The organism is Coleofasciculus sp. FACHB-542 (assembly GCF_014695825.1).
Classification (GTDB): Bacteria; Cyanobacteriota; Cyanobacteriia; order Cyanobacteriales; family FACHB-T130; genus FACHB-T130.
Window position 1 is genome coordinate 57,672 of record NZ_JACJPB010000008.1, and the last position, 57,671, is coordinate 115,342.

Genomic DNA, 57,671 nt, shown 5'->3' on the forward strand with positions numbered 1-57,671 from the left:
ACCTCACAAATCCTGGTGTTGGCGTTAGGGTCAACGCTCCTCTTCAAGAGGGTTCTTAGCGGTAACTTTTCACTGCTATTGACATTCATTTTTAATAAGCTTGGATAACCTTAGTACAAAGCTTGCAAGTTTGGCAAGTAGCAATCGCAAAATTTTTTCAGAAATAAAATTCCGGCTTTTGCTCTTCTAGGGTTGGGGGAAGCATGACTTAAACTAGCCGGAAAGCTTCCCCCGACGCTTGTGCAGTAGAGTCTGACATAACCCCAGCCCTTCTCCTACAAGGAACGAGACTTGCTCCGCTTCCCTATCACGGAATGCGGCTGGGGGTTAGGCTTTGTATATGAGCGAACGGAAAACCGCTATAGTTTCATGCTCTCCCAGTCAAGGCGTGCAAATTTTTCTGGACGCTAAATCGCGTATTTTCAGAAAAAACTGACATGAGTTCTCAATAGACTAATTTTTTTTATACCCTTGACATTGGCAGATAAGACGTTATATGTTGCTGACCTAGTGATAATAACTTTCAATAACCAACTAGGTCGTAGTGAGCGCATCGATTGGGCGTGAGGAAATTTGAAGCAAACAAATTGTTACACCGCAAGTAATCAAGCGATGAATGGATTCTTTTGCGCCGAAGAGTCACGCCAAGCTGGAGAAGAGATTATCGGGTGTGCAACGAATCACAAAATCTATGTACTGATTGAGTGTCCACCGCCTTGGACACCCGATCCACTTGATTCAAAATTCCTCCCGGCTAATTTAAAAGCCTTGAAGGAGGAAATTGATACAGAGGAACTTTCTGTTCGGGTTGTATTGATTCATAGCGACCAAACTAAGCGCGATCGCGGCAAGCGCCTGATAATTTTTCGAGAAAAAACCGGGCTTTCGGCAGGTTACACGAAGCAAGAGTTTCTGGTTTCAGATATTAATGATATAGCCTCTTTACTGAAGGACTGTTTAACAGGCAACGCTCCAGAACATGAAGCTATAAATATTCAAACAAGAGAGATTTTAGTCTGTACCCACGGTAGCCACGATAAATGTTGTGCTAAGTATGGCAATCCTTTTTACAAAGCTGCTTTAGCCACTGTCTCTGACTTATCACTCGATCGTGTCCGCGTTTGGCAAGCCAGCCACATTGGCGGTCATCGCTTTGCCCCTACTGCAATTGATTTTCCAGAGGGAAGATATTATGGCAGGCTCAACCAAAAATCATTTGCTGCCATTCTGACCCGAACGGGTGACATTCAGTGCTTGAACAATGTCTATCGTGGTTGGGGAATTTTACCTTGGGCAGCTCAAATCTTAGAAAAAGAACTCATCCTCAAATATGGCTGGGATTGGTTTAACTACCAGGTTGCCTATCAAATAATTGAGCAGAGCGAGGATGAAAGTTTTAATCAAGTTGAAATAACTTTTAAAACTCCGAATGGAGTTCTGAGTGTCTATAGAGCCGACATTATTGGAGATAAACATAAAACTCTTCATTTAAAAGGAGAATGTGACAGCAATGAATTGTATGAATTTAACCAATATATTACGAAAAACCTGGTAAGCGTTTCGTATTAATAGATAAATTGCTAAAAATATTCTTTTAAGACATAAAGAATATATTTCGATTGTCAAATCATCTTTTTCTTACTTTGTGTTCTTAACGTCTTGGTGGTCAAATATTTTTTAAAATTAATATGTTTTCAATTAAACAAATAGCCCGTTTTTTAAACAAAGTCGCTATTTATTTTCAGTATTTTACTTTCCGCTGTTATACAATTTGGAATTCAAAGACCAACTATAGTCAGCGTAATATCCAACTGTTGTTAATAACAGTTTTAACAATTTGTATCGTTTCTGCCTGTGGGACTAATGCCAAAAAGAATGGGACAGATAACAGTATTAATGTTTCTCTAAACTTGCCTTCTCAAGCTGTACGAGTAGTCAAGCACGCAATGGGAGAAACAAAGGTTCCCGTTAATTCGCAGCGGGTAATTGTGCTGGGAAACTTGGAGAACGTCTTAGCTTTAGGTATCAAGCCTGTAGGTGCCACAACCTTAGGAGATGGGCAGTTTCCCTCCTACCTCCGGAATCAAACCGAAGGAATTACAAAACTTGGCATAAATGGGCAACCAAGCCTGGAGAAAATTTTGTTCTTGAAGCCAGACTTGATTTTGGGTTGGTCTTGGGATGAAGAAATCTATGACAAGCTATCAAAAATTGCCCCAACCGTTTTCGCTGGAGGTAATATTACGTGGAAAGAGTGGCTGAGAACATTTGCCGAAGCGCTGGGTAAGACGCCAGAAGCCGAAAAGCTTTTAAGGAATTATAATCAGCGCGTCGAAACGTTTAAAGAGCAAATGGGCGATCGCTTCTCGCAAATCCAGGTATCTGTGGTTAATTTTTGGGCAGATAAAGTCCGAATCTACATGAAGCGTTCCTTCAGCGGACTCATTCTCAATGATATCGGTATGCTTCGTCCATCAGCGCAGAATAAAGATAAAAACTCGGAAAATCTCTCATTAGAGCTAATTCCCAAAATGGAAGGTGATGCGATTTTCTTAGTACTCGGAGAAGGTAAGGAATCTAAGTTAAACCAATTTACAAATCATCCGCTTTGGTTCCAATTGAATGCGGTTAAACAAGGTAAGGTATACCAAGTCAATAGCGATGCGTGGATTAGCAGTTGGGGGATTATCGGAGCCAATCGAGTTCTCGATGACTTGTTTAAATATTTGGTAACAGAGAAATCAAGCAAGGGCAAGGAATTCCCTAAAGTTGCAGCTTTGACTCAATAGTTTAATCCCTAATCAAAATTCATCCAAAACCGCCCACAATCGATAAAACACTACATTCACCAATGGGAGGGATATTCTACTCGGATGGAAACCGCCTTAACAAAACTAATATGCGAACCTTCTTCATCATTTGGATCGGTCAGCTAGTCTCAACGATCGGTAGCTATATGACCAGTTTTGCCATCCAAATCTGGATGTGGGAACTGACTGGTCAGGCGACGGCACTTGCTTTAGTGGGTTTCTTTACCCTGGTGCCGAGTATCTTAATTACACCCATTGCTGGGCTAATTGTAGACCGCTGGAACCGCAAATTCCTGATGATGATTGGCGACACAGTGACAGCTTTGTGTACCCTGGTAATTCTTTGGCTGTACCTGACCAACCATTTGCAAATCTGGCATCTTTATGTGAGTGGCGCGGTTAGCGGTGCTTTTAGCGAAATTCAAGCGCTGGCGTATTCAGTATCGATTGCAATGCTGGTGCCTAAACAACATTACACCCGTGCTACCAGTCTGGATTCTGCGATTCATTACAGTTCGATTATTATTGCTCCCGCGCTGGCGGGTGTACTTTACTACACGATTGGATTCGCCGGGATCTCGCTCATCGATATCGTTACATTTGCGATCGCTATCGGCACAGTTCTCAAGATACATATCCCCCAACCCACAAGTAGCGAGACATCCTCTCACGATAAAGGGATCTTCCAGCCGATTATCTTCGGCTTCCAGTATATTCTGGTGCGTCCCGGTCTGCTCGCCATTGTAGTCGCGGCGTCCTTGTTCTGGTTTGCCCACGATCTGGGCGCTGCCTTGTATGCACCGATGATTTTGGCACGCACGGGAAATGATGCCAGGGTCTTAGGCAGCATCGGTTCAGCAGCCGGATTCGGTGGGGTAACGGGAGCGTTTCTTTTGAGTGCCTGGGGCGGTTCTAAGCGGCGCATCCACGGCTTTTTACTGGCAATGGTGGGGGCGGGTCTGAGTAAAACCGTCTTTGGGTTGGGTCAGATGCCAATGATTTGGCTTCCTGCTCAGTTCTGCTCATCGCTGAATTTTCCCTTATTGAGCAGTTCCAACACAGCAATCTTGCTCAGCAAGGTAAGACCGGATGTGCAAGGACGGGTTTTCGCTGCCCGATCGGCAATTAAGCAAGTTGTTAGCGCGATCGCTCTATTAATCGCTGGGCCACTTGCCGACCACGTTTTTGAACCAGCGATGATGCCAGGAGGTGTTCTTGCACCCATCCTCGGCAGGCTATTCGGCACGGGATCGGGTGCAGGGATGGCGCTTTTGTATGTCATCACTTCCATCAGCTTATTGCTGATTGGTTTGGGTGGGTATGGCTTCCGCGTGTTGCGCGACGTGGAAATCAGCTTACCTGACCATGATGTTGAGCCAGAAGTTGAGGACTCCAGATGCGGAGGCTGAGGGTGAGGTTTTTTAGGTGCAAGCCAGGTAAGCGGAAGCGTTCATTAACCGCTTCCGCTCTCAGTATTGCTGCATTATTAGAACTTGTGGCGCTAGTCGCTAGCTATTTACCTCAGCGCTACCCAGCGATCGGCGCTACTGGTCGCTCTTCCGGTTCTATCGAATTCAGCAACGTCTTCTTAGCTAAATATTTTTTACTTTCTTCAGGATCGAAAAACCACGGAGACAGATTGGGTGGATTGTTGACACCGTTCAAGTAATCCCTGGCAACTTCTGGATTTTGAGCCATTGCGATCGCAATCTCTTGCAGATGAGCTGGAGGCGTCAACAAGCAATCCGTTAAGGCATGCCCATGCTGACAATATTGCCAGAATTCATCGAAGACTTCCTGCATCCATGACTCATCAAAGCGTTGGTTGCCATGTTCGACAATCCGTTGCGCGACCAGATGTGCCATCTTTGTGGCGTTATTCGCTCCCTGCGCTCCAACGGGATCGTGCAAAATCACCGTATCGCCAATCCCCATCACCGTTGCACCTGATGGCAAACGACCAATCGGCTTACGCACAGTCGGTGTAATTGCCCCACGAACCCATGCTTGCTCGTCGGTTAATTCCATATCCTTGACCGTTTCGTAGTTCCACGGGGTCAATTCTTGGATGACTTGTTTGCTGAGTTCCACTAATTCTTGACCGGATTGCACCTTGCCAAACCGATCCATTGCTCCACCAGGGTAGGCTTCAAAGGCAACAGTGTAAGCGGAATCTTTGCTGTTGGTATAAAACGGAAACTGGAGCATCTCTCCAGCGCCGGGTATATTACTGACCTGAAAGGTGCGTCCCTTCATCGGATCTCCCTTGAGTCCGGTGTAAATTCCGCCAGCTAAATGGCGCTTTGGCTGGTCGTATTGGGATTTTTGCTCGTCCCGCTCGAACAAGGTCGAGAAGGAGCCACGACCAGCAGATACCACGACCAGATCGTAGTTTTGAGCAGCCTCCTCCAAGTCTTGTAACGTCATTGCCTGAACAACTAATTCGCCGCCTCTGCGGACAAACTCCTGCATCCAAACGGATAATTTGAGGCGTTGATCCACACCTCGCCAAGGCTTTTCTAGAGTGGAGGAGACAACTAAGGCAACATTGCCCTGTGGGTCGCACAGGTTGTTATGAAATTGGTCGCAACCCAGAAACTGCTCATCCCAGAAATTGAGTCCCAAGTCACGCTCAAGTTGTAGCGCATCTGGAAACAACAATGGCATTGCCATGATTTTGCCATTGAGGATAGCTTCTGGCGTGCGATCGCTAAATAGAGTCACTGCATAGCCTGCATCCACCAGACTAATGCCTAAGTAAAGACCTGCTTGACCAGCGCCAATAATTGCAATTCGTTTCATGGGAGATCCTCCGGAGTTGAGTCGGTCTGAGTTTAAATAGCGATCGCTTTCAAAGAGAACTCAGCAAGTTACTTTAATAAATTAGCCGATACGAATCTATCTAATATCGGGACGCAGGCTTCCAAAACGAAGCGTGGCAAACGCTTCCACTTCCTACGCAACTAATCGGTTTCCACCAAAACGGTAACCGCCGCAACAGCGATGAGCATTTCGTCATTCTTATCATTGAGTGAGGCAATTGCTCGACCTTGAACGACCATTCCGCCAGACTCAACAGTGAGAGTTTTGCGCCCAAAAGGTAATACAGCTAACACCTCCGCTTCCCGTACTTGCTCTGGGTAAGGCACTGCCACCTGTACTTCAACGATCATTTGGTCGGGGTCGCTTAAACCTGCAACTTCCCAGACACCCGGCAAAGCATTGTGAGCGATCGCATTCCTGACAGCCCTGGTTGCGGCGACAGTCGGTTCCTGTCCGTGCTGATCGATTCCCATCCCCATCTCGATAATTAAGCGTTTACGAGCCACCGTTACTCCTCTGACGACACTTTATGTTTTCAACTGACCTACAATATATTCTCTGACTTCTTTGGCTGAATCTAGCTGCAAGACAGCAGATGCGATCGCTTCCGCTTCATCCATCCTCAACTTTGAAATCGCTGCTTTCACCGTAGAAATGGCTGGGGAGTTCATACTGAATTCATCAACTCCCAATCCGACTAAAATGGGTGTCGCTAACTCTGATGAAGCTAATTCGCCGCACACTCCCACCCAAATCCCAGCATGATGAGCAGCGGTAACAGTTTGCTGAATCATTCGCAGCACTGCTGGTTCAAAGGCATCGGCGAGAGTCGCAACTTTGGGGTTTGTGCGATCGCTTGCCATGACATACTGGCTCAAATCATTGGTGCCAATACTAAAAAAATCCACCTCTGCTGCCAGTTTGTCAGCCATTGTCACCGCTGCTGGCACTTCCACCATGATTCCGACTTCCATTGCTTCATCAAAACTCATCCCCAAAGAGCGCAATTCTGTCTTAGCTGCGGCTAAAATCTCTTTGGCGGCGCGGATTTCTCTCACGGATGCCACCATCGGAAACATGACCTTAATAGGGTGTTTGTGACTGGCGCGTAAAATTGCCCGTAGCTGAGTTTTTAGTAAATCTGGGGAATCCAGTAAATAGCGAATTCCCCGCCATCCGAGGAAGGGATTGGCTTCTGGTGGCAAATCCAGGTAAGGGAGGGGTTTGTCTCCGCCAATATCGAGAGTGCGAATAATTAGGGGATGGGGGGATAGGATGGATGCGATCGCTTCATACGCTTCTCGTTGTTCTTCCTCAGTCGGGACGCTGACTCGATCGAAATACAAAAATTCACTCCGCAGCAATCCCACCCCTTCTGCACCAGTATTTACAGCAATTTTGGCCTCTTGTATTGTCAAAATATTTGCCATCACCTTAATTTGATGTCCGTCGTGGGTGATGGCGGGTTGCTGTGCAGCAGATTGTAACGCCTGTTGTTGCGTTTGCTGACGATTGCGTTTTGCTTGTAATTCCCGCAACTGGTTGTCGTCTGGTTGCACCCACACCTCGCCAGTTTCCCCATCAAAGGCGATGAGAGTGCCATTCTCCAAGCGCAGCAACTCAGCACCCACGCCTACAACCGCCGGAATGCCGAGCGATCGCGCTAAAATTCCACTGTGAGAAGTCGCACCGCCTGCAACCGTACAAATTCCCAAAACTTTGCCGGGATCTAATTGTGCCGTTTCCGAAGGAGTCAAGTCAGTTGCAACCAAAATCCCTGGTTCTGGCAAATTTATAGAAGCGGGTACCGTACCTGTAAGCGATCGCATCACTCGCTGTCCCACGTCAAAGACATCAGCGGCGCGTGCTTGTAAGTACGAGTCTGGCAATGCTTCGTAAGCTGCAACTGTCTCATCAATGACAGTCTTCCAAGCTGCGGCGGCACTAAAATTCCGATCGAAAATCAGCTGGCGCGTGCGATCGATTACAAAGGGATCTTCTAAGCAAAGCAAATGAGCATCAAAAATCGCCGCTTGTGCTTTTCCCGCCGTAGCAGATATTTGGTGGCGGAGGGTTTGAATTTGATGACGAGTTTGCTCAATTGCTGTCTGTAACTGTTGCCATTCCGCTTCGGGATTGTCTGCTTGCTGCTGTTGTACGTTGAGAACGGTGGGTTGATAGATCGCAATATTGCCGATGGCAATACCCGCAGAGGCAGGAATCCCAGAAAACTGAGAATTAGAAATTGGGAATTGGGGTTGCTCCGGAAGCGGGGTTTCCGCACCCCGAACGTCCGCGACTGATTCCCCGAAGTTGTCTTCTACTAGCTGTTGCAAGGCTGCTAAGGCGGCTTGGGCATCCGCTCCAGAGGCTGCGATCGCTATCTCATTCCCTTGGCGGATGACCAGCGTAACGACTTGGTTGATGCTTTTAGCATTGACCGATCCGCTGCTAGATGTGATGTTTTGTAACGTAATCTCAGATTGAAACTGGGAAGCGGTAGCAACAAATTTGGCAGCCGGACGGGCGTGCAAACCCATCTGATTTCGGACGGTGAGATGGATTACCTGACTTTGGGCACTTGTTGGGGTACTTACCAATGCCCCGACGGACTCCGAAGGATTAATACCGGATAACTGGGAGGCTTTCGCTGCTAATGCTCCTCGTGCTTCGCGGATGACTTGCTCAATATTTGCACCGAATGCTGCTGTTACCGCTGCGGCGATCGCTCCCTCTACCAGCGGTGCCTCACAGAGTCTCACCGGATGCCGCCGTTCTTCTGGCAGAAACTCCAATGCCATTTCCGCACTCAGTACAGCACTCCCCAAATCCATCAAGATGAGGACGCCATCCTCACTGTAAACCGACTCAATCGCTTGATAAACCTGCATTACATCCGTACCAAAGGGATTTTCCGGATCGTCAATTCCTGCGGCTAGAGCCAGCGACACGGCACCTTGAACCATTTGGTGCACTAACGCTTGCACTCCCTCTGCCAGCTTTTGACTATGCGATACGATGACAATTCCTACCATCTCTCCACCACTTCCTGAGATAACTCGCTCAATTATGTTAAGATTTATTAAAGAGCTTAGGATTTTATGACTCATCCCAGCTTAGAAAATATTGGTGCCCAGCTAGAAAGTCCGAATTCACGCGATCGCATGTTGGCGCTTGCCTCTTTGCGTGAAGTATCGGCAGATGACGCTGTACCCCTGATCAAAAAGGTTTTAGACGACGAAAACCTGCAAATTCGCTCAATGGCGGTGTTTGCACTGGGTCTTAAACCGACCGAAGAATGCTTTCCGATTCTCGTGAAATTGCTAGAAACTGACCCCGACTACGGGATTCGCGCCGACGCCGCTGGTGCCTTAGGTTACCTGTGCGATATCAGAGGATTTGAACCCTTGGTGCGGGCGTTCTACGAAGATACCGATTGGCTGGTGCGTTTCAGCGCCGCCGTTAGTTTGGGCAATTTAAAAGATCCCCGCGCTTTCGACGTACTGGTTCGGGCATTAGATAGCGAAGAAGTCGTGTTGCAACAGGCAGCGATCGCGGCACTCGGTGAAATTAAAGCAGTAGGAGCCGTCGATCAAATTCTCCGCTTTGCCCAAGCTGAGGATTGGCTTGTCCGTCAGCGGCTTGCCGAAGCCCTAGGACACTTGCCCAGCGCCAAGAGTATCTCCGCGCTCAATTACCTGGAAAAAGACCGTCATCCCCACGTTGCTACCGCTGCCACCATCTCCCTGAAGCGGCTATCTGAAAACAATTAAAAATTAGAAATTAAAAATGGGGGATTCTCCATTTTTAATTTTTAATGGGAACATTTTTAATTGCTTACAGCCAGTGAGCGACGGAAAACAAGCCATCTTCTACCTGAATATGCTCCACACCGCGCATCTTGACGATGGGCTGACCCTGATAAGATACGCACAGCCAACCACCGATGACGAAATCAACCGTAATCTCATTCGAGAAGATTTCGTCTAATCGTAGGATATCGATTCCCGACTCATCCTCAATGGTGTCAAAACCATCGCCGGGAGCGTAAATATAGACATCATTGCCGGGACCGCCATCTAAGCGATCGTCCCCTTCGCCGCCAACCAAGACATCGTCGCCGTTGCCTCCGAATAAGCGATCGCGCTCCGAACCCCCCAGTAAAAAGTCATCCCCACCTTCGCCATACAGGGAATCCTCGTCCTCTCCCCCTTGAATCAGGTCATTTCCTTGCCCACCGTGGATGATATCGTTGCCTGACTTGCCAACCAGGGTATCGTCGCCAGCATACCCAAAAATAACATCGTCGCACTGGGTGGCTTCAATGTAGTCATCGCTGGGAGTGCCATGAATTCTAGACATGATGCAGGTTTACTCATCCGAAAACTCTTTAACCTTTTATAAAGTAGAGGTCAGCGGTTATCACTCTCTCTAGCGACTGGTCAATCTAAGATATTGAAAGTGATGTTAAAAATTATTAGTCCAGAAGAGTTTGATTCATGGATATTCAAGAGTTTTTCCAGCTGAGTGCAGGCAAATGGTTTTCCCAGCGTACTAGTCACCATCTGGCTTTCAAGCAAGCCGAAAGTGGCAAGTCAGACATCAAGATCGAGATGCTCTCGGCAGAAGATCCGGAAGTGATCAAGCTCTGCGAACAGTACGAAGTTAACCCAGCATTAGCTTGGGGAGGCGCTCGCGTAAGCTGGGATGGCACGATGGAGTGGGATCAAGAAAAGCACGCAGGTTCTAGCGTTCTCGTCCCGATTCCCGACCCGGAGAAGCCGAATGAAGGTCAGTTGCTGCGCGACATGGGCTATGCCGAAAAAGCTTCGGTCGCCGGTCGCTATGTCATCGGTAGCGATAATTCATTCACGCTGATTACCGCGTATGAAACGATGTACTCGGAAGAACGCATCTGGTTTGCTAGCGAAAACTTGCGGCTACGAGCCAGCATTTTAAAGCGATTTGGCGGCTTCTCAATGGCTTCTTTTTGCTCGGAAATCCGCATGGGCGTCGCAAAGCCACAAGAAAAAGCTGCTGACACCGTCGCCAACAATTAAAAATTAAAAATGAGGATTGTTCATTTTTAATTTTCTGTTTTCAAGGGCTTAAGTCTCTTCATCACTCTGGGCAACGGCTTTGAGTTTTTGGTAAAAATCTGAGTCATCTGCCGTTGGGATAAATTGGTGTATTGGTCGCTTGCTGACATCCCAGCGCGACCAATTTGCTTGATAATTTTTGTGGCTAGAACGCAGCGCAAGGCTGGCGTTGGCGTCTTCTGAATTGGCAACGTCCCTAGGGTTGTTGGTGTTTGTCGGTTCTGACAGGACGGAAGCAGCAGCCTCCTCTGGGGACGGCGTCTGGGCGATCGCAATTGGGTGGGCGATCGCGATCGCCTCGTCACTGGCACCCACAGATGCTTCCGTTGAGGATGAATAAACTGGATTTATCGCGTCTTTCGCCTTGACTCGCTCTAAACTTGGCTCAGGGTTAGAAGCTAAGGTTGCTGGTAGCGGATCGGCTGCTTCCGTCAAATTTTGGGGAAAATTGCGGCAAACCAAGCGCTCAAAATCATAGTTAAAGTGATACAGGGCTTGACCGCGCCGAGACCAGAAATTTAAGATTTGCTCGACAGAAATCGCTTTGTAACGTCCCTGATAAAGCGCCTCAATCACGGCTAGAGGCACCCAGTCGGCACCAAAGTCGCGAACCCAATGGGCTACCAATTCCTCAGCCGTGTAACCCCTAATCAGTTCAAAACAATAGTAAAGAAGCAGCGTCGTTGCGTAGGCAGTAGCTGAGTCTTGTGTTGACTCTGTCATCAGAAGTTAACTTGGCAGACCAGAAATAATATTAATCGCAGATTAGCGTTTAGCTGTCATCGGTCATTAGTCAGTGGTGATATTTATATCTTGCACTCTCAGCACTCGTTCAGGAGAAGTATTGGACAAAAAGGGCATTTGCCTACGGGCGATATATTTATTGCGATCGCCCAAGATTTTTGTCCGAAGGCGAAAGCCCCAACTAAGCAGGCAATCGCCCAGTGGCGACTAATGCCTGATAAACCATAGCAGCTGCCTCGGCGCGTGTGGCTTCTCGATTTGGGTTAAGTTGTGCGGGTGCCGGGTGGTTCACAATGATACCTCTTTGTGTAGCAGCAGCAATAGCAGGGCGGGCATAGGCGGGAATCGCTGCGCGGTCTTCGTACTTGTCTAAGAGTTTTTCATCCCCAGAGGCAAAGCCCAATCCACTCACCAGAGAGACAATCAGCTGGACTCTCAGAACCGGCTGCTGAGGGCGGAAGGTTTGGTCGGGAAATCCGGTAATGAAGCCACCGCTATAAGCTTGTTGAATCACCGCCTGCGCCCAGAAAGTCGGGGGGATATCGGTAAACTGAATGCCTGGGCGTTTGGAAGTGGGGTTAAAGGCTTTAACTAATAAAGCCGCGAATCCCGCCCGATTGAGTCGATCGTCTGGCTTGAAAGTGCCATCGGCAAAGCCACCCAGCAGGTTTTGATTTGCCAATCCTCGAATAGAATTCTCTGCCCAGTGTCCCTGAATGTCGCTGAAGCTGGGAAGGGAGGAGTCGGGATTCACTTCCGGATTGACAATATAGGGAGAAGCGATCGCCTTGACTTCCCCAGTGGTGACTAATGCCTGATAGATGAGTGCAGCAACTTCAGCGCGGGTAATGTCTCGCATCGGTTCAAGTTGTTGAACTTGGGGATAATTCACCACCATGCGCCTCGTGGTGGCAACAGCGACGGCATCTGTGGCGTAGCTGGGAATTTGAGCGCGATCGCCATAAACTCCCAAGACGCTAGAATTACCCCCCGTAAGTGCTAAACCACTGACTAAAGATGCGATCGCCTGCACCCGCGTTAGATTTTGCCCCGGTCGAAATGTGTTATCTGGAAACCCAGAGATAAAACCCATCGATGCCGCCTTCGCGATCGCCCCCGCCGCCCAAAAATCTGCTGGAATATCCTTGAAACTGCTCTGATTTCCCGGTCGTGGCGGCAAGTTAAAGGTTTTCGCGATCGCTGCGGCATATTGGGCGCGAGTCATTGCCGCTTCTGGCTGAAACGTCCCATCCGGGAAGCCACTCATCAGATTTTTCGCCACTAGCGCCTGAATAAACGCTTCCGCCCAATAACCGGCAACATCGCTAAACTGGGCAGGCCCCATTGTAAAAGTAGCGGCAACCGTCGCCGCCACAAATTCCACCGTTCCCTGCACCCGCACTGGATTCAGCTGATTTCCCGCTGAGACGACCGCGAACCGCGTCAGATTTTGCAGATCGACTTCCCCGTTATCCCGCAAAATATTACCCGCTGGCTCTTGACGGCTCCCTAGCTGTGGTTTTGCCCCATCATTGATAATTAGCCCCGCTTGTGTATTTTTCTCAATGAGATTGCGACGCAGCACCGGGGTCGCGTCACGAGACAGAAAAATCCCCGCCCGATTCGCAAAAATCTTATTATCGGTAATTAGGGGAGCCGCTTGATCTCCAATCAAAATTCCGTAACCCGTTCTCTCTGCCACATTCCGACGCACTTCCCCCTTGGCATTGCGGACGAGAGAAAGACCTGTGGAGGCATTTTGGGTAAATACATTATCTAAAATTGCCGGTTTCGCAGTACCCGTGACAAAGACGCCATCGCGACTGCAACTGGTAAAGGTATTATTCGCCAGCCTTGGCGATGTCGATTCTATCCAAACCCCTGTCCCCTTCGCCCCCCGATTCGTCACTGAGACTCCCCGCAGTTGGGCATCCGTTTCCAGGTGCAGGGTAATATTTTGGGAGCCAAAGCTTGGGCTAATATATTCCCCACTGCCTTCGATTTGAATTCCCTTGCCTTTGCTGGATTCATTCCCTACCACCGTCACCCCAGCCGGGATTACCAGAGGAAATACTTCTCCCCCTGCCGCATTGTAAATCCCAGATGCCAACTGAATCGAAGTTCCGGCTTGAGCCTGCTTCAGGGCACGAGTCAGCGTCTTCAGTGGGGCAGATGAGTTCCCGACACTGTTATCTTTGCCAGTTGCTGGGTTGACATAAAGCATTGGTTGACCCATAAAGTAAAGAGTTTTGAATTTAGTCCTTTGTCATTTGTCCTTAGTTGTTTGCTTTTGACCAATGACCAATAACCAATGACCAATGACCGATGACCCATAATGATCGAAGTTGAAAATTTAAGCAAAATCTATGGCGCGACCCCAGCCATTCAGGATGTCACCTTTAATGTGGAACCTGGGGAAATTTTGGGCTTTTTGGGGCCGAATGGTGCCGGAAAAACGACAACCATGCGGATTTTGGCGGGATATCTACCCGCTTCCAGTGGGACTGCCCGGATTGCTGGGTACGATGTGCATGAAGATTTAATGGCGGTACGGCGGCGGATTGGTTATTTACCGGAGACGCCACCTTTGTATCCTGACATGAGCGTGGAGGGATTTTTGCATTTTGTGGCGCGGCTGAAGGGGGTTCCCGGACGCGATCGCAAATCCCAAGTAAATTCAGCAATGGAACGCTGCAACCTCACCGAAAAACGCAAGGTACTCATCCGCAAGCTTTCTAAAGGCTTCCGCCAACGGGTTGGCATTGCCCAAGCGATCGTCCACGACCCACCCGCGATTATTCTAGATGAACCCACGGTTGGTCTCGACCCTCGCCAAATTATCGAGGTTCGCAACTTAATTAAAAGCCTTGCCGGTAGCCACACAATCATTCTCTCTACCCATATTTTGCCGGAAGTTAGCATGACTTGCAGCCGAGTGGCAATTATCAATCGCGGTCGGCTTGTGGCAACGAATAGCCCAGAAAATCTGGTAGCACAGCTAGCGGGCGGATCGGGCTATGAGTTGGAAATCGACGGGGATGTAGAAGCTGTGCAACATATGCTCTTAGTTTTGCCCGGAGTTCGTTTTGTCGAATCCATCCCCAGCCAGGAATTACCGCCCAATCGCACTCTTATCCGTGTAGTATCAGAACCGGGTACAGAACCGGCGCGTGATATTGCTGCGGTTTTAATTGGGGCGGGGGTGGCATTGTATGAAATGCGACGCACTCGCGCTAGTCTTGAGGACGTGTTTATCGAACTGACAACCCAAGAAAAGGTCGTCGATATGGATACGGATGAAACCGATGGCAATGGGACATCCCCTCCCTCGCCAGCAGAAGCTGCTGCCATCGTTGCCACAGATGAGCAATCTGGAGGAGTTGAATAAATGGGCGTAATTATTAGTAATATTTTGGCGATTTATCGCAAGGAATTGCAGGGCTATTTCGCTTCGCCGCTGGCATATATCGTCGCGGGTGCTTTCTGGTTTTTAGCTGGATTATTCTTCCTCACTGCATTGCAAAGTGAGAGCGATCGCGCTTTGGATATTTATTTTCAAGGACAGCAAATCGGCGCACCCGTTCCCCCCATTGATGTCGCCTATAACACCCTCCAAAGCTTTCTTGGGGCAATGTTCTTTTTATCGTTATTTATTCTGCCCATTCTCTCAATGGGGCTGTATTCCGAGGAACGCAAGCGAGGGACTTTAGAGCTATTAGCCACTTCGCCAGTCACCAACTGGGCGGTGGCGGTGGGTAAATTGTTGGGGGTAGTGACATTTTTTATCACAATGGTGCTGCCGTTACTGGCATACGAAGCGATCGCTTTTAATGCATCAAGCCCACCCCTACCCCCGGCGGTGCCGCTATTGGGTCATGCAGCATTAATCTTGGTTGCCGCTGCGATTCTTAGCTTGGGAATGTTTATTTCTTCCCTTACTGAAAGCACAATTTTGGCAGCAATTCTTACCTTTGTGCTAATTTTATGCTTCTCGCTGATCGAGCTTTTAGCGAAACTGACCGGCGGCGTGTTAGGAGAGGCATGGAATCATTTATCTTTAGTCAAACATTACAACACCCTAGTACAAGGTGTGGTTGATACCAGCAGTTTGATTATGTTTGCAAGCTACATTATCTTAGGCGTGTTTCTGACTGCTCAATCTATCGATGCCTTGCGCTATCAGCGTTCTTAAATTTACGAATGGCGAATCGCGAATGGAGTGGTTGCGATGAGAAGACCGAATGCGTGAGATGCAAGTAGCCCACACCTAAAAGGGTGGGGCTTGCGCCTACAAAGACCGCCTTCGAGGTTTCCTGCATCTCGATTGAACAGATCGACACCCGCAAACCTATCATTGATGAACTGTTACCTAAGCTAAACACTTACCTAAAATCTATTGGCAGCAATTACCAATTACCAATTACTGATTAGCCAACATGAAAACCATTAATTGGAAGTATTTAAAATATCTCTTTTTGCTTGGCCCAGCTCTAACAATTACGGGTCTAGTCGCTGGATTGGTATCCAGTAGCTGGGGTTCTGTGCCCGTAGGTTTAATCGTTGCTGGAATTGTAATTATTGGGTTATGGCTGCTATCTTTGGGCGGTTCGCCAAATGGCTTTTGGGGACGCCGGTCAACTCAGGCGGGAACCAATGCTCTAGCAGCAACGCTGGCGGTTTTGGTGATTTTGGGGCTGATTAATTTTCTGGGTGTTCGCCGTGTTGTGCGAGTGGATTTAACGGAAAATCAGCTATTTACCCTTGCCCCCCAGTCGCAGCAATTAGTGCAAAATTTATCGCAGCCAGTCAAGTTGTGGGTATTTGAAGAAAATCCGAATCCTCAAGACCAACAATTGCTGGAAAATTACCGACGATATGGCTCTCAATTTAGTTTTGAATTTGTCGATCCGCAACTGCGACCCGGACTGGCTCAAAGGTTTAACCTAAAATCTCTAGGGGAAGTTTATCTGGAATCGGAGGGACGACGAAAGCTCATCCAGACAGTGAATCCGCAGCGCGGGGAGAGCCTTTCAGAAACAGTGGTGACGAATGCGATCGCCCAAATTACGAGCGATCGCGTTGGCAAGGTTTACTTCCTCCAAGGTCACGGCGAACGTCCCTTACAAGCGGCGCAAGGAAGCATCTCTCAGGCGGTGACTAGCCTGGGAGAGAAAAGCTACACCACTCAACCCCTAGATTTGGCGAAAACTCCAGGAATCCCCCAAGATGCTGACCTCATCGTCATTGCTGGCCCCAAACGGGCGCTGTTTGCAGCTGAAGTCACCGCTTTGAGCGATTACCTGAAGCGCGGCGGTAGGCTACTGGTGATGGTAGACCGGAATACCAATCCCGGTCTGGATAACTTGCTCAAAGATTGGGGCGTGAGGCTGGATAATCGTCTTGCCATTGACTTGTCCGGTGGTCAGGCGGGACTGAGTCCGGCGGTGATTATGGTTACGCGCTACGGTGAACATCCAATAACTAAAGATTTTCAGGATGGTCGTTCTTTCTACCCGTTTGCACGACCAATTGAAGTAACTCCCATCGCCGGTATCCAGGCGACACCTTTGCTGGTGACAAAAGACGAGAGTTGGGCTGAGAGCAATCCCGAAAGCGATCGCTTGCAGTTTAATCCCGAAAGCGATCGCCAAGGGCCTTTAATTCTCGGCGTCGCCCTAAATCGCGTCTATCCTCCCCAAAGTGTGTCTGCACCATCCCCAACTCCAACAGCGACTCCAGGGGCGACTCCAGGAGCAACCGCTAGGCCCACCCCCAGTGCATCCCCGACTCCAACGGCGACGACATCAGCTTCTCCCAGCCCAACCGCAACTGCTAGCCCCAGCCCGTCCCCAACTCCAACGGCGACGACATCAGCTTCTCCCAGCCCAACCGCAACTACTAGCCCCAGCCCGTCCCCAACTCCAACGGCGACGACATCAGCTTCTCCGGCCCCATCAGCAACTGCTAGCCCCAGCGCGTCCCCAAGTCCAACCAATTCACCGGCAAAGACGGCAAATGCTGACCAAAAGCCAGCAGAATCCCGCCTAGTTGTCCTGGGTAATTCTGATTTTGCAAGCGATGGTTTGTTCGAGCAGCAACTCAATGGAGATGTATTCCTCAACTCCGTCAGCTGGTTAAGCAAACAGGATGAGCAACTTTTATCCATCCGTCCCAAAGAAGTAAAAGACCGTCGCATCAACTTGTCCCAAGACCAAGCCAATCTAGTGGGTTGGATAGCTGTGTTGATTATGCCCTTAATCGGGTTCATTACAGCCGGACTGGTTTGGTGGTTCAGACGTTAGTAATTTCAGATTTTGGATTTAATCTAAAATCAACTCGCGTGTTGATTATGAAGCTAAAACGAACAACTTGGATTCTGATACTATTGGCGCTGAGTTTGGGGGGATTCGTTTATTTTTATGAAATTAAAGGTGCCCCCCAGCGAGAAGCAGCACAGGCAAAACAAAAGGAAATCTTTTCTTTTGAAAAAGACCAGATACAGGCTTTGACAGTTAAAAGTCAGGAACAAACGTTGAGGTTTGAGCGAGTCACGCAGGAAGCTGTGGACAAGACGAGTATTTCTCAATGGCAGATGAAATCGCCCAGCGACGTCCCAGCCAGCGATCCATCTGTTTCATACTTGCTAAATTTACTGGTAGATGGCAAGAGCGATCGCACCCTCTCCATCTTCCCTAACCAGCTACAAGAATATGGACTCGACAAACCCCAAGCGACGGTAGAAGTAAGGCTAAATAATCAGCAAACTCATCAGATAATTTTGGGTAAGCCTAACTTCAATAGTAGTTTCTTGTATGCTCAAGTTGACCCCCCTGCACAGACCCCTCAGCAGCTAGAGGTGCTTTTAGTCCCGATAGACTTTGAGTATGGTGTAAAACGTCCTCTGTCAGAATGGAAAGCCAAGGAAGCGGTTCAAAAAAATAGTCCGGATAAAACCTCTGACAAAGCAACACCCTCTCAGTCACCTCAGCCGAGTCCGTCTTCTTCTCCAGCAAGTAAAAAAGATACTTCCGGCAAAAATTCAGACAAAGCAACACCCTCTCAGTCACCTCAGCCGAGTCCTTCTCCTTCCCCGGAAATTAAGAAAGATACTTCCGGCAAAAATTCAGACAAAGCAACACCCTCTCAGTCAAATAAACCTAGTCCCTCCCCCTCTCCAAAAACTACTAAAAACCAGCCTGCTGAAAAAGCAACACCGTCTAAGTCAGATAAGCCGAGTCCTTCTCCTTCCCCAGCAAGTCAGAAAGATACTTTAGACAAAAAACCAGACAAAGCAATACCCGCTAAGTCACCTCAGCCCAGCCCCTCTCCTTCACCAAAAAATAGTAAAACTGAGACTTCAAAAACCGAAAAGTCACCTCAGCCTAGCCCCTCTCTCTCACCATGAACAGCCCCACCGCAACGCTGCTAGTTTCCTGCCCCGATCGACGAGGATTGGTGGCAAAAATTGCTAATTTTATCTACGCTAATGGCGGTAATATTATTCATGCCGATCAGCACACCGATTTTGCGGCTGGGTTATTTCTCACCCGAATTGAGTGGCAGTTAGAAGATTTTAATCTACCGCGTGAGTTGATTGGTCCAGCATTTAACGCGATCGCGCAACCTCTACAAGCCAACTGGCAGCTGCACTTTTCCGACACAGTACCCCGGATTGCCATCTGGGTAAGCAAACAAGATCATTGTCTCTTTGACCTAATTTGGCGTCATAGAGCAAAAGAATTCTCCGCCGAAATTCCACTAATTATCAGCAACCATCCCGATTTAAAAGATGTAGCCGCTCAATTTGGCATCGACTATCATCACATTCCGATTACCAAAGAAACAAAATCACAGCAGGAAGCCAAACAATTAGAATTACTGCGGCAATACAACATTGATTTAGTTGTGCTGGCAAAATATATGCAAGTCGTCAGCCCTGATTTTATTAGTCAATTTCCGCAAATTATTAATATTCATCACTCATTCTTACCTGCATTTGTAGGAGCTAATCCCTACCATAAAGCCTACGAACGCGGCGTCAAAATTATCGGTGCAACGGCTCACTATGTCACCCCCGACTTGGATGCAGGCCCAATTATTGAACAAGATGTAGTGCGAGTCAGTCACCGGGATGAGGTTGACGATTTGATTCGCAAAGGCAAAGATTTAGAGCGAGTCGTATTAGCGAGAGCAGTGCGATCGCACTTGCGAAATCGCGTGTTGGTATACGGAAATCGCACAGTAGTCTTTGAGTAAAAATCAAGAAGCTCTAAAATGATTTTTTGTATGCTAATAAAATCTAATTAATGCCTTATGACGACTACTCTAACTAAGAGTAAAAACAGCGTGCTACTCAAAGATATTAGCTGGTAAACCTATGAAGCATTATTAACTTATAGCAGTATTTCTACGCATAACTTTAGAACAAATCTGTCAATTTCCACTATATAGCAATCCTAAATAATTCGTGAAGACTATATCCCGACTTCTAAGAGAAGTCGGGGATGTGAACTTCTGGGATCTCACAATTCAAATAGGATTGCTATACATAGCATCACAAGAACGAGAAGAGGATTTCTGCTTAAACTGTACTATATTTTTGACCAATTTCTCTAAGCAGCGTAGTCAGATTCTGCTTGTCAGATTCATCATATAATTTATCTACTACATCTTTAAACTTAGACAAGTCATTCATATATTGCTTGTCAGATAGCTGTGATGCTAATTGCGGTGTTAAAAATCTTACTAAGTCATCTTCATTTTTATCAGATAAAATATCTGTAACATCTTTTACTTTGGACAAATTTTTATTGTCCCGCTCGTCCAATAAAATATCGGCTACTTTTTTCAATCTAGGGACATTATTTCTGGACTTCTCTTGGGATACAAGCTCGGCTAAATTTTGGTCATCAGATACTATAGCTACTAACTCCTTCAACTTAGACATATCCGTTGCGTAATTCTTGTCGGATAAAATATCTACCACCTTTTTTAACTTAGATAATTTCTGCTTTTGTTTTTCTTGAGATAGCAGTGAGACTAATGCCGTTTCTGTCTTGACAAATCTTGCTAAATCTTCGTACTCGATCGATTTGTTTTTCCAGATGAGCCTGCGCTCTGTGAATACAATACCCTCTTTCGCATCATGCCATATACTATTGTCTATCAAAGCGATTACCTTTTCCTCACGATTAACAGATAACCAAGTAGACAGCGCATTTGACAACTTATCCAAGGGCATATTAGGAGCAGAAAAACCTTCCTCAAAATTGTATTTCTGCACGTTCTTTTGAAGGAATTCTCCCAAAGAGCCTGGTAATGGATCTTCAGTCAAGGTATAAGTTCGAGTTTCTAACTGGCGCAGCACTGCCTGATCTCGTTTCTTTTGCTCTTTCAGATTCTTTTGCCCTTTCAGATTCTTTTGCCCTTCCAGAAATGACCAAATCAAAAATGTTGTACCTGATGCCACAAGAGCAGCACCGCCAGTCATTACACTTAGTCCACCAAGAGCCGATATTGTAGTAGTGATAGCAGCAGCACCGGACAGCGTACCAGCGACTCCCAAAGCGCTGGCAGCAGTCCAAGCCGCTAAAACAGTGGTGGCACCAGCTATTGTTCCTGTACCGATAGCAATCCCCAGATTTTTTTGATCTTCGCTATCCATTTCTGAGACTAAGGCAATAGACAGCATCCCTGCGGCTCCAATTAGTGCCGCTCCTCCTGTTGCTACGGCTAACCCACCCAGCATTCCCAAACCACCAGCCGCAACAGAACCACCACCTAAAACGGCTAAAGTTGCATTTGTTGCAGCTGCTCCAGACAAACTGCTAATACTAACACCCGTTGCTGTTTCTGCTCCAATCGTAGTCAGCACTTTCGTAGCTTGCGGGACAATCGCTGCACCTTGTTTTTTCGCCCGCTCCAGTTTATGTCTGATTTCATCAGCATCTTTTACGAGAGTATCTACTGTTTGAGTAAAATCTTCTGGATTGTCTAGATTGTCTAAATCCTGATCCCTTGCTAATGAGTAAACAACTTTAGCATTTGCTGGAATATCTGCATTTTGGATGAAGGAGTCTAGGGAGTTCAACGTTGCTTCATCGGTTGTTGTTTTGCCATCACGTACTGCCTGATAAATCGACAGGTAATTTGCTTTTTCTTCAGAAGTTAGTTCCTTAGTATCATTAATCTGTTTGACCAGAATCAAATCAACTGTTAATGCTCTTGATTTTGCACTCGCTATCGAGTAAATCCGTTTGATTTCTAAAGGCAGGGAAGAGCTTGCAACAATCGAGTCTAAATCTGTGAGCGCTTTAAAGTCAGGTACAGGTTCTTCAGCGCGGACGTATGCGTAGGTTCCTACGATCAGTTTCTTTTCTGTCTCAGTCAGTTCAGATTCAGCTAATGTAGATTCAATGGCTTGCTTAATTCCCAGTAAGCGCGAATTAGTACTGGCAAGTTGATAACGCTGTTGAATTCTATTATCTAGTTTTGAGGAATCTATCACATAATCCAGGAAATCTAATGCAATTAAATCGTTAATGTACTTAGCTTCCTCGATATCTTCATACACAAATTTGCATTTCTTCTTACTTGATTCTTCGAGAAATTGCGTATTTTTATCGATTTCTTGATAAATCTGGTCAGCTAGCCTTAATTCTTGGTCATATAAGGTATGAAAAACTACAGTAATATCTTTACCTTTTTGACCACGACCTTTGATAGTCATCTCTTGATTTTCTTCCGTTCGGGGGATAATATTTACGGAGCAAGTCTCTCCAGAACGCAAAGGAAAGGTTTCCTTTCCCCCGTTCTTAGCTGTTGCATAAGGAACAAAAATATGATATTTCTCTACAATAGAAATATTTTTTTCTACTTCCTTGCTATCAGCCATAGCGCTAGCTGGATAAAGCAAGTCTTTTGCCATCAGGCCGAATGTACCTAAAGCCAGATAACTAAGAAAATAACGGCGGCTCAGAGTAGAGATACTTAGTTGAGGCATGACTAATATTTTTATATTTCTGGAAGTGTTGCACAGTTGTTGCTGACCGAGCTACAACCCACTCATTATTAGCATTTTTAGCCCATTGTCACCACATGGGAAACGCTACCTGAAAATTATTAGAAGTTGACACCAGCCCAGTGCGACCGTACCAAGAATCACAATTGAAGTACCAGAAGAACTATTAGAGTAACTGGCACGAGTAGGCGGCAGCGATCGCCAGGTAGCATTGCTGGGTATGGACGGGATTGGCAAAACTGCGTTGTCTGGAAAGCTAGCAGAACAGATTCAGGATAATTTTGAGTAGGTTATATAGCGATCGCACTGTGCAGTTGTGGGATGCTAGTAGCGGTGAATGCCTGAAAGCTTTCCAGGGACATACTAATGGAGTTTGGTCAGTTGTCTTTAGTCCAGATGGTCAAATACTCGCGAGCGGTGGACAAGATGAAATGATTAAGCTTTGGGATGTAGCGACAGGCGAGTGCCGGAACACCTTGAGAAGTGAAAGACCCTACGAAGGCATGAAGATTACTGGGGTTACAGGTTTAACAGAAGCGCAGAAAGCGACGCTGAAAGCGCTGGGGGCAGTAGAGATGGAATGATATTTTCCTCATCCTCTGAAATCCTGCGTGTAATTATATTCGCCTCTAACTCCGACTAGAAATGACTTTCTCTTAAATTGCCCCTGCCCCTCTGCCTGTTTACTCTTATTTCCCGGATGGAGTGTTACAAGTTCGTATTTATATGAATAACTCCCGACGTTGTATCCTTCGATTCGCTACATTGGTGTAGAACGCCATTTAGCATTCCGCCGCAAGCGGGAACCATTGTCAAAGTGGCAGCGTCTTGGAGGGTTAGGATGTTTTAACCCCTATATCCATCCATGACTCAATCGATTCCTGTATCCTGGTCAACAGCTGAAGCAACGGTTTCTCAAGCGCCGGTGCAACCTGAAAAACTGTCAAACTACGATCTAATTCTGCATTGTCAGGCGGGGCTGCGTCCTGACCGCGCTGCCTTTGCCGAACTTTTGCGCCGGTATCAGTCTCATGTCGATAAGATTTTGTACCATCTGGCTCCAGATTGGCAGGATCGGGCAGATTTAGCTCAAGAAGTCTGGATTCGGGTTTACCGCAATATTAAGCGGTTGCAGGAGCCAGTCAAGTTCCGGGGATGGTTGAGCCGGATTGCCACGAACCTGTTTTATGATGAGCTGCGTAAACGCAAACGGGTGTCTCATCCGCTGTCGTTGGATGCGCCTCGCATGATGGATGACGGCGAAATGGATTGGGAAATTGCATCTGACAATCCAAGTCCCGACGAAGACATGACGACGCGGGAATTTTATGAGCAGCTGCATGAAGCGATCGCCGATCTGCCAGAGGTGTTTCGCACTACCATCGTCCTGAGAGAAATCGAAGGCATGGCTTATGAAGAAATTGCCGAAATCACAGGTGTCTCCCTGGGAACGGTAAAATCTAGAATTGCTAGAGCGCGTCAGCGCCTGCAATCTCAGCTGCAAAACTACCTAGACGGAAATTAATCTAACTTAGGGATAGAATCTGGTTTCAGCTATTCGGTGGATTCGTACCTCCGGGGTTGCCGATTATCTTTAAAGCAGTAGGATAGCCTTCCTTGTTCGCTGAAGTGCTGCAAGGTGTGGCTTCCAAGAAACGATTTCAGATAGGTCGTGAAAAAAGGGTAGATTTTTACTGGGTGCGATCGCTTGCTAAAAACTAGACTAAGCGTAAATCGTTAAGTTCACCCTTGGTTGTCACGGATTAAGTCAGCTCCCCATTACTTGTGTTTTACTTCTTGGCAAAACAGTTAAGATTGTAATGAAATACAAGTTTCTACGTATATACTGAATGTGGCAAAGATTAGTGACTGCTCTGCTTTCCTATTGTGTGACTTGCTGGTGATGTGAAAATGACCTCTGATTTGAACAATCGTAAGGATTCTGGACAGCGGTGCCCTGCAAACGCACAAGTCTCTAAGGAGATGGATATTTTGCAACGCGATCGCTTTGAATTGCTCAGTGCTTACTTAGATAGTGAAGTAACCGCTGACGAGCGCAAACAAGTTCAGGAATGGCTGAAAAGTGACCCCAAAATGCAGTGTTTGTATACCAGACTGGTGAAGTTACGCCAGGGTTTACAAACAATTCCCGTTCCAGAGTCCGAGCAATCAGCAGAACAGGCTGTTAATCAAGTTTTCGGACGCATCAACCGCCGCCGCTCCCAACGGGTTGCTGCATGGGGCGGTGCTGCGATCGCAGCTTTGTTTGTCGGTGCTTTGTCAGGAATTCTTCCGGGTAATCACTCCCTGAGTCCCCAACTAGCAAAAGCTCCCATTTCAGAGACAGCAGCAGAGCCTTTGATGGTTGCCCTGAATCATCCCGCAGTGGAGATTCCCAAAGCAGCAGTCGCGGCTCCAGAAAAATTTGTGAAGCCATCAGTCGATGGATCTGACGCCAAAGGATATCAGAATTAATCCGCTTTGACTTAAAAAATATTGAGCAATGAGTGATGAGTTTTGGAATGAACTCATCACTCATTGTTTTTTAAGTGGCTCCACCATCCAGAGGTCAGCAGAATCCCTTTTTGGCGTCTAACCCGATCAACGCTCATCAAGTAAGCCCAAGCTATTGCTAATGGCTGCCCAGATGGTTTATAGGTCTCAATTTGATGCCGGTTATATTCATTTTGTGCCTCTGGACGGCTAGGGTCATAGCCTTCCAGATTATCCAATTTCTGTAACACAGTTGAATCGGGAAAAGTGAGTATGAACCCGTGAATTTTTGCATTGCCAGGGATCATTGCGGGATACCCTGCTGGGAGGGAAAAAAGTTCACCGAATGCGATCGCTCTTTTTTCTTCCACCACCTTTCCAGCACAGTATCGCTCGTAATTGCACTCTCCCGGTTTCAAAGTGCCGTAAACAAAAACTTGTAAATTATTCAAAATGTACTTGTGATAGATATGTGAAAGATTGCTGCTAAAAAAATATTACTCTTCCTGGATATCACAATCTCAAATGATTGATGAAATTCTATTCTTTCTCTTTCTTGGCGTTCCAGAGCGCTAACACGCATGACTATAGCTCTTCGAGCATGGCAAAGCGATCGCTAGTGGGTTCTAAGGGCAAAACGCAGGCTCCGCAAACGCAGTTTTTTCAAAAAATATCCACTCACTCAAATAGGATTGCAATAAACACTGATTATCCTTAGTGCAGTTCAGCTCCTATCTGCGTAGGATGTGGATATCTTCAGCGTCAGCAAAAAACAGAAAAATTTAAATCGATAGTGTAGCCTACCGTCCAGACTATGGTGAACAGTTGTGTCAGAATATTGAGGCAAACACGATTACTAATCCAGCAGGAGTTTTTTCCGTGGAGTCCCGTTACAACCCAGCAGCAATCGAGGAAAAGTGGCAACAGACTTGGGCAGAACAAAGCTTAGATAAAACCCCCACAGATAGCACTAAGCCCAAGTTCTATGCTCTGTCCATGTTCCCCTATCCATCGGGCAGCCTGCACATGGGACACGTCCGCAACTACACCATCACGGATGTGATTGCCCGACTCAAGCGGATGCAAGGGTATCGCGTACTCCATCCGATGGGTTGGGATGCCTTTGGTTTGCCAGCCGAAAATGCCGCTATTGACCGGGGTATTGCTCCCGGAAAATGGACTTATCAAAATATTGCTCAGATGCGGCATCAATTGCAGCAGTTAGGGCTTTCAATTGACTGGAACCGCGAAGTTGCTACCTGTTCGCCGGATTATTACAAGTGGACGCAGTGGATCTTCTTGCAGTTTTTAAAAGCCGGACTAGCTTACCAGAAAGAAGCCGCCGTCAATTGGGACCCCATCGACCAGACGGTGCTGGCAAATGAACAAGTCGATAGCGAAGGCAAATCTTGGCGTTCCGGTGCCAAAGTCGAACGGAAAATGTTGCGGCAGTGGTTCCTGAAAATTACCGACTACGCCGAGCAATTGCTCAACGATTTGGACAAATTGAGCGGATGGCCCGATCGAGTCAAGTTGATGCAGGCGAACTGGATTGGTAAATCCACTGGCGCTTACCTAGAATTTCCGATTGTCGGGTTGGATGAAAAAATCGGTGTTTTCACCACCCGTCCCGATACCGTCTATGGCGTGACTTACGTGGTGCTAGCGCCAGAACATCCTTTGACTGCCAAAGTGACGACTCCAGACCGAAAAGAGGCGGTAGAAGGATTTATCCAAGAAGTCGCCCAACAAAGCGAATTGGAACGCACCGCAGAGGATAAGCCAAAGCGCGGCATTCCAACTGGCGGGAAGGCGATGAATCCTTTTACAGGCGAAGAGATTCCCATCTGGATTGCCGACTACGTATTGTACGAGTACGGCACTGGCGCGGTGATGGGTGTTCCAGCCCACGACACGCGGGACTTCCGGTTTGCTAAGGAGCAGAATCTCCCCATTCAGGTTGTAATTGTTCCGCCAGGGGATGATGTAGAGACGGGAAATATCGCATCTCTACAGGAAGCTTATACCGAACCAGGAATTTTGGTGAATTCAGACCAATTTAATGGGATGGATTCAATTAAAGCGAAGACAGGGATTGTTGAGTACGCGGAAAAAGAGGGTTGGGGGAAAGCGCGGGTGCAGTATCGCCTGCGGGATTGGTTAATTTCGCGGCAACGCTATTGGGGGGCACCCATTCCGGCAATTCACTGTCCCAGCTGCGGTACGGTGCCGGTGCCGGATGAAGACTTGCCGGTTCGATTGCCGGAAGAGGTAGAATTCACGGGTCGTGGGGCGTCTCCATTGGCGCAGATGGAAGCTTTTGTCAATGTTCCTTGTCCCTCTTGCGGCACCCCAGCCAAGCGAGAGACGGACACGATGGATACATTTATTGATTCGTCGTGGTATTTCTTGCGCTATCCCGATGCCAAAAACGAACAGCACGTTTTTGATCCCGCAAAAACCAATGACTGGATGCCCGTAGACCAGTATGTGGGCGGGATTGAACACGCGATTTTGCACTTGTTGTACTCGCGGTTTTTTACCAAGGTTTTGAGAGACTGCGGTCTTTTAAACTTCGACGAACCCTTCCAACGCCTGCTAACTCAGGGCATGGTGCAGGGCACTACCTACAAAAATCCTGCCACTGACAAATACATTCCCGCGGCACAGGTAGATCCAGCCGATCCAAAAGACCCAGAAACGGGGGAACCGTTGCAAGTCTTCTATGAAAAGATGTCCAAGTCGAAGTACAACGGCATCGATCCAGAGGAAGTCCTCGCCAAGTACGGGGCAGATACAGCGCGGATGTTTATCTTGTTCAAGGCACCTCCAGAAAAAGATTTGGAATGGGATGATGCCGACGTTGAAGGACAATTTCGCTTCCTCAACCGCGTCTGGCGACTGGTGGCAGAATTTGTCGCACAGAGTCCCTCTAGCTCCCCTGACAAAGGCGGGGAGATGAATAAGGGCGAAAAAGACTTGCGACGGGCAATTCACGGTGCGATTCAAGCGGTTACGGAAGATTTAGAGGGCGAGTATCAATTCAATACAGCAATTTCCGAGTTAATGAAGTTGAGCAATGCTTTAGCTGACGCCAAATGCAAAGACTCGCCAGTATATGCCGAAGGGATAGAAACTCTGATTCACTTGATGGCTCCCTTTGCCCCTCACATTGCTGAAGAACTGTGGCACACAATCGGTCACAGCGATTCGGTACACACCCAAACTTGGCCTACCGTCGATCCGGCTGCCTTAGTGGTTGATGAAATCACGCTGGTGATTCAAGTCATGGGCAAAACCCGTGGGGCGATTCAAGTGCCCGCTGATGCGAATCGGGAAGCTTTAGAACAGTATGCCCGAGAGTCAGAAGTTGCTCAGCGGTTCATCGAAGGCAAGGAAATTAAAAAGGTGATTGTAGTGCCTGGAAAGTTGGTGAATTTTGTGGTGGGTTGAAAAGAGAGGCTACGCGATCGCCCTCTTGCCATCTCGGTTCAGAAAAAGAGTGCGATCGCTATTCCATTCAATTATCAAAGCCTCCAGTCTTCTTCAATAATCCTCGTGCTTGAACTTCTCAAAGTCTTTGGGCGAAACTTGTTCTTCAGCAGCTGCCTGACCAATCTTGCTCTGGACTAGATTGCTCTGGAATCAGAAGAAAGTTTTGATAACTGGTTGCAAGTCTAAAAATCACCCATTCAGGTGAGTCAGCTGGGTGAAGTACTCGAGTGTCTGGGATAAGAGAATTTGGTGTTACGCAAGGCACGATGTCACATCAAATGTTTTGGTAAGGTTTATTAGGAGTTGGGGTAGCGATCGGGATGAAAAGCGTATGCATTTTTTGCGGTTCCAATAAAGGCTTACGACCCGCCTACGCGGAGGCAGCCCAGCAAATGGGTGAAGCGCTAGCACTCCGAGGAATTAGTCTAGTCTACGGTGGTGGAAATGTTGGATTAATGGGAATAGTTGCCGATGCGGCACTAGCAGCAGGAGGTGAGGTCATTGGTGTGATTCCTAAAGCTTTAGTGGACAAGGAAATTGCTCACAGGAGTCTAACCGATCTGCGAGTTGTTGGTTCAATGCACGAGCGCAAAGCCTTAATGGCAGAACTGTCGGATGCTTTTGTGGCACTACCAGGAGGCTATGGAACGTTTGAGGAATTTTGCGAGGTGCTGACTTGGGCACAACTAGGCATACACCAAAAGCCATGCGGTCTGCTGAATATCGAGGGTTATTATGACCACCTGATTGCGTTCTTCGATCGCGCGGTTGGCGAAGCGTTTTTGCGTCCTCAGCACCGTTCGCTTGTGCTGGAAGAGCAGGAACCGATGCTACTACTTGATACGCTGGCTGGATATCAACCGCTCTTAATCGATAAGTGGATTGGTCTTAACGAGACTTGACCAAGAAGGCGCTAGTGCAGCGACAGCAAAGTAACTGACCACTTCCTGGAAACGAGGGGATGAGGGGGTGAGGGGGTGATATCAACTGATCGCTTACTTCTGCCGTGATGCACTAGGGAGTGGGGCTAGAGCGTTGGAAAGAGAAGAGGACTAGACCAAGGTGGCAGAAATAACCCAGAGGGTGAAATTCTCCTCCTCACCCTCTCACCCCCTCACCCCCTCATCAGCGCTGGAACTGGGAAACTAAGGCTTCAACTTGATCTACGCAGTCGATAGATGTCACTGAGTTTGGGTCGATGTTTGGCGGTAATTTCCGCTGCTTGAAGCGTTTCTTTGTAAATGAGGTTGTATAGCGGTGATAGGTGAGCAACTTGCGGTTGAAGTCCTCAACCGCCTGGGAGGGTGACGTTTCAGGACTTGAGCTACCTGTTTCTAACGGTTGCATTCCGTTAATGGAAGGTACGGAAACATCTGACAGCTCACGATTAATCTGCTCGGATCTAGGTGTATAGCTAATCAGCTTCATTAAAACGTTTTGCTGTACGTTTGTGTCTTCCATTAAGTCTCCGATTGCATAGCCCGCCCAGTTGAGCATCGTATATTTTTTTGCCTCACCTAACTTAATCGACTGGTTACTGAACCCTGTACCAATTGAAATCAGCAAGAGGTTATCGGTACCCGTTTCCCAACCAATTCCATATTCTTTTTGAGTTGCTTCCACAAACAACTGGAATGATGGGTTGTTAAACATACTCACAGCACCATCAACAAATTCATACTCTTGATTGCCGACAGCAAACATATGAGGCGGGAAAAAAGTTGGTGCAGCAGAACTTGCTCAAACGATATGCCAGAGTGGAATTTTGCTATTACTCTTGAAGAATTGGTTATTTGGATGGTTAACGAGGAACCAGGCTCCATCAGTTGTTACATTCTTGGAAACAATCATCAAGAGTGTTTTCAGTTGATCCGATCCAAGGGTGATGTCACCTAGAATAGACTTTATATTTTGCTCTAGCGGCCCTGAATCGTACTTTGACCACAGTTGCCCGAGCAGCCAACGTTTACTAAACATTGTCTGAGCATCGTTATAAAAAATATCACGCAATGCTCACGCTGACATTCCTTTAGCGAGTCCTGCTGCTAAAATTGCACCTGCACTCGTGCCGCCAATGAAGTCGAAGTAATCAGCCAAACACTTCCAAGGCGAGTTAGGTTGGTTGCAGAGTATGTCTTCTAACTTAATTAGAATTTCAGCAACGATCAATCCGCGAATACCGCCACCATCCATTGACACTAAGCGCTTGGGTCGTTTTAAATTCAGTTTGTTCAAGGTTATTGCTTATTCCTTATTTAAGGATTTTTTTTAAAAGTCAAGTAAAAAAAATAATATCCCACGGCTTTAGATTGCATATGCATTCGGTTATAATTGGTGTTTTTAGAGCCATTAAATTATCAATTTTCAACGTTTTAACTGAGTCCTAAAAAATATTTTAAATTAAGTTTATCTCGGCTTATACCTTGTCTCTTGTTGCTAAAAAGCATTTCCTCTTGAGCGGTAACTAAACATCACTTCTGGATGTTGGTAATTGAGAATAGGTAATGGGTCATTAAGGAAACCAATTACCTATTACTAGCCACTAAAAGAAGGATTGATTTTAACCACATTGCAGACCTGCTCTGGCTATGCCAGTCAGATTAAAGTTCGTTGAAGTTATCGTGTGACGGTGGCGCGATCGCAATTTCTACCAATAAGGGGACGAGGGGAGAATTGCGTCGCAGGTGGTGTTTGAAATCCTCGTCAAGGCAGGCGATCGCCTGAAAACTCGACCACCGAATCGCCCGTGGGATCGACATATTTGCTTGAGACAAGACCACGGATGAGGTCGGACGTCTGGTATCTGAAATGTGGCACATCGGCGGTGGCAGCTTCGGCAATGACTTTTGCGATATCGTCACCTGTCTGCCCTATTGTGGCAAAGACTTGCTCCGTTGCCGCGAGGTATGCATCGAGCATCTTACTATATGCTTCGGGAACGGGTTGCTGCAAATTTGCCCTAGTCTCTAGGACGGATGCGACGAACTCCGTGTTAATCGCGCCCGGTTCGATCAGCGACACAGAGATACCGAGGCGTTTAACAACGGGAGCAAGACTCTCCATAAAACCCTCGACCGCAAATTTAGCGGCGCAATACGCATCGTTGAATGGGTGCCCAATGAGACCGCCGACGCTGGTAACTGTAATGATTCGCCCCGAACCGGCAGAGCGCATCAGCGGTAGGACAGCTTGGGTGACACGCCAGACGCCGAAAAAATTGACATCCATTGTTTGATTTAGATCGTCAATCGATGTTTGCTCAAGGGTTCCCAGGTAGCCAGCGCCCGCGTTATTGACAAGCACATCGATCCGACCGTAATCGCGGACAACAGAGTTTACGCACTCGTCAATGGAGGCTGCGTCCTGAACATCTAGTCTACACACTTCGAGCGTAACATTTTCCGTCTTTGCTCGCGTTTCAAGAGGATTACGCTTTTCTAGGTTACGCATGGTCGCAACGACGGTGAAGCCTGACTGCGCTAGTAACACCGCCGTACTCAATCCGACGCCCGATGATGTGCCTGTGACGAGTGCGATTCGATTCATTATTTTCCTCCGTAAATCCGTAAGACTGCTGCCCGTTTCGTTTGCCGCCTAACTATTTAATTAAACTGACTAAGTCAAAACTGACTAAGTCAGTCTAACTTCCCCAATGGGGTTCGCCGTAGCTTTATAGCAGAATTTAGTAGTAGGTACAGAAGTATCTACTACTAAGTTGTTGTGGCAGTGTTGTACCAGTTCCCTAAGTCCTAAATATCAGTGCTATAGGCAATCTGCTTGGGTGACAGGTAGGGATAGGGAATTTTACCTTCCTGTTCCAGCTTTTTGTTCCGTTCCTCAATCTCCACTGCTATCAGATTTAGCTTCGCCATAAAAATAGCGTGGATTGAGGAGAACCGATCGTTTGCTAACGGTAATTGGAACAGTAGATGCAAAGACGGGGTGGTGAGCAGGTAGGAGAAAGAAACTTCAAAGTGAGAAATTGTAATGCTCTGCAAAGCTTCCATCACGTATTCCATTGTGATATCGCCTTCAGTTTCAGGTACTGGCTTATCCAGAACGTTGGGTCGGTTGGGGATATACGCTAGGTATTCCTTTTGGGGGAAGTTGACTGCGGAATGTTGGGCACTGGCTAGAAAAATAATGTTGGTTAGAGTTTTCACCAACAGCTCCCGCGTTTCAATAGCAGCCGGAAAACCAGAAACAGCTCCACGCTCCGGATCGGCAGTTTCCTGCGCCCAAGCTTGGATAACTTTATCTGCTGCCACTGCGGCATCATCCTTATACACAGCCGCTACAATATTGCCGACATAGTCAGTAATTGCATTCCAAATCTTGAACCCATCGTCGCGGAAGTAGTAGTCTTCAACGCCGTCCGAACCCTTCTCATCAAATCCGCGTGATAATAGCTCTTGCGGGAAGCTCATACCAGAAAAGTCCCACTTCTTCAATGCCTTCAGCAATAGCTGCATCGCTCCCGCAGTGCCCGTGGCGAAGGTTTGATTAGTAAAGGGAGCAATGTAAGAAACCAAAGTCTGACGAGCAAAGTAGTTGATGCCGATGGTGTCTTCAAAGTGCGGCTTCAGCAGTTGACCAATTGGGTGATCTTTGGGAAAGGCGTTGTGATGGCTGATGGCAAAAGGTTCTATAACCAAGTGCGTGAAGCCCAAGTGGTAGATAAACTGGTGGTACTGGTTGTCAGCACAGACTGCATGAATCTTCGCCAGTAAATACTCGTTGGGATAGGGTGAGTTAGGAGTGTAAACCTCGTTTTTACGGTCTTTATGGCGCGTTAGTTGGATGCCGAGAATGTTAAGTTGGGACTTACCATCTTCCAATAGTTCCCGGTATACCAACACGAATGCGGGATAGAAAACTTTACCGCCAAGTTGAGGGATATCTTCTAGATATCCGTAATCCAGCAAGAACAAGCGTTTTTGGGCGATCAGCTCAGGGATAGTTTTCCCTTGGGCCGTCAGGTGTGCCATGTCTTTGGGGATAACACTTTCGTCTGTGCAGAGTGTAATGCACATCGGGTTAACCCCTTGGATTAGCTGGCGGCAGAATTCCACATCATCCTTCCAAATTTTCGGAAGGTTATATGGCTGGTCGATCCAGCCAGAGAAGAAGGCTGTCCACGGATCGCCGCCCTCCTTCTGGATCTTCTCTAGCCTTTCTAAAAATCCCACCTGTGAGTAGAGGTACTCAGAGGCACGCTGCGAAATTAATCCCAGTTTCTGTGGTGGTAGCACTTCTCCTGGCGGTAGACCTTTCACCATGCGTGGCAAGTCCTCCATTGCCACGTCAGGTGCATCTTTCCGACGAGGATACTTTTGATATTCATACTTTTGGTCTTCACCGCCAGCATACTGCTGCACGATTTGCAAAACTTGCTGCTTAACCTCATCCAAAATCCCAGTCAGGAATGCGATCGCGTGTTGCTGCTGCATTTGTTTGGTGTCGGGCAGTTTTTCCCCTGAATCCAGCAACAGCCGCAGGGAAACGACAATCTCTCCACGCTCGGTACGCTGTAACGGTAGCGTTTTACGTGTTAATTGACCAGATTTCAACTCGTGCAAATCAACTTCGGCAGTACCCATAAACTCATCTTTGCCGAGGTTAGCATCCCAAACGCTGAAACGCAGCTTACCCTCAATGCTCACCAACTCAAAGGTGAACTTTTCATTCCACAAGGGGTTGCAAGTCTGCAAACAAGCCTTCGATTCTTGTGGCTTCGCCTCGTCAAGATCGATTACGACAAAAGGATCGGGATTAAACAAGCCAGTTTTGAGCAAATCCTTGCCGCTAATCACTTCAACTTCCAGCTTGCCAATACTGGGATTAAAGTGTTTATCCAAGGATTTGATCGCTTCGGCGTAAGTCTTTTCCTGACCGCTGGTGATTTGTCCGGCAAATACGGGGCTGACTTCAGTTTCAGAAAACCAATGAATCACCGTTTCTGTCGGACTCTTGGCTGACATCTCGACAGTTGTGATAGCACTCGTGATGGGAAGACTAGGTTTGACTTCGACAAAGGAATATTTCAAGGTGTGCTTCTGGTCATCGCGCATCTCCAGACGCTCTTTATATTCGCGCCCTGAGAGAGTCTTGAAGGAGCGTATCGCCCCAACTTCGTCTTTGCCTGGGGCATCCAATTTAACCCACTCATAAATAGGCCACCATTTCATAATCTCCTGACCAAAGGGTCTGAAGACCGCCCACACTTTGTCAATGGGGGCGCGAACGATACCTGTGACATTTGCGCGGCTAGTTTTTTGCTGGGTGTCTTTGCGAGTGTCAAATTGCGATTTGACCCACTCAAATCGCTGGTTGAACATCTTTTCAATGCTGGCTTTGAGTTGCTGGGCATCTTGCCCCTCTTCAGGGATGAAGATGTTCTCATAGTTCACTTTGGTGACTTCGGCATTCACCTCAGAAAGCTTGACTGTAGCCCTGTAGAGATTGATCGGCATCGAAGCACTTTTGGTCATTTCATAGGCTAAGGTTCGCTCTTCGTTCGAGCAAGACACGAGGCTCTCCTCGACAACTCCACCGTTCGGGAAGAGGATCTGCCGCTTATTGTCAGGCTCTATTTTCACCCCAGTGGCGTATTGCACCCACGAGACATCCTGCCAATTGCCAACGACAGCCCACAACTTATCTACGGGACAGTGGACATCAAACTCGAACGAACACTTGATTCCGTCTCTTCGGAGGATGAAATTAGTGACTTCAGGGATGCGCGTTGGCAGGAAGTTTTCCATAATCTTGAGTGCTTTTGCCCGATCTTCTCGGTTCTCGCTCCGCATCACGACTTCCATCGTCAGCGACACTTCTGGACCAGTCTCCGTGTCGTATACCCGCGCGGTAGCTTCGTAGAACGTGAACAGCACATTCGGCTCTGGTATGTCGATCTTCCAGACGTGGGTTTGATCGTCCTTGACGACCAGCCGTTCGCGAGTGATCCCACCCCCGAACTCGAATCGGATGATGGCTCCCACGCCATTTTCCGGTTTTCCATCCCCAGTTTCCAGTTCAGTATTTTCGTGTGCGCCGAGAACTTTCTGCAACGAGAGATAGTCATCGAACCCAGACCAAAACTGGTTTACCGAAATGGGTATCTTTTGGACGTTCGTTCGCGAGACGTGTTTGCCAAACTCCAGATCGTCTGTCGAATTTAAAGTACTTAGTGAGGTCATTGCGAATGTCTCCATAAATGAACGCGATGGACTGTTGATGAAAATAGAATTGCTAAATTAAGCTTTGTTGAGGTAGGTACACGACTTTTACTTAGCTGTGATTTGGTAAATTTTGCAAGTCTTACATACTGATTCCAGCGCTCCTCCCAGGGAGATTTAAGTATTTTTTACGGCTGGTTTTATTGTGGGGTTTAAAAGAGTAGATTTATCCGGTTCTTTTCTAACTCATGATTCTGGCGATTTGCCTAATGTCAACATAATCGTTTGCGAAAAAAGTATCCTACCCATGATTCATCGCGGATACTGGTACGCAAAAGAACTTGAGAGCTTGCCTCGGAAGAAAACCACAATCCCCAGCCAATCAATTCCTGAATATCTTATCCAACAAAGTGTTCCTGCCTGAACGAGCAAAATTCATTGATGTTTTCATAAGTCAAGTTTGCCGCGTCCATCAAATATCAGCCACCGAAGTTTAGGATCTAAACAAAGAACTTAAATATTTCTGCCGATCAAGTTTTTGAAGCCAGACATCGTAAGCTTTTCATCCGGGAAAAAATTAAGAGGCTAACTTTGCGAAGTTACTTAAAATCGGAAAATTTATTAATCTTCGGATCGAACAGCCTATAGCTTTGCCATAATCGGGGTGATTAAATTCCCTGAGGTTCAGGAAATCTATATCCGAAGTTTGTAGCAGTCTATTTAGTGGGGTGGAACCTATTACCCACAGACCATATACACCGGGTTTTGCCTGCCCCACAGGTTACTGTGTTTGTTAAACTCAGATATTTCTCTGATGAATTTACAACAACAAAAACGTAGGCGTGGTGTGATTCTCACGCCCCAAGGATTAAAGAAACTCCAGGCTGCAAAATCTGAAGCGGAAAGTTGCGAAAAATCTAACAATCGGTACACTCTGGAAGCGTTAAGCGATCGCACTGGCTTAGATCCAGATACCCTGATGAAGGTATTTGCTTGTGACGCTGGGGTTGATAAGCGCACCCTGAGTCGTTGCTTCAGAGCTTTTAACCTCTTATTGGAACAAAGTGATTACGATTTACCCGCTTCTAAAATTGAGCCGGTTGCGGAGCCAGGAAGTGCCACGACGAAAGCAGGACAGCAAGATTGGGGTGAGGCTCCTGAGTGTGCGATTTTCTCCGGTCGCACAGAAGAACTGGCAACCTTGACGCACTGGATTTTATCGGAACGCTGCCGACTGGTAACGCTGTTAGGAATCGGCGGAATTGGAAAAACCTGTCTGGCGGTGAAACTAGCCCATCAAATTCAAGATCGATTCGAGTTTACGATCTGGCGAAGTCTACGCAATGCTCCGCCCCTCAAGGAGATGCTAGCAGAGCTAATCCAATTTCTATCAAATGAGCGGGAAACTAATTTACCAGCAACGGTAGAGGGGAGAATTTCGCTATTAATTCGTTATTTAAAGCTTTCTCGCTGTCTGTTAGTGTTCGATAATGCGGAGGCGATTCTGCACGGGGGCGATTTGTCCAAGCCTTCCTTGCACTTTAGCACTGGACACTATCGCCAAGGCTATGAGGATTATGGTGAACTTTTGGAAAGGATAGGAGAAACACCCCATCAAAGTTGCATGGTGCTAACAAGCCGGGAGAAGCCAAAAGGAATTGGATTACTGGAAGGAGAAACTTTACCCGTTCGAGTCCTGAAACTAAAAGGTTTGCAGGTAGCGCCAGTACAGGAAATATTGAGGGCTAAAAGTTCTTTATGGGGTTCGCCGAGCGATTGGAGCCAGCTAATTGAATATTATGCAGGAAATCCATTCGCATTAAAAATCGTCTCGACGACGATTCAAAAGTTATTCCACGGGAATATTTCTGATTTTTTAAGCCAAAAAATTACAGTGTTTGGTGAAATTCGCAATCTTTTAGAGCAACAATTTAAGCGGTTGTCCGAGACGGAAAAGATAATTATTAACTGCCTCGCCCTGAGTAACCAAATCCTTTCATTTTCACAATTGCGGGAGAAGCTACCGCCCTCGATCTCACCGCAAAAACTGCTAGAAGCCTTGGAATCATTGGAAGAGCGATCGCTAATCGAAAAAAAGGCTGCATTTTTCTTTTTGCAGCCTGTGGTTATGGAATTTGTAAGCGACCAATTAATCGAAGAAAAAATTACCCAAGTGCCGCTGCGAATCGTGTCTAGTGACGAGTATCCCAGATTTGCGGCTAGGAGCTAAAAGCGATCGCTAGTCGGCACCACAGAACTTGCGATCGCGGTCTACTTCCGGTTCTTGCCAGGAAAAGGCAAAATGGCTGATTGAATTGACTTGCGGTGCCCCAGCGCGGATCGCTTGCATCTGCTGTTCTAAGGACGGACGAGAATTGAACGACTTGCCCCAAGCCCCCGCTAGTACGGGTGAAACCTGAGTGCCGGGTGGCGCAAGACTCAAAACCCGCTCAACTTGCGGGACAATGCAGCTGGTGTTGCCGCAGGTTGCATAGGACATCGGATGCCACTCCATATAACTGGGAAACCGATCCCACGGTTGCACTCTCGAATCATACCCCCCTTGACCGACGGTTTGATTCCCCTCCGGGAAAAACACTGCCCCCGTGCGGATTCTTTGTCGCTGGGCGGGGAGGCTGGCTAACGCCACAAAGTCCACAACGCCTTGAGCCGCATGGGCAACACTCAGTTGCCACAACTCCCATTGCAGCCGGGCTTGGCGCTGTGAGGCGGTTGCTTTCATTTCGTCGGCAGCGGGGTTGCGTCCCTGCCAGAGGGGCGATCCCTCATCTGGGTAAAGTTTATCCACCCCTGCAACATCGCCAGCGCTAATGAATCCCTTGGTAATATATCGCTCGATCAGTTCTCGTCCCTTATTGTTGAGGGCGCGGTCATACAAAGCCTGTCGAGAACCATCTCCGTAAATCCATAAATCTTGGACTTTCGTTACCACGGAAGCACTTCCTGACTGGCGGGGATACCGAATGTAGTCAAACAGCACTCCATCGGGGCGGCGACGAACCACCTCTTGAACCAGCTGGTAATAGTCTCGTTTTGCTTGGGCGTTGTAAGGATCGATGAAGGCTTGAGAACCGTCCTCCGTGACCGACAAACTGGTTTTTCCCATACCATCGCGGGCTAGCGCTTGCTGTCGATCGGGTCGCTGGGAGTAGGAGTAGCCAAAGTTCATGGCGAACATCCACGCATAGACTTGCATCCCCCGTTCGCGCCCTTTGTTAATCGCTTGTGCGAGCAAGTCCACTTTCTCAGCGCCTGGAGTTCTGATGACAGAAGGCCAGGGTGTGGAATTTTCTGCCTTAGGCAGTAGCACCTGACCGTCAGAAAAAACTTCGACATAGACCTGGTTATAGCCCCGGTTAACCAAGCGATCCATTAATTCATCTAGTGCCCCAGGACGGATGTCACAGGGATACAGGCGCAGCCAGATTGCCTGTACGCGGGGCCAAGTTTGCTGACGACACTGCTGCAAACTCTCTGCGTGTTTTTTCAAGAGCGTTCTGTAGCGACCTTGGGAATCCGAGTTTCCCTTCACGGCTGAAACACGCAAACTTTCTTTTTGGGCGATCGCATCTGCTGAAAGCTGGCAATATGCCCTTGTTTGAGCTAGAGCAGATTGCGAACCCAAGTAAGGGTTGATAAGACTACTACTGGTCAGAACTGCTGCAACTAAACCGCGATAGACACGCTGCCAAGTTTGCGGCAATCTTAACGATGCCTGACCCACGAACTTCCTCCTAAACACCAATCTCATGGAACTGTTAGATATGTCTACCCATCAGACGAAAGGATGGAACATAAGGTGTCATCCGAACCGATTTCACTGGTTGAGCATCATATCAGCACTTGTCTGAGTACTTGTCAATTGACTCTATACACAGATTTACCCGCGTTTCCGGCAAATCTCTGCTTTTTAGTAGAAATAGGCACCCATAAGATCGACGATACCAACTGCCACGTCTGTTGCCATTTGGGCTTTTCAAACCAAAGCCCAAACAGGATTTCAAGATTTTATCTTCTGAAATTAAAACAAAATGGCGTAATCTGTCATTGCTTTGTCTGCGGCGCTTTGTCTGTAGCGCTTTGTCTGCGGCGCTTTATCTGCGGCGATCGCATCCGCCGTCTGTGCTGCGTGTTGCAGCGGATGCGATCGCTCCACTGGTCACGGTAAATTCACTCCATCTGCCATCATCCCCAACCGGGTCTCAGAGCAGTGGACGCGATCTCCATAAAAGCGATTAGCGATTAGCCAGTGAATGAACAGCTAACAGCTAACAACTCGCCAGCTAGTTCTTCAAGCTTCTCGTCTCAAAGCTGCTTCCACCTGCTGGAACTCTTGCTCTAAGCGAGTCTTCAGTTTTTCCGGCAGCGGACGATTCGGATAAGAGCTGTAATGCCCTGCTATTGAATTCAATGCAGTTCGCATCGTCGTGTAAGAACTCAGCTTAGCGACAGAGCTATCCCGCCGATAGCGAGAGGCAAAATCGTTAATAATCTGACGCGCTTGTGACTGAGCTGCTGCCTTGTCTGCCGAACCCTCTGGCAATTCAATTGCTGTTCTCAAACCTTGCAACAAAGCCAAGGTATCTTGGCGGTAATCTCCACTCAGTCCTAGCGAGCTGCTGGAGGAACAGCCCATCAATCCCATCGTAACTACCAAAACCAGGGCTAGGAGACGTGACCAATAACGCTTCATAAGTATTTTTTTTACCAAACGAGATGGAAATGCAAAATCAGAGTTTATCCTATCTCGAATTGGAACCCTTAGAATTTTAGATTTTTAATTTTAGAGATAAGACGTTTGGTGTAAATAAACGTAGACTCTCGATGGTTCATAGTTTAGGAATTATGGTTTGTAGGAACAATCCATAAACTTTTACCCCTCGTTACATTTATTTGTGCCCCTATATTCCACTATTTTCATCCTTTTAACAGATGCGAAAAAAAATGGAAGTTCCTATTTTTTTGGCTTTGCTAAATCAAATAATCTGATAGGAATACTTCTGACAGGTATCCCACAACGAGTAAGGGCAGAAACCCTGCCCCTACCTTCTTTCAATCAATCGTTTTTCTGGAAAAATTAACCGAAGCGACCGCTTACATATTCCTGTGTTGCTTGCTGCTGAGGGCTTTGGAAGATAACCTCGGTGCGGTCGTACTCGACTAAATAACCAATACGACCTCCTTTTTCGGTTGGTTCGACATTGAAAAAGGCTGTCATATCAGATACTCGCGATGCCTGCTGCATATTGTGCGTCACGATCACGATGGTGTATTGCTCTTTGAGTTGATGGAGCAAATCTTCAACTCGCAGCGTGGAAATGGGGTCGAGAGCGGAGCAGGGTTCATCCATCAGGATCACGTCTGGCTGAACAGCGATTGCTCTGGCAATACACAACCGCTGCTGCTGTCCCCCAGACAAAGATAAACCACTCGCTCGAAGTTTATCTTTCACTTCATCCCACAGAGCCGCTTGCCGCAAACTCCGCTCTACCAATTCATCCAAATCGCCCCGATATCCATTAATCCGGGCACCAAAGGTGATGTTGTCATAAATCGATTTAGGAAATGGGTTTGGTCTTTGGAAGACCATCCCAATCCGTCGCCGCACCTCTACGGGATCGATTTCTGGAGCGTAAAGATCTTGACCGTGGTAAGTGACTTTGCCTTCTGCCCGAAAACTTTTAATTAAATCATTGAGGCGGTTATAGCAGCGCAACAAGGTACTTTTTCCACAACCCGAAGGTCCAATAAAAGCCGTAACCCGGTTTTTGGGAATATCTATCGAAATGTCTCGAAGTGCTAAAAAATTTCCGTAGTATACCTTTAGATTTTCTGTCTGTAAAACAGTCTCAGTTTGATTCTTGGTTTGAGAATTCGACAACATAAATAATCAGATCGGTTTTTGGGTTTAACAGGCTAACAAAAACCCTGTAGGTTTTTGGGCAGATGATTGGGCGAAGGATTGTGTTGCTTGGGAAGTCAAGGGGATTACGGCTTCGTCCTTAAGGTTAAAAACAGCGCCTAGCATACTATTAAACCTCGGTATGTATTCATTGTTGCATTACTTTGTTTAAGTTTCCGTATCATAGCAACACATATTTGAACAATTGTTCATCAATAAACTCGACGAGCCGTTGCTAAACGAGAAATCATGCTGGTTATCAGAACCAGTAAAACTAGGATGAAAGAAGCCGCCCAAGCGAATTCTTGCTGATTTTTAAATGGAGACGTAGCGAAGTTGTAAACTAAAACCGCTAGGGAAGCCGTTGGTTCTTTTAATTGATTGTTCCAATTAGGCCAATATTGGGTGAAAAGGGAAGTAAATAATAGGGGTGCTGTTTCACCAGCAGCACGAGCAACTGCCAGCGTCGTTCCCGTCACAATTGCTGGGAGTGCTGCTGGCAAAATCACGCGAGACACCGTTTGAAAGTTAGTTGCTCCCAGTCCGACCGATGCTTGTCGGATTTCTTGCGGAACCAATCTTAAAGCTTCTTCGGTTGCCCGAATTACAATTGGCAACATCAAGATTGATAAAGCAAATCCTCCCGCCCATGCGGAATAAGTTCCCATTGTGAGAACGACGGCGGCATAAGCGAAGACGCCCACAATGATAGAGGGAACTCCACTCAGGACGTTGGTGGCAAAGCGAATCCAGTAAGAAAACTTACCCGTATTACTAAACTCAGACAAATAAATGGCTGCCATGATGCCAAAGGGAATGCTAATCAGGGCAGCAATTCCGACCATGATGAGGGTTCCCAGAATGGCGTTGCCAAACCCGCCTCCGGGTACTAAGGGAGGGGGCGGCAGTTCCGTGAACGCACTCGCGTTCAGCTGGCTTATACCCTGGATAATTACGTAGGAAAGCACCGCCACCAAAGGCAGGATAGCCAGGACAGCACAAAGAAACGTTAGCGCCGTCATCACGATCCCAAACAGTGTCCGGGGGGAAGTAGGCGATCGCTTCAAACTACGACTGGGAAATCCGGAAACTGGTTGAGCCTGGGGTTTAGACATCATATTTGTGGTCGGTGGTCAGTGGTCGATTATGGAGGGGCGGCTTTCACCAGATATCTGCCAGTAGCTTTCCTATACTGATAAACCCGCCTGTGCAAGTCTGCTGTCATCTCAGAACAAGGAACGGATTAAATTCGCTGGACGCGCTCAATGAGTATCTGAGCCAAGATATTCACTAACAGCGTGAGGACAAATAGAATTAACGCAGCATACATTAGGGCTGCCACTTGCAGACCGCTTGCTTCTGCAAATTGGTTGGCGAGTAGGGAAGCAATCGTGTTGGACGGAGCCAAGATAGAAGGACTGATGTTGTTAGAATTCCCAATCAACATCGTTACAGCCATTGTTTCTCCCAAAGCTCGACCCAGTGCCAGCATCACTGCGCCCACAATTCCAGAGAAAGCGGACGGGAGTAGCACTTTGAGAATGGTCTCCCAACGAGTCGCTCCCAGCCCAACTGACGCCTGCCGCAAGTCTGGAGGTAACGAGATGAGGGCGTCACGAGAAAGGGCTGCGATAGTCGGCAATACCATAATGGCGAGGACGAGCGCTGCCGGGAGCAAGCCTGGGCCACGCAGCGGCGTGCTAAAAATGGGCAGCCAACCCAAAGATGCGTTAAGCCAGTTACCTACGACCTTCAAAAGGGGAATCAGAACAAAAATTCCCCACAAACCATAGACCACACTGGGAATCGCTGCTAGCAGTTCTACGAGGAAAACAATTACCACCTGAATTCGTGGCGGCAAATAATCTTCACTCAGAAAAAGAGCTACGCCAATCCCGACTGGCACGGCAATCAACAGGGCGATCGCTGAGCTAGCGATCGTGCCGTATAGTTGAGGCAGCGCTCCGTACTGATTGCGAACTGGGTCCCAATTGGTGGAGGTAATAAAGCCAAACCCAAATTCTGTAATCGCAGGCCAAGCTTTAATTGCAACTTGTACCGTTATCCAAATCAGGATTACAGCAACTGCAAACGCAAAAATTCGAGTTAGCCAAATAAAGCCCCGATCCATCGTCCGATCCCAATCGGAGCGGGGTTTCATAATTTTCTGCGAACCGGAGGTCACGGAACTCACGGGATTATTTTCCTCAGACACTGGTTAGTAAAAGCAATAAACGCTTGTATTCGTTGATGCAAGCTAGACCCGTACCATTTTTTTTAATCAGAATGCAATTTTTTCAATTGCCAGACATTCCAGCTTAGCAGGGGCAGTTTTGCTATTAGCCTACCGTCTAATCGTAAAGGATAGAGTAAAGGTCAGGTTAAGGTATGGCTTTAGTTGTCTGCAAACCAAGTGATAAAATGCCATCGTTTCAATAAATACGATCAAAAGGGCCGAACGTGGTTCAAGCATCGGTGTCAAACGTGGATGTTAACAGCAAGTCTCAGGAGTCACTGCGGCAATGGCTGCAAAACCTGACCTCTCGGATTATTGCTGGCGAGCGGATTGGGAGAGCTGAAGCGATCGCTCTATCCCAAATTGAAGGTGAAGAAAATATTTTGCTGCTATGCGAAGCAGCCGACAAAGTCCGTCAAGCTTGTTGCGGAAACGTAGTCGATTTATGCAGCATTGTCAATGTGAAATCTGGCAATTGCTCGGAAAATTGCGGCTTCTGTTCCCAGTCTGCTCACCACCCCGGTCAAGACTCGCCAATCTATGGCTTGAAATCCACCGAGGAGATTCTTGCCCAAGCCAAAGCAGCTGAAGCAGCTGGGGCAAAGCGGTTTTGTTTAGTTTCTCAAGGACGCGGCATTAAGTACAACAGCCCCAAATCGACGGAATTTGAACAAATTCTGGAAACGGTGAGCCGAATTATTGCCGAAACCCAGATTAAACCTTGCTGTGCGTTGGGAGAAGTGACGCCAGAACAAGCTCAGGCGCTAGCTGAGGCGGGGGTAACGCGGTACAACCATAATTTAGAGGCATCGGAGAACTTCTTTGAGCAAATCGTGACAACTCATACTTGGCGCGATCGCGTCCAAACCATCCAAAATCTCAAAGCTGCGGGAATTCAAGCCTGCACGGGTGGAATCATGGGATTGGGCGAAAGCTGGGAAGACCGAGTGGATCTGGCGTTAGCGCTGCGGGAATTGGAAGTCGAATCCGTACCGCTGAATTTATTAAATCCCAGAGAAGGGACACCCCTAAGCGATCGCCCAAAAATCGATCCTTATGAAGCTCTCAAAGCGATCGCCATTTTCCGCCTCATCCTGCCCGAACAAATTCTGCGCTACGCTGGCGGACGGGAAGCCGTGATGGGAGAACTCCAAGCAATGGGCTTTCAAGCGGGAATGAATGCCATGCTGATTGGACACTACCTCACCACTATCGGGCAACCGCCAGAGCAAGACCATGCTATGCTCGAATCCCTAGGGCTGACGGGCGGCGAAGCACCCATTCCCGGCGAATATACTGCTAAGGTATGAGTGCTTTAGGGGCGGGACTCCCCGCTCCTGGTGAGGGCTGATGGCTGAGGGCTGAGGACTGAGGACTGAGGACTGAGGACTGAGGACTGAGGACTGAGGACTGAGGACTGAGGACTGAGGACTGAGGACTGAGGACTGAGGACTGAGGACTGAGGACTGAGGAATATTTCTCCCTTGCTCTTCTTGCTCTTTGACGCTCTGCTCTTTGACGCTTCTGCTCTTTTACTCCCCTGCTCTTTTACTCCCCTGCTCCTTTACCCTTGTGTTTGCTCCCACTGAACTACTGTGGGCCTTGATTGGCTTACTCCTAACGATTGGTGGTACGTTTCTGGAAGCGTATGTACCCAGCCTTCCTTGGAATTGGTCTCAGCAAGGGATTCAAACTCACTCGCTGGGCGTGACCTATCAAATCGGTGCCGTGCTGCTAGTTGGCTGTATGGGCGGTAAAAATGCCGGGGCACTCTCTCAAATTGCTTACCTGGCGTTGGGTCTCACTCCCTGGTTTCCAGTCTTTTCCCAAGGCGGAGGTCTCGACTATCTCACAGAACCCAGCTTTGGCTACTTACTAGGCTTTATTCCGGGTGCGTGGATCTGTGGCTTAGTGGCTTTTAAGGCACCGCAGCGATTGGAGTCTTTGTCCTTCAGCTGTATTTGTGGGTTGCTGGTCATCCATATCACTGGTTTGACTTATCTAATCGTGACCCATTTGTTAACCTTGGGAGCGGTATTACTGCCGTTATGGGAAGCAGTTTTGAAATACTCCGTCTATCCTTTACCAGCCCAAATGGCAATTGTTTGTGCAGTGACAGTCTTGGCTTATTTCTTACGCCAGCTAATGCTTTATTAAGTCGTTGGTTCGGTCATTAGTCAAGCGCTCGTTGGTCATGGGGTAGTGGGTTGATAGTCTACCGATACTGATTACTAAAGAACGATTGACTAATCACTCATCACGAATAACTAATGACTAATGAATAATTACAATGAATTTTAAAAATCACTATTTTTGGCTCGCCGCTTTCGTTAGTTTGATTCTGGATCGGGTAACTAAATATTGGGTGGTGCAGAATTTTGTCTATAAAGAAACGTGGGCGCTGTGGCCTAATGTATTTCACTTTACCTATGAATTGAACCCTGGGGCAGCTTTTAGCTGGTTTCAAGGCGAAGTTTGGTTGCCCTGGCTTTCTTTGGGGGTGAGTCTATTCTTGATCGGATTCGCTTTAGTAAACCCCCATTTGGATCGTTGGGAACAATTAGGCTGTGGCTTTATCTTAGGTGGAGCGGTGGGCAATGGAATTGACCGATTTTTCAACAGTTGCGTTATCAATGACAAATTTTTCAATGGTTGCGTCGTTGATTTCTTGGATTTTCGGCTGATTCACTTTGCAGTATTTAATCTGGCAGATATGTTTATTAATGTAGGCATGGTGTGTTTATTGATTGCCTGGTTTTGGAATCAACCTTCCTCATCTGGCAGACCACGGTGAAGAGATGAGGGCAGAGGAAGCAGAGGGAAGTGGGAGAAAGCTGATTTTTCCGTTGATAATTAATTCCCTTCTTTAGTTTTTTAAAAGACGATTTGTTAAAACCTATCTTTGTAAGCTCTTTCTCTTTTTCACAACGCCTCCCTAGGCAAGAGATTAGAATATTTAGTACAAACCTCTTGCTTGTCGCATTGAGCCTTTTGCCTCTGACATGACCTCACCCCAACAACCGCCTAAAACCATCCTGGGTCAACTAACTCAGGCAGTACAGACCATTCAAGCTAAGGTAAATTTTAATGCGCTGGCGCTGAAGCCCAATGCCAGAGTGCCGGAACTATGGGTGCAGGATGCCGGTGCTGCTAAGGCAGAGGTTTATCCACTATTGGGCGATCGCTATTTACTGGGACGCAGTTCTAAATCTTGCGATATCGTGGTGCGGAACCCAGTTATCAGTCAGATTCATCTTTCATTAAACCGAGAAGGACGGCGCGGGCAGTCCTTTGTCATTAAAGATGAAAACTCTACCAATGGCATCTACCGAGGGAGACGGCGGCTCAATAGCCTCATACTACGCCACGGCGATATCCTCACCCTAGGACCACCGGAATTGGCGGATGCGGTTCGGCTTCAATACCACAATCCGCCCCCCTGGTACGTGCTGGCGACTCGTTACGCCCTCTATGGGGTGGGTGGACTGACCAGTTTATTGGCATTGTGGATTCTTTTTGAGTGGCGCAATATTCCGATTCGACCTTTGCCGGCTGGCGTACAAGGACCAGTAGTAATTAATTCTGATGACGGAACGCCGTTACAGCGTCCCCGAACGATAGCGCACCGGGAATTGGGGCGATTATCAGATTTTTCCAAGTATCTGCCTCAAGCGGTGATTGCATCGGAAGACAGTCGCTATTACTGGCACTTCGGGGTCGATCCTGTTGGCACGCTGCGGGCGGTGGTGACGAATGTCAAGGGAGGCGGAATTCGTCAAGGCGGTAGCACGATTACGCAACAGTTGGCGCGGAGTTTGTTTCGGGAGTATGTGGGGACAGAAGATAGCGCGGGGCGAAAAATCAAGGAGGCGATCGTCGCTCTGAAGCTGGAGACGTTCTACAGTAAGAACGAGATCATGCGGAATTATCTGAACCGCATCTACCTGGGTGTTGGCGCTAACGGGTTTGAGGACGCGGCTCAGTTTTATTTCGACAAATCTGCCAGAGACTTAAATATTTCTGAAGCGGCGACGCTGGTGGCGATTTTGCCAGCACCGAATAGTTTTAATCCGATTCGGGATTATAAAACGGCGATTGGACTGCGCGATCGCATTATTAACCGCATGGCAAATCTAGGGTTTATCAGTGCGGAAGAAGCTCAACGAGCAAGGCGATCGCGTATTGACGTTAGCCCCAAAGCCAGAGAAGCTTTAGCTAGCATCAAGGCACCCTATTTTTACAGCTACGTTTTCACCGAACTCCAATTCTTGTTGGGAGAGCAACTGGCAAAAGAAGGCAATTTTTTTGTCGAAACCAATCTGGATCTGGAGACTCAACAAAAGGCGGAAACTGCCCTCCGCAACGGAGTTAATACCATTGGGGGAAGTTACAGGTTCTCTGAGGGAGCGATTGTCACCCTCGACTCCAGCAACGGATCAATTCGCGCCTTGGTCGGTGGCACAGATTATCAAAAAAGTCAATTTAATCGTGCGACTCAAGCCAAGCGACAACCAGGTTCCACCTTCAAAATTTTTGCCTACGCCTCGGCACTGGAACAGGGGATTTCGCCGGGAAAGTTTTATTCCTGCGCCCCTGTAGTGTGGCAGAGTCAACGCTTTCGGGGGTGCGAAAGAGTAGGGGGTAGCGGGACGGATATGTACACCGGGCTTGCCCAGTCTGAGAATGCGATCGCGCTGCGGGTAGCGCAGGATGTTGGTTTAGATCGGGTGGTGGAGATGGCTCGACGACTGGGCATCACAACGCCGCTTAATCCGGTTCCCGGTTTGGTGTTGGGGCAAAGCGAAACCACTGTCTTGGAGATGACGGGGGCTTTCGGTGCCTTGGAAAATGGCGGCGTCTGGAATCGCGCCCATGCTATTCAGCGGATTCGGGACAGCAGCGATTGCAAAGATTTCAACAATCCGCAAACCTGCCGGGTGATTTACTCCTTCGAGGAGGAAGCAGGGGCAACGAAGCGGGTGCTGTCACAGGGAATCGCAGATACCATGACGAATATGCTTCGGGGCGCAGTGCGAGGGGGTACGGCACGGGCGGCGTCGATTGGATTCGGAGAGGTGGGGAAGACGGGCACCACGAATAGCGGCGTTGACTTGTGGTTTATTGGCTACGTTCCCAGTCAGGATCTCGTCACCGGCATTTGGCTGGGAAATGACGACAACACTCCAACGCGAGGAAGTAGCGGACAAGCTGCCCAAGTTTGGGCAAACTATATGCGGCAAGTGGTGCGTTAAGCTATGTTGCTAGATATTTTCACGGGTGCGATCGCTCTTTGAGATTGAGGAGAATGCGATCGCTCCAGTTAATCTTATTGTTATTTCCAAAACCTCATTTAGTAAATATTCAATCGTTTAAATATATACATAAATGAGGTATTATTCTTCGTTTACACCTTTTCCAGCTTAATCAATACGGGAGAAATGCTTCAATATTCTTTTGTAACTGTTCAAATTCCCCGCGTTTTTGGACTATGAAAGCTTTTTTGATTTGACGTTGTTCTAGGGTTTCGTTGTGAATTTTCTCCTGCTGTTCTAGCAAGTTTTCGCAAAGGAAGATAGCTTGTTCAATGACTTTAATTGCTTCTTCAACTCTGGTATTAAAAACTAAATCAATAGTTTCACCAATCTTATCTGTAAGTTTTTCCGTAGCTTCGACAAATTTTTCACAACCTGTTTCAAATACTTTTAGCTTAATTTGATCGTGAATTCCACCCATGCCAAACCCAAGGGCTCCTGCTATTGCAGCTCCTACTCCAGCTACTGCCCACATAATTGGGCCACCTAGCCCCAATAGGATTAGCAATCCAGCGCCTAAGCCACCTCCAAAAAGACCTCCACTTATGTAAGTGTAAAAATCACCAAAGCTGCCCTCTATACCATTAATAGCAAGGTTTATCTGCTTACTAAAATCAGTATTTATATCTTTGTCAAGAAGAAGTAAGCTTTTTTGAAGGGTATCCAACTCTTCTTTGATAGAATTTTCTAAAATTTCAAAATGCGGCTTTAGTATTTTTTCCTTAAGCTCTTTGTTACCCCAGGTATCTATCTCTTGTTGTATGTCACGAAGAAACTGATTGACATAGTCTTCTATAACCCTCTGTTGGTCGAATATAGGATTATATTTGGAAGACCAGTGCTCAACTTTATTAGCCAACCGTTCACCTAATTCTTCAAGCCATTCCTGCAAAGATTCATTAGCTTCTTCAAATGATGCATCTTTTATTTCATCAGCTATAAGTCTAATTCTGAGATCGCGACCGCTTGCCTCCCCAATTTGTTCCAATATCTCCTGTTTTTTAGCTTCAGAAAGCGTTAACTTTCCAAGTAACACTTTTTCTGCTTGGTGCAGCCCGTCTAAACCTGCTTGATTCAACTCCTGAATTCTTATCACTGATTTCTTTATTTTTAAAAACCCGCGTTCATGCGTTAGAAATTGCTCAATAGATTGGGTGAAGCTTTGGAATGTTTTCAGGTATTCGTCGTCTGCTCCTTTCAGGATGGCTTTTAGCGCCGACTTAGCAGAGATATAGTGGATACGGTCTTCAGTCTTAATGAGCAGATTTTGTTGCTTTACAAAACTTTCAATGCGCTGGCTTACATCTTGACGATCTTCTTCCTCATCCAGTAAATCCATAAAGTTAACTAACACAAAAAGATTGTCAGCAGGCTCGTTTTCTTTACCGCCATTTAGTTGAGTTCTGACATCTTGTATCAATTCTTTTTCTTTTTCAGGAAGGAGACGCATAGCATTGGTCAGGAAAATAGCTGCATCCGTATCTTTGAGAAGTTTTTGGGTAATAGCTGTCCGATCTGGGTGTTCATTTAATCCAGGGGAATCAATGATTTCTACACCATTCCTGCATAAATCCAGATCAGGATGCTCAAAAATGATTTCGTCAATATCGGATTGTCCCAGTTGTTCGCTACGATGATCTCGTGCTGCTTCTTTAGGAATTGCTGCTTTTACTTTATATTGGTCAAGTGGAATTTCTTCAGAACGTCCATCCTTGTAGCGACAGACTACCTGCATTTTTTTGCCATATTTCAGAATAGTCACCGCACCGCTACAGGGAATTGCCCTTGCAGGTTGGATTTCTTCGCCCAGCAAAGCATTGAGAAAAGTAGATTTGCCTTGGCTAAACTCACCTACGACAGAGATACGAAACCGCTGAGATTGTAACTTTTGAGATACTTTTCCTAATTCTTTTTCAAGAGTATTAGGCAGCCGTTCATGCTTAGTGCAGTCTTGAATTGTCTGATAAAGCTGATAACAAAAATTGTCTAATTGCTGCCGATTCTTCTGAAACTGTTGCAACTGTTCGTAAGCGGTGTAATGGTGTTTATTTCTTTGGTGTTCGACTTTAGGAGGTGGAGGCGGTGAGGCATTGCTAGCTGCGTTAAAGGTAGCTGGCTGCTGTTGAGTTGCTGGTTGTTCAGGTTTATCAGGTAAAGCCGCCAATATTTCACTAGCTGCATTAACAAACACTGTGTCTAGCTCATGGAACCGAGAGGGGTCGAGTAAAGACTGCACTTCATCCAATGCTGCTGGATCTACGGGTCCTTGACGACTGAAAACAGCTTCTAAGACTGCTAGATGTTGCGGATTAATTGATAAGCGATCGCCAATTATTTCTAAATACCGCTTTTCACGAGTATCCATTACTCCATCAGCGGCTGATATTTCATAGCCAAAACTAATCAACAAAAGTCTTTGTGATTTTGATAACGGAGCTGCCAACCTAGACAGTTGACTTGGTTTTGTATTATCCAAATTCTCCTTTACTCCCTTGATCATCAAATGCGCTAATCGACGCACACCGCCCTCTGTGGGAATAAATCGATTAAGGGTTGTCAGTAGCCGTTGCTTTTCATCATCCGTAACTGTGCCATCAGCATAAATCACACCCAGTAGCAGCGTTACCAAATTTGCTAAAAATATCACGGGAGGCGTCAAATCCCGTTGGCTGAGCTTTTGCCCAGTAATGCGCGACAACAGATCAACCGCCTCAGAGCTAACCAGTGAAGTATCCATAAAGTCTGTAAGCCTATAGCGTATTTGTACTCTAGTATTCCCAGATTCAGCAGAAACTAACTCCGTGGAAATACGGTTATCTTCGCCGAGTAAGACAAGCTAGGCTCGAAAACATTAACTAATAACAACGTAGAAATATGTATTTTCAATTTGCTCCTGCAATTCAGGCTGCTATCGAGGCTGGTAAATATGTGCAAGTTTTTACATCAGCAGGAGTCCCAATAGGCATGGCTAGAGACGCATCTACTGGTCAGTTTGTCGCCCATGCCATCGGTGCTGTAGCCCAAAATAGCCCTCTATCGCCGCTGGTAAGCCCTTTACACTTGGTTACAAGTGGAGTGCAGATGTATCAAACGCACATGGGATTTCAAGCTGTCCAAGCTGGACTGCAAAGTATCCAGACAAGCTTAGGAGTGCTGCAAGCAACTACAGCCTTTATTGGGGTTGGAACGATGGCTGTGGGGGCATTGGCAGCAGTGAACCTGCACCAGACAATGAAACTGAAAAAAGAAGTAGGACAGCTAAGGCTGGAAGTCAAAGAAGGTTTTATTGATTTAAAACAAGCTTTAAAAGACCAAGGTGCAGAAATTAAAGAATTGATTGAGCAAGTTGCTCAGGATGTCGAATTCAGGAACCATCGGACAATTTTAATTCGAGCTTACGGGCTATTTACTCAGGCGCTTCACCGTCTTCGCTCTGCAATGCAAATACAAGATGCGAACCGTAGAAATGCTGAAATTGATGGTGCTAGAGGGATGTTATTTCAGGCTTTAGCTGACTATGACAACCGTGAGCTGTTGGAAGCAACTTGTTCAGCGGGACAGCTTCGCAGGCTGGAATGTGCTTGGGCAATTGAGCAGGCAATTATTACAACTTATCAGGTGCAGAATGAGCCTTCTGCTGTAAGCGATCGCCTATCGCACCTCCAAAACAAAATCCGTCAAGATTCCCTTAATGTTATTAATAGCTGTGAAACAGAGGATGAGCTTGATTTTCTCTTTCCTGAAATCACCCGCATTCACGATCACGATCTGGCTGTATTAGAATCTTGGCAAAATCAAGTTGATTGGATGCAAAGCCTCCCACCTTCAGAATTAAAATTACTCCAAAGTGCTGATTTTAGCAATTCAGAAGTCATAGTTAGTACAGATACAACTGCTTTGGCAGTACCTCCAGAACATTTACTCTATGAAAATTTAAAGCAAAAGTCTCATTTCGTATCCCTTTGCAATCAGCTTCAATTTATGATGCAGCCTGAACTACGTCGAGAGCCAGAATCTTATATTAGTCAGCAAGCTGCGATCGCAGGTTATAAAACTTTAGTACCCTCAAATTTACAGAAAGCCTCAAATTTAGCTGTTGCTAACCTGTACTGGTATTTCAAAGTCAGAGATGAAGCTGAAGACGAGGCAGTGACGGCGTAAAGTTTAAATATACGAAGATGCGATCGCTCAAATTTGACTGAGTCCGATCGCCTTCTCCATTCAAATAACAGTTGATGGTATTCGCTAATTTTTCTATTCGCAATTTTTTTAAGAGTAAATTGCTAAGTGTTAATTTAAAATTGCAATTACCATTACTTGAAAATTTCCTTTATTCTAAACTCTATGCTTAAATAAGGGCTATTGATAGGCTATTGTCTATGCAGTTAGTCATCTTTATCGGCTTGCAGGCTTCTGGGAAAAGTACCTTCTATCACACTCATTTTGCTGAAACGCATAAGCTGGTTAGCAAGGATTTGTTGCGGAACAACAAAAACCGCTCTAGAAGACAGACACAACTTATTAAAGAAGCATTTGAAATAGGGCAATCGGTTGTTGTGGATAATACTAACCCAACCGTCGAAGAACGTGCGTCACTCATTGAATTGGGCTGTATGTATAGTGCCGAAATTATCGGTTATTACTTTAAATCGTCAGTGAGTCAATGCCGGGAACGTAACCAGCAGCGCTTAGGTAAAGCACAGGTGCCAGATGTAGCGATTTACGCGACAATCAAGAAGCTACAACGTCCCTCTTCTAATGAAGGCTTTCACCAACTGTTCTATGTGCGAATGGCTGGTGACTTAACTTTTGAGGTTCGTGCGTGGACTAAAGATGAGGTCGCTGATGGATAGTGATACGTTTGAGAAACAAATGCGATCGCTGGCGATATCAATAGGCTGATCTAGCAGATGATTACTACCAGCAATCGGTTAAAAGCTACCAACTCATATTACATGACAGTCTGTATTCGTAATTACGATGCTTTAATTTCCTGAATCGCCCAGTCAATTACTTCTAAAAATTGCTTCGCCATCAACTCATCCTTCAGTGCAGACAAGGGAATATACCAGTTGTAGGCATTAACAGAAATCGATTTACCTACGACTGATTTTAAGCGGTTGAGAAGTTCAGTCTTTTTGTCTTCCAAGTTAAATGGACGTTCGTAGGCATAAATCTCAATATTGCCACCACTCCAAATTGTGAAAAACTTTCTGTTTTCTCCTTTGTAACTAATTATTCTGGGAATCAGAGACCCTTCAATTTTTCCTTTCCCCCAACTCACCTGCATTTTTTCACAATTGATCCAATTGAAAACGTTTCTAGCAGCTTGAGCTACATCACTCCCTTTTTTTGCCTCTAATTCTTGAAAGAACAAAGACTCATTCCATTGCTTACTCTCATAACTCAGTAGAGATTGCGTTGATTTTCCTGCCACTGTTTGACCAATAATTCTAGGAACAAGAGTTTTTAAACCTTGACCAACGTATTGGTTAATTTCAATTGCCAATACCTCCGCTGGATTCATTTGTTTATTTAAAAACTCCACAATACGTTGAAGTTCAGGAGGAATCTTGTCAGCAACAAAGACTAGACGGATTTTGCCAGCTTGCAGATTTGTCTTCACCTTTTCCCAAAACTCAGATGGGTTAGCATCAGCGCCTAGAAAATTGCTTAGGATCTGTTCAGAATCTTGACTTTTTATCTGACAATTAGCGTTAAATTGGGCAATGATTTTCTCAGCAGGCCAATAAACCACTGCATTAGCAGCATAGTCGAGCATCTGTCCAACTACCTCTCGCCGGATGCGGGTGTCAGTGCTACGCTTAACTTCCACTAAGGTAGGAATTCCATCTTGGTCGAGAAATAAATGGTCGAGTGCCCATCGGTCGAAACCATTTTCTTCAGATGGCACGGGCATCTCTTCTGAAACTAACAACCAACGTCTCGGTGCAGCACTGTTGATCTGGTCGCCAGCCAACAAACTCGGATAGTCGGCTAGCAGTTTTTGCAGCAAAGCTTCCGAGTCATAGGGCTGTTCGATCATTTCAACCAGCTGACCCTTGTCTTGAATTAGGTAAATAGCGCCTGTCATCAAAATTCCCTTGGGTTGACCTAATTTAAGGTTCCCGTTTTCAAGGTTCGATGTTACATCGCGATTAGATTTTGCCTATGAACAGGCTGGTCTGTTTATGACTATGCGATTTCCAAGCAGCCGCCGGGTAGTTCAACCGTGAGGATGCGATCGCTTCCCACTTTCACTTTGCCACGCTCAGGTGCAACGAACCCTTACCCCTGGCGTTCCTCACGGAACAGGCGCAAGATATAAGCTCCCGCCAGGGTTTCTCGTAACTCTTTAATTGCCACTGCAATCTCATCGGGCAACTCATCTAAGTGAGGCAGACTCGCCCCATACTCGGCAGGCAGTACAGCCGGAGCCGCGAGACAGGCAAATGTGAGGTCTGCTGCCGAAAAGCGATCGCCAACTAAGTAGGAACGTCCATCTGCCAACCGCGCGTTGACGTTCTCGAAGATGCGCTTAATCTTGTCGTGGGCACTGGCTGACGATTCTGCCGTGATATTGTAGCCTCGCCGTGCCGCCTCGCGAATCAACGGAAAAACGATTGGAAATGACGCCCGCTCAACAGAGGGTACGCCATCGCACCACAGTCGCCGCATCAACTGGCGATTATCTAGCAAATAAAAGTACGCCCAAAGACGGATGCTGGGGCCGAGCTGCTTGTTAAACAAATCTTCGAGTTTTTCAACCTCGCGGCGCAGCTTGGGATCGGCTGGGTAAAGTTTTGCACTTTCAGCCGTCATGCTATCTAGATACTGCAAGATATCAGAGGAATCGCTCAAAGTACCCGTTTCCGTCACCAGAACCGGAGTCGTTTGTCCGCCGCCATTTTTGCGGGTGGCTAGCCGATGAAAAAGCGGCATATGGCGTTCTTCAATGTAGGGAACTTCAAGCCGTTCTAATGCCCATCGTGCTTTTTCGCAGTAATGGCTGACGGAGATGGTGATGAGTCGGGGAGCCTTTTCTGGCGGCTTTTGCATTTTTGCTAGATCGCGCGATGTGCAACTTTACAGTGTAATTCCCGGCAATTGAGCGAGGGACTAGGGGAATCGAACCAACAGAGCTGTTCGGGTTTTGCTCCCCCAATCCCCATTTATCGGAAGGCTAAGAAAAAGCACATCGGATTATATCTGACCTGCGAATACGCGCTCTGCTGGCCCTGTCATGTAAACTCTCTGGTCTATTTCCGACCATTCGATTTCCAAACAGCCGCCGGGTAATTCAACGGTGGCGATGCGATCGCTCTTTCCAGTCAACACTCCAGCGACCACAGTCGCACAAGCACCCGTGCCGCAAGCTAAAGTTATTCCTGCACCGCGTTCCCAGACCCGCATTTTCAGGTAATCTGGGCGCACCACTTGAATAAACTCGGTGTTCGTCCGCTTGGGAAAAACGGGATGATGCTCGAACTGGGGGCCAATATTTTCTAAAGGAATCGCGGCAACATCCTCCACAAACGTGATGCAGTGAGGATTCCCCATGCTGACACAAGTTACCAACCAAGTAGCATCAGCGACTTCTAAAGGTTGAGCGATTACTTTCTCGTTAGGGGCACCCAGCGTCGTGGGAATTTCTGCCGCCAGTAGTCCTGGCATTCCCATATCGACGGTGACTTTCCCATCCGGCTTGATGTGCGGTGTCATGACACCTGCCAGGGTATGAATCCGATATTGAGTTTCTTGAGTAGATTTTCCTTCTAAATCAGCGAGAAATTTGCCTAAACAGCGAATGCCATTGCCGCACATTTCCGGTTCGGAACCATCGGAGTTGAAAATCCGCATGGTGTAGTCGGTGCCGTCTTGTCCCGGCAGGGCAAAAATCACGCCGTCGGCACCAATGCCAAAGTGGCGATCGCAAAACTTGACCGCTTGTTCTGGCGTTACCTTGGGTTCTGATGAGGAACGATTGTCAATCAGAATGAAATCGTTTCCCAGTCCGTGATACTTAGTAAACTCGATTCCCATTTAGCAATCCTTCGATTCGCAATTTTCGATTAGCATAAACTATGGAATGGGTAATGGTTAATGGCAGTCCTTCAATCCTGAAATCTGGCAATTCGCATTAGGAAAAATCTTGCATTATGACAACTGAACTGGAAACAGGCTTACCAAGCACTCGTCTCGTCCAAACATTTGTGAAAGAGGGACAAAGGGTTGAACTGAAACTCCTCACGAACGATGTACTCGTTGGTAAACTGCGTTGGCAAGATCAGAACTGTATTTGTCTACAAGATGAATCGAATCAGCAAACGCTGGTTTGGCGACACGCGATCGCTTATGTGCAGCCAAAGTAATTAGGAATCGGGAATCGGGAATCACTTTCCCAATGACCGATTACCTTGATTCGCCTGTTCGCTGATTGTCAGAGGGAAGATGCTCTTGTATCGCTTCGCTTACTGGCACGTTGAGCGTAGGGACTGGGAAAACCGGAGGCTCAGATTCGGGTGCCAACAACTGTTG

The 57,671-nt window shown here is 47.0% G+C and carries 46 protein-coding genes and 1 pseudogene (1 of these 47 only partly in view); 24 read left to right on the top strand and 23 right to left on the bottom strand.

Annotation, left to right across the window (positions count from 1 at the left end):
- Positions 1-612 precede the first annotated feature (612 nt).
- The 3 genes from H6F52_RS01085 (at position 613) to H6F52_RS01095 (ending at position 4,219) form a co-directional block, all read left to right on the top strand.
- Positions 613-1,569, top strand: coding sequence for a sucrase ferredoxin (locus tag H6F52_RS01085; protein WP_190531358.1), 957 nt, complete (start codon positions 613-615; stop codon positions 1,567-1,569).
- 377 nt (positions 1,570-1,946) lie between these two features.
- Positions 1,947-2,789, top strand: a complete 843-nt coding sequence (locus H6F52_RS01090) for an iron-siderophore ABC transporter substrate-binding protein (protein WP_199300283.1) — start codon at positions 1,947-1,949, stop codon at positions 2,787-2,789.
- Between the two features lie 110 nt (positions 2,790-2,899).
- On the top strand, positions 2,900-4,219 hold the full coding sequence (locus H6F52_RS01095; RefSeq protein ID WP_190432084.1) for an MFS transporter: 1,320 nt from the start codon (positions 2,900-2,902) through the stop codon (positions 4,217-4,219).
- A 118-nt stretch (positions 4,220-4,337) separates the two neighbouring features.
- On the opposite strand, the gene H6F52_RS01100 is transcribed toward H6F52_RS01095, so the two are convergent.
- The 3 genes from H6F52_RS01100 to ptsP form a co-directional block, all read right to left on the bottom strand.
- Complete coding sequence (locus tag H6F52_RS01100) at positions 4,338-5,612, bottom strand: styrene monooxygenase/indole monooxygenase family protein (protein ID WP_190531361.1); 1,275 nt, start codon at positions 5,610-5,612, stop codon at positions 4,338-4,340.
- Between the two features lie 161 nt (positions 5,613-5,773).
- A complete protein-coding gene (locus H6F52_RS01105; protein WP_190531363.1) occupies positions 5,774-6,139 on the bottom strand; it encodes a Lin0512 family protein in 366 nt (121 codons plus the stop codon).
- A 21-nt stretch (positions 6,140-6,160) separates the two neighbouring features.
- Entirely contained in the window at positions 6,161-8,668 is a 2,508-nt protein-coding gene (ptsP, locus tag H6F52_RS01110; protein WP_190531365.1) for a phosphoenolpyruvate--protein phosphotransferase, read from the bottom strand.
- A gap of 66 nt (positions 8,669-8,734) precedes the next feature.
- Here ptsP and H6F52_RS01115 point away from each other — a divergent pair, with 66 nt between their 5' ends.
- Positions 8,735-9,406 (top strand): HEAT repeat domain-containing protein, encoded by a 672-nt coding sequence (locus H6F52_RS01115; RefSeq protein WP_190415008.1) that lies wholly within the window; start codon positions 8,735-8,737, stop codon positions 9,404-9,406.
- Between the two features lie 64 nt (positions 9,407-9,470).
- Here H6F52_RS01115 and H6F52_RS25935 read toward each other — a convergent pair whose 3' ends face one another.
- Positions 9,471-9,995: a hypothetical protein gene (locus H6F52_RS25935; protein WP_190415007.1), complete on the bottom strand. Its 525-nt coding sequence runs from the start codon at positions 9,993-9,995 to the stop codon at positions 9,471-9,473.
- A 137-nt stretch (positions 9,996-10,132) separates the two neighbouring features.
- Between H6F52_RS25935 and H6F52_RS01125 the strand changes: the two genes are divergently transcribed.
- On the top strand, positions 10,133-10,693 hold the full coding sequence (locus H6F52_RS01125) for a phycobiliprotein lyase (protein ID WP_190531367.1): 561 nt from the start codon (positions 10,133-10,135) through the stop codon (positions 10,691-10,693).
- Between the two features lie 48 nt (positions 10,694-10,741).
- Here the strand turns inward: H6F52_RS01125 and H6F52_RS01130 are convergent, their stop codons facing one another.
- Both H6F52_RS01130 and H6F52_RS01135 read right to left on the bottom strand, forming a co-directional pair.
- Positions 10,742-11,455, bottom strand: coding sequence for a hypothetical protein (locus H6F52_RS01130; RefSeq protein ID WP_190531369.1), 714 nt, complete (start codon positions 11,453-11,455; stop codon positions 10,742-10,744).
- Between the two features lie 202 nt (positions 11,456-11,657).
- The gene (locus H6F52_RS01135) at positions 11,658-13,712 is read right to left on the bottom strand and encodes an S-layer homology domain-containing protein (protein ID WP_190531371.1); all 2,055 of its coding nucleotides are present in this window, start codon (positions 13,710-13,712) and stop codon (positions 11,658-11,660) included.
- 99 nt (positions 13,713-13,811) lie between these two features.
- On the opposite strand from H6F52_RS01135, the gene H6F52_RS01140 reads away from it, so the two are divergent.
- The 5 genes from H6F52_RS01140 to purU all read left to right on the top strand — a co-directional run bounded on the left by H6F52_RS01140 (position 13,812) and on the right by purU (position 19,732).
- Complete coding sequence (locus H6F52_RS01140; protein WP_190415003.1) at positions 13,812-14,864, top strand: ABC transporter ATP-binding protein; 1,053 nt, start codon at positions 13,812-13,814, stop codon at positions 14,862-14,864.
- Entirely contained in the window at positions 14,865-15,668 is an 804-nt protein-coding gene (locus tag H6F52_RS01145) for an ABC transporter permease (protein WP_190415002.1), read from the top strand.
- A 244-nt stretch (positions 15,669-15,912) separates the two neighbouring features.
- Positions 15,913-17,778, top strand: a complete 1,866-nt coding sequence (locus H6F52_RS01150) for a Gldg family protein (RefSeq protein ID WP_190531373.1) — start codon at positions 15,913-15,915, stop codon at positions 17,776-17,778.
- 47 nt (positions 17,779-17,825) lie between these two features.
- On the top strand, positions 17,826-18,881 hold the full coding sequence (locus H6F52_RS01155) for a DUF4340 domain-containing protein (protein WP_190531375.1): 1,056 nt from the start codon (positions 17,826-17,828) through the stop codon (positions 18,879-18,881).
- The gene (gene purU, locus H6F52_RS01160) at positions 18,878-19,732 is read left to right on the top strand and encodes a formyltetrahydrofolate deformylase (protein WP_190531377.1); all 855 of its coding nucleotides are present in this window, start codon (positions 18,878-18,880) and stop codon (positions 19,730-19,732) included. Before H6F52_RS01155 ends, purU begins: the two co-directional genes overlap by 4 nt.
- A gap of 325 nt (positions 19,733-20,057) precedes the next feature.
- Here purU and H6F52_RS01165 read toward each other — a convergent pair whose 3' ends face one another.
- On the bottom strand, positions 20,058-22,478 hold the full coding sequence (locus H6F52_RS01165; RefSeq protein WP_242033808.1) for a hypothetical protein: 2,421 nt from the start codon (positions 22,476-22,478) through the stop codon (positions 20,058-20,060).
- A 317-nt stretch (positions 22,479-22,795) separates the two neighbouring features.
- Here H6F52_RS01165 and H6F52_RS01170 point away from each other — a divergent pair.
- The 3 genes and pseudogenes from H6F52_RS01170 to H6F52_RS01180 all read left to right on the top strand — a co-directional run.
- A pseudogene (locus tag H6F52_RS01170) lies at positions 22,796-23,080 on the top strand (hypothetical protein); the annotation flags it as partial.
- A 281-nt stretch (positions 23,081-23,361) separates the two neighbouring features.
- Positions 23,362-24,021: a sigma-70 family RNA polymerase sigma factor gene (locus H6F52_RS01175; RefSeq protein WP_190414997.1), complete on the top strand. Its 660-nt coding sequence runs from the start codon at positions 23,362-23,364 to the stop codon at positions 24,019-24,021.
- Between the two features lie 386 nt (positions 24,022-24,407).
- Positions 24,408-24,971, top strand: coding sequence for a Fis family transcriptional regulator (locus H6F52_RS01180; RefSeq protein ID WP_242030352.1), 564 nt, complete (start codon positions 24,408-24,410; stop codon positions 24,969-24,971).
- A gap of 56 nt (positions 24,972-25,027) precedes the next feature.
- Here H6F52_RS01180 and H6F52_RS01185 read toward each other — a convergent pair whose 3' ends face one another.
- Positions 25,028-25,441 carry a gamma-glutamylcyclotransferase gene (locus H6F52_RS01185; protein WP_199300287.1) on the bottom strand — a complete coding sequence of 138 codons (414 nt, stop codon included), beginning with the start codon at positions 25,439-25,441 and terminating at the stop codon, positions 25,028-25,030.
- A 427-nt stretch (positions 25,442-25,868) separates the two neighbouring features.
- On the opposite strand from H6F52_RS01185, the gene leuS reads away from it, so the two are divergent.
- Both leuS and H6F52_RS01195 read left to right on the top strand, forming a co-directional pair.
- Entirely contained in the window at positions 25,869-28,442 is a 2,574-nt protein-coding gene (gene leuS, locus H6F52_RS01190; RefSeq protein ID WP_190531379.1) for a leucine--tRNA ligase, read from the top strand.
- A 362-nt stretch (positions 28,443-28,804) separates the two neighbouring features.
- Positions 28,805-29,386: a TIGR00730 family Rossman fold protein gene (locus tag H6F52_RS01195; RefSeq protein WP_190526723.1), complete on the top strand. Its 582-nt coding sequence runs from the start codon at positions 28,805-28,807 to the stop codon at positions 29,384-29,386.
- 223 nt (positions 29,387-29,609) lie between these two features.
- Here H6F52_RS01195 and H6F52_RS01200 read toward each other — a convergent pair whose 3' ends face one another.
- The 5 genes from H6F52_RS01200 to H6F52_RS01220 all read right to left on the bottom strand — a co-directional run bounded on the left by H6F52_RS01200 (position 29,610) and on the right by H6F52_RS01220 (position 35,683).
- Positions 29,610-30,188, bottom strand: a complete 579-nt coding sequence (locus tag H6F52_RS01200; protein WP_190531381.1) for a hypothetical protein — start codon at positions 30,186-30,188, stop codon at positions 29,610-29,612.
- 309 nt (positions 30,189-30,497) lie between these two features.
- Positions 30,498-30,719 (bottom strand): patatin-like phospholipase family protein, encoded by a 222-nt coding sequence (locus H6F52_RS01205; RefSeq protein WP_190414992.1) that lies wholly within the window; start codon positions 30,717-30,719, stop codon positions 30,498-30,500.
- A 365-nt stretch (positions 30,720-31,084) separates the two neighbouring features.
- Positions 31,085-31,243 (bottom strand): hypothetical protein, encoded by a 159-nt coding sequence (locus H6F52_RS01210; RefSeq protein ID WP_190431998.1) that lies wholly within the window; start codon positions 31,241-31,243, stop codon positions 31,085-31,087.
- Positions 31,188-32,030: an SDR family oxidoreductase gene (locus H6F52_RS01215; protein ID WP_190526725.1), complete on the bottom strand. Its 843-nt coding sequence runs from the start codon at positions 32,028-32,030 to the stop codon at positions 31,188-31,190. The genes H6F52_RS01210 and H6F52_RS01215 overlap by 56 nt, the downstream gene beginning before the upstream one ends.
- 203 nt (positions 32,031-32,233) lie before the next feature.
- Positions 32,234-35,683, bottom strand: a complete 3,450-nt coding sequence (locus H6F52_RS01220; protein ID WP_242033809.1) for a lipoxygenase family protein — start codon at positions 35,681-35,683, stop codon at positions 32,234-32,236.
- Between the two features lie 793 nt (positions 35,684-36,476).
- Between H6F52_RS01220 and H6F52_RS01225 the strand changes: the two genes are divergently transcribed.
- Positions 36,477-37,892, top strand: a complete 1,416-nt coding sequence (locus H6F52_RS01225; protein WP_190526728.1) for an NB-ARC domain-containing protein — start codon at positions 36,477-36,479, stop codon at positions 37,890-37,892.
- A 9-nt stretch (positions 37,893-37,901) separates the two neighbouring features.
- Here H6F52_RS01225 and H6F52_RS01230 read toward each other — a convergent pair whose 3' ends face one another.
- Positions 37,902-39,434, bottom strand: a complete 1,533-nt coding sequence (locus tag H6F52_RS01230; protein WP_190531383.1) for a family 10 glycosylhydrolase — start codon at positions 39,432-39,434, stop codon at positions 37,902-37,904.
- Between the two features lie 296 nt (positions 39,435-39,730).
- Between H6F52_RS01230 and H6F52_RS01235 the strand changes: the two genes are divergently transcribed.
- Complete coding sequence (locus H6F52_RS01235; RefSeq protein WP_190531385.1) at positions 39,731-39,922, top strand: hypothetical protein; 192 nt, start codon at positions 39,731-39,733, stop codon at positions 39,920-39,922.
- 52 nt (positions 39,923-39,974) lie between these two features.
- Here the strand turns inward: H6F52_RS01235 and psb27 are convergent, their stop codons facing one another.
- The 4 genes from psb27 to pstC form a co-directional block, all read right to left on the bottom strand.
- A complete protein-coding gene (psb27, locus tag H6F52_RS01240; RefSeq protein WP_190414987.1) occupies positions 39,975-40,376 on the bottom strand; it encodes a photosystem II protein Psb27 in 402 nt (133 codons plus the stop codon).
- A 384-nt stretch (positions 40,377-40,760) separates the two neighbouring features.
- On the bottom strand, positions 40,761-41,567 hold the full coding sequence (gene pstB, locus H6F52_RS01245; protein ID WP_190414986.1) for a phosphate ABC transporter ATP-binding protein PstB: 807 nt from the start codon (positions 41,565-41,567) through the stop codon (positions 40,761-40,763).
- 230 nt (positions 41,568-41,797) lie between these two features.
- A complete protein-coding gene (gene pstA, locus H6F52_RS01250) occupies positions 41,798-42,700 on the bottom strand; it encodes a phosphate ABC transporter permease PstA (protein WP_190432156.1) in 903 nt (300 codons plus the stop codon).
- A 128-nt stretch (positions 42,701-42,828) separates the two neighbouring features.
- Complete coding sequence (gene pstC, locus H6F52_RS01255) at positions 42,829-43,746, bottom strand: phosphate ABC transporter permease subunit PstC (RefSeq protein ID WP_190415044.1); 918 nt, start codon at positions 43,744-43,746, stop codon at positions 42,829-42,831.
- A 299-nt stretch (positions 43,747-44,045) separates the two neighbouring features.
- On the opposite strand from pstC, the gene bioB reads away from it, so the two are divergent.
- The 4 genes from bioB to H6F52_RS01275 all read left to right on the top strand — a co-directional run bounded on the left by bioB (position 44,046) and on the right by H6F52_RS01275 (position 49,073).
- Positions 44,046-45,131 carry a biotin synthase BioB gene (bioB, locus tag H6F52_RS01260; RefSeq protein ID WP_190431981.1) on the top strand — a complete coding sequence of 362 codons (1,086 nt, stop codon included), beginning with the start codon at positions 44,046-44,048 and terminating at the stop codon, positions 45,129-45,131.
- Between the two features lie 262 nt (positions 45,132-45,393).
- Positions 45,394-45,978: a biotin transporter BioY gene (locus H6F52_RS01265; protein ID WP_190414984.1), complete on the top strand. Its 585-nt coding sequence runs from the start codon at positions 45,394-45,396 to the stop codon at positions 45,976-45,978.
- Between the two features lie 133 nt (positions 45,979-46,111).
- The gene (gene lspA / locus H6F52_RS01270) at positions 46,112-46,615 is read left to right on the top strand and encodes a signal peptidase II (protein ID WP_190414983.1); all 504 of its coding nucleotides are present in this window, start codon (positions 46,112-46,114) and stop codon (positions 46,613-46,615) included.
- Between the two features lie 208 nt (positions 46,616-46,823).
- Complete coding sequence (locus H6F52_RS01275) at positions 46,824-49,073, top strand: transglycosylase domain-containing protein (RefSeq protein WP_190531387.1); 2,250 nt, start codon at positions 46,824-46,826, stop codon at positions 49,071-49,073.
- 172 nt (positions 49,074-49,245) lie between these two features.
- Here the strand turns inward: H6F52_RS01275 and H6F52_RS01280 are convergent, their stop codons facing one another.
- Positions 49,246-51,870 carry a dynamin family protein gene (locus H6F52_RS01280; protein ID WP_190531389.1) on the bottom strand — a complete coding sequence of 875 codons (2,625 nt, stop codon included), beginning with the start codon at positions 51,868-51,870 and terminating at the stop codon, positions 49,246-49,248.
- 137 nt (positions 51,871-52,007) lie between these two features.
- Here H6F52_RS01280 and H6F52_RS01285 point away from each other — a divergent pair, with 137 nt between their 5' ends.
- A complete protein-coding gene (locus tag H6F52_RS01285; protein ID WP_190531391.1) occupies positions 52,008-53,294 on the top strand; it encodes a hypothetical protein in 1,287 nt (428 codons plus the stop codon).
- 218 nt (positions 53,295-53,512) lie between these two features.
- Positions 53,513-53,986: an AAA family ATPase gene (locus tag H6F52_RS01290; RefSeq protein ID WP_190531392.1), complete on the top strand. Its 474-nt coding sequence runs from the start codon at positions 53,513-53,515 to the stop codon at positions 53,984-53,986.
- Positions 53,987-54,108: 122 nt separating this feature from the next.
- On the opposite strand, the gene H6F52_RS01295 is transcribed toward H6F52_RS01290, so the two are convergent.
- The 3 genes from H6F52_RS01295 to dapF form a co-directional block, all read right to left on the bottom strand.
- Positions 54,109-55,227 carry a hypothetical protein gene (locus H6F52_RS01295; protein WP_190531394.1) on the bottom strand — a complete coding sequence of 373 codons (1,119 nt, stop codon included), beginning with the start codon at positions 55,225-55,227 and terminating at the stop codon, positions 54,109-54,111.
- Positions 55,228-55,421: 194 nt separating this feature from the next.
- Positions 55,422-56,192: a glutathione S-transferase family protein gene (locus H6F52_RS01300; protein ID WP_190431969.1), complete on the bottom strand. Its 771-nt coding sequence runs from the start codon at positions 56,190-56,192 to the stop codon at positions 55,422-55,424.
- 144 nt (positions 56,193-56,336) lie between these two features.
- A complete protein-coding gene (gene dapF / locus H6F52_RS01305) occupies positions 56,337-57,176 on the bottom strand; it encodes a diaminopimelate epimerase (protein WP_190431966.1) in 840 nt (279 codons plus the stop codon).
- 116 nt (positions 57,177-57,292) lie between these two features.
- On the opposite strand from dapF, the gene H6F52_RS01310 reads away from it, so the two are divergent.
- Positions 57,293-57,505 (top strand): RNA chaperone Hfq, encoded by a 213-nt coding sequence (locus H6F52_RS01310; RefSeq protein WP_190414975.1) that lies wholly within the window; start codon positions 57,293-57,295, stop codon positions 57,503-57,505.
- Positions 57,506-57,545: 40 nt separating this feature from the next.
- On the opposite strand, the gene H6F52_RS01315 is transcribed toward H6F52_RS01310, so the two are convergent.
- Positions 57,546-57,671, bottom strand: the final stretch of a protein-coding gene (locus tag H6F52_RS01315) for a cation:proton antiporter (RefSeq protein ID WP_190531396.1). It continues 2,217 nt past the right edge of the window; 126 of the gene's 2,343 nt are visible here — the last part of the coding sequence; its start codon lies off the right edge, out of view; its stop codon occupies positions 57,546-57,548.

Excerpts from the sequence above, each read along its gene's own strand:
- H6F52_RS01285 (WP_190531391.1), top strand. The coding sequence starts at position 52,008 with ATGTATTTTCAATTTGCTCCTGCAATTCAGGCTGCTATCGAGGCTGGT.
- H6F52_RS01195 (WP_190526723.1), top strand. The coding sequence starts at position 28,805 with ATGAAAAGCGTATGCATTTTTTGCGGTTCCAATAAAGGCTTACGACCC.
- H6F52_RS01165 (WP_242033808.1), bottom strand. The coding sequence starts at position 22,478 with ATGCCTCAACTAAGTATCTCTACTCTGAGCCGCCGTTATTTTCTTAGT.
- H6F52_RS01090 (WP_199300283.1), top strand. The coding sequence starts at position 1,947 with ATGGGAGAAACAAAGGTTCCCGTTAATTCGCAGCGGGTAATTGTGCTG.
- purU (WP_190531377.1), top strand. The coding sequence starts at position 18,878 with ATGAACAGCCCCACCGCAACGCTGCTAGTTTCCTGCCCCGATCGACGA.
- dapF (WP_190431966.1), bottom strand. The coding sequence starts at position 57,176 with ATGGGAATCGAGTTTACTAAGTATCACGGACTGGGAAACGATTTCATT.
- H6F52_RS01200 (WP_190531381.1), bottom strand. The coding sequence starts at position 30,188 with ATGTTTGCTGTCGGCAATCAAGAGTATGAATTTGTTGATGGTGCTGTG.
- H6F52_RS01225 (WP_190526728.1), top strand. The coding sequence starts at position 36,477 with ATGAATTTACAACAACAAAAACGTAGGCGTGGTGTGATTCTCACGCCC.
- psb27 (WP_190414987.1), bottom strand. The coding sequence starts at position 40,376 with ATGAAGCGTTATTGGTCACGTCTCCTAGCCCTGGTTTTGGTAGTTACG.
- H6F52_RS01295 (WP_190531394.1), bottom strand. The coding sequence starts at position 55,227 with ATGACAGGCGCTATTTACCTAATTCAAGACAAGGGTCAGCTGGTTGAA.
- H6F52_RS01095 (WP_190432084.1), top strand. The coding sequence starts at position 2,900 with ATGCGAACCTTCTTCATCATTTGGATCGGTCAGCTAGTCTCAACGATC.
- pstC (WP_190415044.1), bottom strand. The coding sequence starts at position 43,746 with ATGAAACCCCGCTCCGATTGGGATCGGACGATGGATCGGGGCTTTATT.
- lspA (WP_190414983.1), top strand. The coding sequence starts at position 46,112 with ATGAATTTTAAAAATCACTATTTTTGGCTCGCCGCTTTCGTTAGTTTG.
- H6F52_RS01290 (WP_190531392.1), top strand. The coding sequence starts at position 53,513 with ATGCAGTTAGTCATCTTTATCGGCTTGCAGGCTTCTGGGAAAAGTACC.
- H6F52_RS01310 (WP_190414975.1), top strand. The coding sequence starts at position 57,293 with ATGACAACTGAACTGGAAACAGGCTTACCAAGCACTCGTCTCGTCCAA.
- H6F52_RS01155 (WP_190531375.1), top strand. The coding sequence starts at position 17,826 with ATGAAGCTAAAACGAACAACTTGGATTCTGATACTATTGGCGCTGAGT.
- pstA (WP_190432156.1), bottom strand. The coding sequence starts at position 42,700 with ATGTCTAAACCCCAGGCTCAACCAGTTTCCGGATTTCCCAGTCGTAGT.
- H6F52_RS01135 (WP_190531371.1), bottom strand. The coding sequence starts at position 13,712 with ATGGGTCAACCAATGCTTTATGTCAACCCAGCAACTGGCAAAGATAAC.
- H6F52_RS01145 (WP_190415002.1), top strand. The coding sequence starts at position 14,865 with ATGGGCGTAATTATTAGTAATATTTTGGCGATTTATCGCAAGGAATTG.
- ptsP (WP_190531365.1), bottom strand. The coding sequence starts at position 8,668 with ATGGTAGGAATTGTCATCGTATCGCATAGTCAAAAGCTGGCAGAGGGA.
- H6F52_RS01085 (WP_190531358.1), top strand. The coding sequence starts at position 613 with ATGAATGGATTCTTTTGCGCCGAAGAGTCACGCCAAGCTGGAGAAGAG.
- H6F52_RS25935 (WP_190415007.1), bottom strand. The coding sequence starts at position 9,995 with ATGTCTAGAATTCATGGCACTCCCAGCGATGACTACATTGAAGCCACC.
- H6F52_RS01220 (WP_242033809.1), bottom strand. The coding sequence starts at position 35,683 with ATGACCTCACTAAGTACTTTAAATTCGACAGACGATCTGGAGTTTGGC.
- H6F52_RS01230 (WP_190531383.1), bottom strand. The coding sequence starts at position 39,434 with ATGAGATTGGTGTTTAGGAGGAAGTTCGTGGGTCAGGCATCGTTAAGA.
- H6F52_RS01140 (WP_190415003.1), top strand. The coding sequence starts at position 13,812 with ATGATCGAAGTTGAAAATTTAAGCAAAATCTATGGCGCGACCCCAGCC.
- H6F52_RS01215 (WP_190526725.1), bottom strand. The coding sequence starts at position 32,030 with ATGAATCGAATCGCACTCGTCACAGGCACATCATCGGGCGTCGGATTG.
- H6F52_RS01210 (WP_190431998.1), bottom strand. The coding sequence starts at position 31,243 with ATGTCGATCCCACGGGCGATTCGGTGGTCGAGTTTTCAGGCGATCGCC.
- H6F52_RS01100 (WP_190531361.1), bottom strand. The coding sequence starts at position 5,612 with ATGAAACGAATTGCAATTATTGGCGCTGGTCAAGCAGGTCTTTACTTA.
- H6F52_RS01175 (WP_190414997.1), top strand. The coding sequence starts at position 23,362 with ATGACTCAATCGATTCCTGTATCCTGGTCAACAGCTGAAGCAACGGTT.
- H6F52_RS01280 (WP_190531389.1), bottom strand. The coding sequence starts at position 51,870 with ATGGATACTTCACTGGTTAGCTCTGAGGCGGTTGATCTGTTGTCGCGC.
- H6F52_RS01130 (WP_190531369.1), bottom strand. The coding sequence starts at position 11,455 with ATGACAGAGTCAACACAAGACTCAGCTACTGCCTACGCAACGACGCTG.
- H6F52_RS01275 (WP_190531387.1), top strand. The coding sequence starts at position 46,824 with ATGACCTCACCCCAACAACCGCCTAAAACCATCCTGGGTCAACTAACT.
- H6F52_RS01115 (WP_190415008.1), top strand. The coding sequence starts at position 8,735 with ATGACTCATCCCAGCTTAGAAAATATTGGTGCCCAGCTAGAAAGTCCG.
- H6F52_RS01150 (WP_190531373.1), top strand. The coding sequence starts at position 15,913 with ATGAAAACCATTAATTGGAAGTATTTAAAATATCTCTTTTTGCTTGGC.
- H6F52_RS01180 (WP_242030352.1), top strand. The coding sequence starts at position 24,408 with ATGACCTCTGATTTGAACAATCGTAAGGATTCTGGACAGCGGTGCCCT.
- H6F52_RS01300 (WP_190431969.1), bottom strand. The coding sequence starts at position 56,192 with ATGCAAAAGCCGCCAGAAAAGGCTCCCCGACTCATCACCATCTCCGTC.
- H6F52_RS01125 (WP_190531367.1), top strand. The coding sequence starts at position 10,133 with ATGGATATTCAAGAGTTTTTCCAGCTGAGTGCAGGCAAATGGTTTTCC.
- pstB (WP_190414986.1), bottom strand. The coding sequence starts at position 41,567 with ATGTTGTCGAATTCTCAAACCAAGAATCAAACTGAGACTGTTTTACAG.